51 protein-coding genes, 5 pseudogenes, 1 riboswitch and 4 other annotated features (1 of these 61 only partly in view) are annotated in these 57,671 nt (G+C 35.5%); of the genes and pseudogenes, 43 read left to right on the top strand and 13 right to left on the bottom strand.

Annotated elements, in window-relative coordinates; translation table 11 throughout:
* From B5P42_RS26005 to B5P42_RS25995, 3 genes are all read left to right on the top strand, one after another.
* A protein-coding gene (locus B5P42_RS26005; RefSeq protein ID WP_087946990.1) for a sensor histidine kinase crosses the window boundary here: on the top strand, nt 1–970 show its 3' portion. It extends 329 nt beyond the left edge of the window; 970 of the gene's 1,299 nt are visible here — the last part of the coding sequence; its start codon lies beyond the left edge, outside the window; it ends in the stop codon at nt 968–970.
* A 2-nt stretch (nt 971–972) separates the two neighbouring features.
* Entirely contained in the window at nt 973–1,905 is a 933-nt protein-coding gene (locus B5P42_RS26000; protein ID WP_113735555.1) for a response regulator, read from the top strand.
* A gap of 118 nt (nt 1,906–2,023) precedes the next feature.
* Complete coding sequence (locus tag B5P42_RS25995) at nt 2,024–5,218, top strand: DEAD/DEAH box helicase (RefSeq protein WP_113735554.1); 3,195 nt, start codon at nt 2,024–2,026, stop codon at nt 5,216–5,218.
* Nucleotides 5,219–5,353: 135 nt separating this feature from the next.
* Here the strand turns inward: B5P42_RS25995 and B5P42_RS25990 are convergent, their stop codons facing one another.
* Nucleotides 5,354–5,485, bottom strand: coding sequence for a DUF3934 family protein (locus B5P42_RS25990; protein WP_000047589.1), 132 nt, complete (start codon nt 5,483–5,485; stop codon nt 5,354–5,356).
* Nucleotides 5,486–5,893: 408 nt separating this feature from the next.
* Nucleotides 5,894–6,153, top strand: a binding site (T-box leader).
* 70 nt (nt 6,154–6,223) lie between these two features.
* On the opposite strand from B5P42_RS25990, the gene asnA reads away from it, so the two are divergent.
* The 3 genes and pseudogenes from asnA to B5P42_RS25970 form a co-directional block, all read left to right on the top strand.
* Nucleotides 6,224–7,207, top strand: coding sequence for an aspartate--ammonia ligase (gene asnA / locus B5P42_RS25980; RefSeq protein WP_002141235.1), 984 nt, complete (start codon nt 6,224–6,226; stop codon nt 7,205–7,207).
* Nucleotides 7,208–7,351: 144 nt separating this feature from the next.
* Nucleotides 7,352–7,465, top strand: coding sequence for a helix-turn-helix transcriptional regulator (locus B5P42_RS25975; RefSeq protein ID WP_002031128.1), 114 nt, complete (start codon nt 7,352–7,354; stop codon nt 7,463–7,465).
* 128 nt (nt 7,466–7,593) lie between these two features.
* Nucleotides 7,594–7,935: pseudogene (locus tag B5P42_RS25970) on the top strand (helix-turn-helix domain-containing protein); the annotation flags it as partial.
* A gap of 289 nt (nt 7,936–8,224) precedes the next feature.
* Here the strand turns inward: B5P42_RS25970 and B5P42_RS25965 are convergent.
* On the bottom strand, nt 8,225–8,677 hold the full coding sequence (locus B5P42_RS25965; protein ID WP_113735553.1) for a VOC family protein: 453 nt from the start codon (nt 8,675–8,677) through the stop codon (nt 8,225–8,227).
* A gap of 356 nt (nt 8,678–9,033) precedes the next feature.
* Nucleotides 9,034–10,263, bottom strand: coding sequence for an aspartate kinase (locus B5P42_RS25960; RefSeq protein WP_113735552.1), 1,230 nt, complete (start codon nt 10,261–10,263; stop codon nt 9,034–9,036).
* A gap of 201 nt (nt 10,264–10,464) precedes the next feature.
* Nucleotides 10,465–10,651, bottom strand: a riboswitch (Lysine riboswitch).
* Nucleotides 10,652–10,843: 192 nt separating this feature from the next.
* Here B5P42_RS25960 and B5P42_RS25950 point away from each other — a divergent pair.
* The 3 genes and pseudogenes from B5P42_RS25950 to B5P42_RS25940 all read left to right on the top strand — a co-directional run bounded on the left by B5P42_RS25950 (nt 10,844) and on the right by B5P42_RS25940 (nt 13,818).
* Nucleotides 10,844–11,752, top strand: a complete 909-nt coding sequence (locus tag B5P42_RS25950) for a DoxX-like family protein (protein ID WP_033708978.1) — start codon at nt 10,844–10,846, stop codon at nt 11,750–11,752.
* Between the two features lie 4 nt (nt 11,753–11,756).
* On the top strand, nt 11,757–12,368 hold the full coding sequence (locus B5P42_RS25945) for a DUF4166 domain-containing protein (protein WP_044440408.1): 612 nt from the start codon (nt 11,757–11,759) through the stop codon (nt 12,366–12,368).
* Between the two features lie 5 nt (nt 12,369–12,373).
* Nucleotides 12,374–13,818 (top strand): annotated as a pseudogene (locus B5P42_RS25940) (YndJ family protein).
* A 28-nt stretch (nt 13,819–13,846) separates the two neighbouring features.
* Here the strand turns inward: B5P42_RS25940 and B5P42_RS25935 are convergent.
* Nucleotides 13,847–14,332, bottom strand: coding sequence for an 8-oxo-dGTP diphosphatase (locus tag B5P42_RS25935; protein ID WP_044440411.1), 486 nt, complete (start codon nt 14,330–14,332; stop codon nt 13,847–13,849).
* Nucleotides 14,333–14,477: 145 nt separating this feature from the next.
* Here B5P42_RS25935 and B5P42_RS25930 point away from each other — a divergent pair, with 145 nt between their 5' ends.
* The 4 genes from B5P42_RS25930 (at nt 14,478) to B5P42_RS25915 (ending at nt 19,127) form a co-directional block, all read left to right on the top strand.
* Nucleotides 14,478–15,722 carry an N-acetylmuramoyl-L-alanine amidase gene (locus B5P42_RS25930; RefSeq protein ID WP_044440413.1) on the top strand — a complete coding sequence of 415 codons (1,245 nt, stop codon included), beginning with the start codon at nt 14,478–14,480 and terminating at the stop codon, nt 15,720–15,722.
* 259 nt (nt 15,723–15,981) lie between these two features.
* Nucleotides 15,982–17,361 carry an S-layer homology domain-containing protein gene (locus B5P42_RS25925; RefSeq protein WP_113735551.1) on the top strand — a complete coding sequence of 460 codons (1,380 nt, stop codon included), beginning with the start codon at nt 15,982–15,984 and terminating at the stop codon, nt 17,359–17,361.
* A 197-nt stretch (nt 17,362–17,558) separates the two neighbouring features.
* A complete protein-coding gene (locus B5P42_RS25920; protein WP_113735550.1) occupies nt 17,559–18,821 on the top strand; it encodes an MFS transporter in 1,263 nt (420 codons plus the stop codon).
* A 27-nt stretch (nt 18,822–18,848) separates the two neighbouring features.
* Complete coding sequence (locus B5P42_RS25915) at nt 18,849–19,127, top strand: hypothetical protein (RefSeq protein WP_044440417.1); 279 nt, start codon at nt 18,849–18,851, stop codon at nt 19,125–19,127.
* 19 nt (nt 19,128–19,146) lie between these two features.
* Here B5P42_RS25915 and B5P42_RS25910 read toward each other — a convergent pair whose 3' ends face one another.
* Nucleotides 19,147–19,611, bottom strand: a complete 465-nt coding sequence (locus B5P42_RS25910) for a hypothetical protein (RefSeq protein ID WP_113735549.1) — start codon at nt 19,609–19,611, stop codon at nt 19,147–19,149.
* A gap of 89 nt (nt 19,612–19,700) precedes the next feature.
* Between B5P42_RS25910 and B5P42_RS25905 the strand changes: the two genes are divergently transcribed.
* From B5P42_RS25905 to B5P42_RS25890, 4 genes and pseudogenes are all read left to right on the top strand, one after another.
* Complete coding sequence (locus tag B5P42_RS25905; RefSeq protein ID WP_012260722.1) at nt 19,701–20,009, top strand: hypothetical protein; 309 nt, start codon at nt 19,701–19,703, stop codon at nt 20,007–20,009.
* 327 nt (nt 20,010–20,336) lie between these two features.
* Nucleotides 20,337–21,151: pseudogene (locus B5P42_RS25900) on the top strand (polyphosphate kinase 2 family protein).
* A gap of 528 nt (nt 21,152–21,679) precedes the next feature.
* The gene (locus B5P42_RS25895) at nt 21,680–22,015 is read left to right on the top strand and encodes a YrdB family protein (RefSeq protein WP_002168670.1); all 336 of its coding nucleotides are present in this window, start codon (nt 21,680–21,682) and stop codon (nt 22,013–22,015) included.
* A gap of 154 nt (nt 22,016–22,169) precedes the next feature.
* On the top strand, nt 22,170–23,438 hold the full coding sequence (locus tag B5P42_RS25890; protein WP_113735548.1) for an MFS transporter: 1,269 nt from the start codon (nt 22,170–22,172) through the stop codon (nt 23,436–23,438).
* Between the two features lie 232 nt (nt 23,439–23,670).
* Here the strand turns inward: B5P42_RS25890 and B5P42_RS25880 are convergent.
* Nucleotides 23,671–23,748: pseudogene (locus tag B5P42_RS25880) on the bottom strand (3-oxoacyl-ACP synthase); the annotation flags it as partial.
* A 180-nt stretch (nt 23,749–23,928) separates the two neighbouring features.
* On the opposite strand from B5P42_RS25880, the gene B5P42_RS25875 reads away from it, so the two are divergent.
* The 6 genes from B5P42_RS25875 to B5P42_RS25850 all read left to right on the top strand — a co-directional run bounded on the left by B5P42_RS25875 (nt 23,929) and on the right by B5P42_RS25850 (nt 30,144).
* Nucleotides 23,929–24,447: a cobalamin biosynthesis protein CbiN gene (locus B5P42_RS25875; protein ID WP_113735547.1), complete on the top strand. Its 519-nt coding sequence runs from the start codon at nt 23,929–23,931 to the stop codon at nt 24,445–24,447.
* A gap of 469 nt (nt 24,448–24,916) precedes the next feature.
* Entirely contained in the window at nt 24,917–26,176 is a 1,260-nt protein-coding gene (gene hflX, locus B5P42_RS25870; RefSeq protein WP_113735546.1) for a GTPase HflX, read from the top strand.
* A gap of 290 nt (nt 26,177–26,466) precedes the next feature.
* Entirely contained in the window at nt 26,467–27,678 is a 1,212-nt protein-coding gene (locus B5P42_RS25865) for an MFS transporter (protein WP_003188609.1), read from the top strand.
* Between the two features lie 10 nt (nt 27,679–27,688).
* On the top strand, nt 27,689–28,606 hold the full coding sequence (cysK, locus tag B5P42_RS25860) for a cysteine synthase A (RefSeq protein ID WP_105583834.1): 918 nt from the start codon (nt 27,689–27,691) through the stop codon (nt 28,604–28,606).
* Between the two features lie 94 nt (nt 28,607–28,700).
* Nucleotides 28,701–29,213 (top strand): GNAT family N-acetyltransferase, encoded by a 513-nt coding sequence (locus B5P42_RS25855; RefSeq protein WP_060751528.1) that lies wholly within the window; start codon nt 28,701–28,703, stop codon nt 29,211–29,213.
* Between the two features lie 106 nt (nt 29,214–29,319).
* Nucleotides 29,320–30,144 carry a DUF4037 domain-containing protein gene (locus B5P42_RS25850; protein WP_113735545.1) on the top strand — a complete coding sequence of 275 codons (825 nt, stop codon included), beginning with the start codon at nt 29,320–29,322 and terminating at the stop codon, nt 30,142–30,144.
* Nucleotides 30,145–30,185: 41 nt separating this feature from the next.
* Here B5P42_RS25850 and B5P42_RS25845 read toward each other — a convergent pair whose 3' ends face one another.
* Nucleotides 30,186–31,820 carry a putative polysaccharide biosynthesis protein gene (locus B5P42_RS25845; RefSeq protein WP_113735544.1) on the bottom strand — a complete coding sequence of 545 codons (1,635 nt, stop codon included), beginning with the start codon at nt 31,818–31,820 and terminating at the stop codon, nt 30,186–30,188.
* Between the two features lie 220 nt (nt 31,821–32,040).
* Nucleotides 32,041–32,263: a binding site (T-box leader), on the top strand.
* 298 nt (nt 32,264–32,561) lie between these two features.
* Between B5P42_RS25845 and B5P42_RS25840 the strand changes: the two genes are divergently transcribed.
* Complete coding sequence (locus tag B5P42_RS25840; RefSeq protein ID WP_002012165.1) at nt 32,562–33,905, top strand: sodium-dependent transporter; 1,344 nt, start codon at nt 32,562–32,564, stop codon at nt 33,903–33,905.
* 191 nt (nt 33,906–34,096) lie between these two features.
* On the opposite strand, the gene B5P42_RS25835 is transcribed toward B5P42_RS25840, so the two are convergent.
* Nucleotides 34,097–34,801: a polysaccharide deacetylase family protein gene (locus tag B5P42_RS25835; RefSeq protein ID WP_016119999.1), complete on the bottom strand. Its 705-nt coding sequence runs from the start codon at nt 34,799–34,801 to the stop codon at nt 34,097–34,099.
* A gap of 326 nt (nt 34,802–35,127) precedes the next feature.
* On the opposite strand from B5P42_RS25835, the gene B5P42_RS25830 reads away from it, so the two are divergent.
* The 4 genes from B5P42_RS25830 (at nt 35,128) to B5P42_RS25815 (ending at nt 38,059) form a co-directional block, all read left to right on the top strand.
* Entirely contained in the window at nt 35,128–35,391 is a 264-nt protein-coding gene (locus B5P42_RS25830; RefSeq protein ID WP_002031213.1) for a CD3324 family protein, read from the top strand.
* Nucleotides 35,392–35,546: 155 nt separating this feature from the next.
* Nucleotides 35,547–36,233 carry a DUF421 domain-containing protein gene (locus B5P42_RS25825; protein ID WP_002126773.1) on the top strand — a complete coding sequence of 229 codons (687 nt, stop codon included), beginning with the start codon at nt 35,547–35,549 and terminating at the stop codon, nt 36,231–36,233.
* A gap of 110 nt (nt 36,234–36,343) precedes the next feature.
* A complete protein-coding gene (locus B5P42_RS25820; RefSeq protein ID WP_044440442.1) occupies nt 36,344–36,985 on the top strand; it encodes a FusB/FusC family EF-G-binding protein in 642 nt (213 codons plus the stop codon).
* Between the two features lie 162 nt (nt 36,986–37,147).
* The gene (locus tag B5P42_RS25815; RefSeq protein WP_113735543.1) at nt 37,148–38,059 is read left to right on the top strand and encodes an RCC1 domain-containing protein; all 912 of its coding nucleotides are present in this window, start codon (nt 37,148–37,150) and stop codon (nt 38,057–38,059) included.
* Nucleotides 38,060–38,366: 307 nt separating this feature from the next.
* Here the strand turns inward: B5P42_RS25815 and msrA are convergent, their stop codons facing one another.
* Complete coding sequence (gene msrA, locus B5P42_RS25810) at nt 38,367–38,900, bottom strand: peptide-methionine (S)-S-oxide reductase MsrA (protein ID WP_113735542.1); 534 nt, start codon at nt 38,898–38,900, stop codon at nt 38,367–38,369.
* Nucleotides 38,901–38,990: 90 nt separating this feature from the next.
* Nucleotides 38,991–39,749, bottom strand: a complete 759-nt coding sequence (locus tag B5P42_RS25805; RefSeq protein WP_000911713.1) for an SDR family oxidoreductase — start codon at nt 39,747–39,749, stop codon at nt 38,991–38,993.
* A 413-nt stretch (nt 39,750–40,162) separates the two neighbouring features.
* Nucleotides 40,163–40,408, top strand: a binding site (T-box leader).
* A 67-nt stretch (nt 40,409–40,475) separates the two neighbouring features.
* Nucleotides 40,476–40,714, top strand: a binding site (T-box leader).
* A 151-nt stretch (nt 40,715–40,865) separates the two neighbouring features.
* Between B5P42_RS25805 and ilvE the strand changes: the two genes are divergently transcribed.
* The 6 genes from ilvE to ilvA are packed head-to-tail and all read left to right on the top strand — an operon-like array spanning nt 40,866 to nt 47,767.
* Complete coding sequence (ilvE, locus tag B5P42_RS25800; protein WP_113735541.1) at nt 40,866–41,765, top strand: branched-chain-amino-acid transaminase; 900 nt, start codon at nt 40,866–40,868, stop codon at nt 41,763–41,765.
* 22 nt (nt 41,766–41,787) lie between these two features.
* Nucleotides 41,788–43,503: an acetolactate synthase large subunit gene (gene ilvB, locus B5P42_RS25795; RefSeq protein WP_113735540.1), complete on the top strand. Its 1,716-nt coding sequence runs from the start codon at nt 41,788–41,790 to the stop codon at nt 43,501–43,503.
* Nucleotides 43,500–43,730: an ACT domain-containing protein gene (locus tag B5P42_RS25790; protein WP_044440462.1), complete on the top strand. Its 231-nt coding sequence runs from the start codon at nt 43,500–43,502 to the stop codon at nt 43,728–43,730. The genes ilvB and B5P42_RS25790 overlap by 4 nt, the downstream gene beginning before the upstream one ends.
* Nucleotides 43,731–43,744: 14 nt before the next feature.
* Complete coding sequence (ilvC, locus tag B5P42_RS25785) at nt 43,745–44,752, top strand: ketol-acid reductoisomerase (protein ID WP_113735539.1); 1,008 nt, start codon at nt 43,745–43,747, stop codon at nt 44,750–44,752.
* Nucleotides 44,753–44,798: 46 nt separating this feature from the next.
* A complete protein-coding gene (gene ilvD, locus B5P42_RS25780) occupies nt 44,799–46,472 on the top strand; it encodes a dihydroxy-acid dehydratase (RefSeq protein ID WP_113735538.1) in 1,674 nt (557 codons plus the stop codon).
* Nucleotides 46,473–46,504: 32 nt separating this feature from the next.
* Entirely contained in the window at nt 46,505–47,767 is a 1,263-nt protein-coding gene (gene ilvA / locus B5P42_RS25775) for a threonine ammonia-lyase IlvA (protein WP_113735537.1), read from the top strand.
* 96 nt (nt 47,768–47,863) lie between these two features.
* Here ilvA and B5P42_RS25770 read toward each other — a convergent pair whose 3' ends face one another.
* Both B5P42_RS25770 and B5P42_RS25765 read right to left on the bottom strand, forming a co-directional pair.
* A complete protein-coding gene (locus tag B5P42_RS25770; protein WP_113735536.1) occupies nt 47,864–48,091 on the bottom strand; it encodes a hypothetical protein in 228 nt (75 codons plus the stop codon).
* 52 nt (nt 48,092–48,143) lie between these two features.
* The gene (locus B5P42_RS25765; RefSeq protein WP_113735535.1) at nt 48,144–49,247 is read right to left on the bottom strand and encodes a CapA family protein; all 1,104 of its coding nucleotides are present in this window, start codon (nt 49,245–49,247) and stop codon (nt 48,144–48,146) included.
* A gap of 213 nt (nt 49,248–49,460) precedes the next feature.
* Here B5P42_RS25765 and B5P42_RS25760 point away from each other — a divergent pair, with 213 nt between their 5' ends.
* The 3 genes from B5P42_RS25760 to B5P42_RS25750 all read left to right on the top strand — a co-directional run bounded on the left by B5P42_RS25760 (nt 49,461) and on the right by B5P42_RS25750 (nt 52,392).
* On the top strand, nt 49,461–50,180 hold the full coding sequence (locus B5P42_RS25760) for a DUF554 domain-containing protein (RefSeq protein ID WP_113735534.1): 720 nt from the start codon (nt 49,461–49,463) through the stop codon (nt 50,178–50,180).
* A 14-nt stretch (nt 50,181–50,194) separates the two neighbouring features.
* Nucleotides 50,195–51,061: a GNAT family N-acetyltransferase gene (locus tag B5P42_RS25755; protein ID WP_113735533.1), complete on the top strand. Its 867-nt coding sequence runs from the start codon at nt 50,195–50,197 to the stop codon at nt 51,059–51,061.
* Nucleotides 51,062–51,177: 116 nt separating this feature from the next.
* A complete protein-coding gene (locus tag B5P42_RS25750) occupies nt 51,178–52,392 on the top strand; it encodes a multidrug efflux MFS transporter (protein WP_002165978.1) in 1,215 nt (404 codons plus the stop codon).
* 55 nt (nt 52,393–52,447) lie between these two features.
* Here B5P42_RS25750 and B5P42_RS25745 read toward each other — a convergent pair whose 3' ends face one another.
* A complete protein-coding gene (locus tag B5P42_RS25745) occupies nt 52,448–53,209 on the bottom strand; it encodes a DODA-type extradiol aromatic ring-opening family dioxygenase (protein WP_002012144.1) in 762 nt (253 codons plus the stop codon).
* Between the two features lie 209 nt (nt 53,210–53,418).
* On the opposite strand from B5P42_RS25745, the gene B5P42_RS25740 reads away from it, so the two are divergent.
* From B5P42_RS25740 to B5P42_RS33560, 6 genes and pseudogenes are all read left to right on the top strand, one after another.
* Entirely contained in the window at nt 53,419–54,342 is a 924-nt protein-coding gene (locus tag B5P42_RS25740; protein ID WP_113735532.1) for an alpha/beta fold hydrolase, read from the top strand.
* A gap of 56 nt (nt 54,343–54,398) precedes the next feature.
* Nucleotides 54,399–55,004, top strand: a complete 606-nt coding sequence (locus B5P42_RS25735; protein WP_113735531.1) for a pentapeptide repeat-containing protein — start codon at nt 54,399–54,401, stop codon at nt 55,002–55,004.
* A gap of 122 nt (nt 55,005–55,126) precedes the next feature.
* Entirely contained in the window at nt 55,127–55,486 is a 360-nt protein-coding gene (locus tag B5P42_RS25730) for a YunG family protein (RefSeq protein ID WP_002086281.1), read from the top strand.
* A gap of 53 nt (nt 55,487–55,539) precedes the next feature.
* Entirely contained in the window at nt 55,540–56,865 is a 1,326-nt protein-coding gene (locus B5P42_RS25725) for a bifunctional S-methyl-5'-thioadenosine deaminase/S-adenosylhomocysteine deaminase (RefSeq protein ID WP_002086280.1), read from the top strand.
* Nucleotides 56,866–57,062: 197 nt separating this feature from the next.
* Nucleotides 57,063–57,335: a hypothetical protein gene (locus tag B5P42_RS32915; RefSeq protein ID WP_113735530.1), complete on the top strand. Its 273-nt coding sequence runs from the start codon at nt 57,063–57,065 to the stop codon at nt 57,333–57,335.
* Between the two features lie 227 nt (nt 57,336–57,562).
* Nucleotides 57,563–57,671: pseudogene (locus tag B5P42_RS33560) on the top strand (IS6 family transposase); the annotation flags it as partial.

Genomic DNA, 57,671 nt, shown 5'->3' with positions numbered 1-57,671 from the left:
GCTTTGTAGGGTGAATAAGTTTCATCAGAAGCCAATTGTGATAGGATGTCTTGGAATTACAATTGAAATTATCGCAAGTATGTCTGAACTTGCGTTTTATCATATGTTAGTGCTGGGGACAACGATAACAGTTTCTGAAGTGAATAAACTAATTATTATTGCTATTTTCCGTAGTTTCTTTGCACTTGGTTTTTTAAATATGATGAACTTATATGAAACGAAGTTAAAAGAATCACAAGTTCGAAAAGAAAATGAAAATATGTTAATGTACCTCTCTAATTTATATGTGGAATCTGTCCATTTGAAAAAAACGTTACAAAATGCTGAGTTAATTACACAAGAAGCATATCAACTATATCGAAACTTACAAGCGAACGATGATTTAAATAGCAAAACAGCATTAAAAATAGCAGGAGAAGTGCACGAAATCAAAAAGGATAATCAAAGAATTTTTGCAGGACTATCTAAACTGTTATTAGATAAAAATGTGGCTGAGTATGTAGAAGGACATGAATTAGCGGAAATGATTGTAAGAATTAATGAGAAGTACGCTGAAATGTTAGAAAAAGATATACGTTTTTCGGAACATATAGAAGGTGAGCATGCAGAATATCATGTGTACACGGTCTTATCCATTTTTAATAACTTAGTTGCAAATGCAGTTGAAGCAATTGAGGGTAGAGGTCTCATTATTATTAAGCTATATAAACGAGATAAACATATATTCTTTGAAGTAATTGACGATGGTCCTGGTATTGCACAGAAGTATAAGAAATTAGTATTTAAGCCAGGATTTACTTCAAAGTATGATCAAACGGGAACACCTTCAACAGGTATTGGACTTTCTTACATAAACGAAATGGTAACAGAGCTAGGTGGAGAAGTGAGATTAGAAGACCGAGAAACTGGCGGAGGGTGTAAGTTTATCGTTTGTTTACCGGAGTGCAGTTTAAAGCGGGAAGGAGAATAAAGTTGTTTTATTATATCGTAGATGATGATGAAGTTTTCCGCTCCATGCTTTCACAAATTATTGAAGATGGCGATCTTGGGGAAGTAATTGGAGAGTCGGAAGATGGAGCTTTTATTGAAGCGGATCAATTAAATTTTAAAAAAGTAGATATTTTATTTATTGATTTATTAATGCCAATGCGAGATGGGATTGAAACAGTTCGCCATATTGCATCCTCTTTTACAGGGAAAATCATTATGATTTCTCAAGTTGAATCGAAACAGCTTATTGGTGAGGCGTATACACTTGGTGTTGAATATTATATTACAAAACCATTGAATAAAATTGAGGTTATGTCTGTTGTACGTAAAGTAATGGAACGTATTCGTTTAGAGCGCTCTATACATGATATTCAAAAATCATTGAATAACGTTTTTAAGTGGGAACAGCCGCAAGTTCGAAATGAGCCAATGCAAGAAGGAAAAAGAATAGCAGATTCAGGGCGCTATTTATTATCAGAACTTGGTATTGCAGGAGAGAATGGAAGTAAAGATTTACTTAGTATGTTGGAATATTTATATGGACAAGAAAAAGAGCAAACGTTTGAATTTGGATTTCCTGCGCTAAAAGATATCTTTCACCATATAACTATAAGAAAATTAGAGAATATAGCTTCAGATGCAGATATAGATAAGGAGAGAAAAGCATCTGAACAAAGGGTACGTAGAGCGATTTATCAATCGTTAAATCACTTAGCTTCCCTTGGATTAACAGACTTTTCGAATCCGAAATTTGAAAGCTATGCTCCGAAATTTTTTGATTTCACTGTAGTTAGAAAACGAATGACAGAAATGACAAAGGATGAAGTAGCAACTTCTGGTCATATACGTATTAATACGAAGAAGTTTATTCAAGTGTTGTATTTTGAGGCAAAACGGTTGATGGAGATAGCGTGAAAAAAGGTGCTTATAAATGAGCATCTTTTTTTATTAAATCTACATTTTATATTTTCTCTTAGAGCATGTAAAATGTTAGTTAAGAGAAACTGGTTTTAAATTAAGGAAGTGTCAAAAAATGAGTTTTACATTAAATAAATCGATTATTAAAGAAGTATGCGGAGAGACCTCATATAAAAGAGGTGAAGCTTATTATAAATCAAATAAAGTAATAATAAATCATTATGATGAAAATAAAGAAATTTGCGAGGCAACGGTAAAAGGGAATGAAGATTTTCATGTTACAGTAGAAAAAGCTAAAAAAGGTGATGTTGTTGCGAAATGTAGTTGTCCTTCATTAGCGTCTTTTCAAACGTACTGTCAACATGTTGCAGCCGTACTAATACAAATAAATTATAACCAGCAAACGGGCGGCATGTCCGAAAATATGAGCGAAAATGATCAATTAACGAGCGGGATGTTTCAGTTGTTTGCAGACAAACCACTGCGGCCAAAAAGTAAACAACACCGTTTTGATACACGTGAAATATTAGATGTTGCGTTTATATGTTCACCAGTAGCGACGAAAAGCGGTGGGGCCCTTCTTGGAATTCAGTTAAAACTTGCGAAAACATATTTTATAAATCATATTAGAGAATTTCTTTCTAACGTGGAGAAAAGAGAGACTTTTCATTGTTCCAATGAATTTACATACACACCAGATGTACATAGCTTCAGGCAAGAAACGGATGCGATTATTCAGCAGCTCATTAAAATTTATCATAATGAAAAAATGTATGAGGATACACTGGAAGTACATGCAAAACAAGATGATAGTATGATTTTAATACCGCCAGCTTCATGGAAGGATATGCTTTCTTTACTTTCTAAAGTTGAGTTTGTGGGACTTAATCAAGATGGAAAATCTTTTCACGGTTTACAAATTTCAAAAGGGCTACTTCCTTTACATTTTGAGTTTAATAAAGGGAGTAACGGTGGGTTTACACTTTATATTGACGGCTTACAACAAGTAGAAGTAATGGATACGTATAGTTATGCTCTATTTGGAGGGAAACTGTATCAGTTGAACGCTGAGGATTGTAAGCGGCTTATCGAATTACAAAAAATGATGAATCGTTCTAGTAGTAACCAATTGTATATTCCAGCAGATAAGATGGAGCACTTTGTAGCAAAAGTTGTACCAGGGTTAATGAAGCTAGGAACTGTGCGAATAGATGAGGTAGTATCAGATTGTGTGGAAACGCCTTCGCTAAAAGCAAAATTGTATTTAGATCGAGTGAAAAATCGTTTGTTAGCAGGTCTCGAATTTCATTATGGAAACGTCGTGATTAATCCGTTAGAAGAGGATGGGCAGCCATCTGTTTTTAATCGTGATGAGAAAAAGGAAAAAGAGATTTTAGACATTATGAGTGAAAGTGCCTTCGCGAAAACGGAAGGCGGTTATTTTATGCATAATGAAGAAGCTGAGTATAACTTTTTATATCATGCTGTTCCAACGTTAAAAGGTTTAGTTGATATTTATGCGACGTCAGCAATCAAATTACGAATTCATAAGGGAGACACAGCTCCTCTTATAAGAGTTAGAAGGAAAGAGAGAATTGATTGGTTATCATTCCGCTTTGATATAAAAGGTATTCCAGAGGCAGAAATTAAAGGGGTATTAGTCGCTCTTGAGGAGAAACGAAAATATTATCGTTTAGCAAGTGGTGCTCTACTATCACTTGAGAGTAAAGAGTTTAATGATATTAATCAGTTTATAAAAGAATCTAGTATTCGAAAAGAATTTTTAAAGGGCGAAGAAATAGATGTCCCTCTTATTCGTAGTGTGAAATGGATGAATTCACTGCAAGAAGGAAACGTATTAAGTTTAGATGAGTCCGTTCAAGAATTGGTAGAGAACATTCAAAACCCTAAAAAGCTGAAGTTTGCGGTGCCAAGTGGCTTAGATGCGATAATGAGAGAGTATCAAACATACGGATTCCAGTGGATGAAAACACTTGCCTATTATCGTTTTGGCGGCATTTTAGCTGATGATATGGGACTTGGGAAAACGTTGCAAAGTATTGCTTTTATAGATTCTGTTTTGCCTGAGATTCGAGAAAAAAAACTGCCTATATTAGTTGTTTCTCCGTCTTCCCTCGTTTATAACTGGCTTAGCGAGTTGAAAAAATTCACTCCGCATATTAGAGCTGTTATTGCAGATGGAAACCAAGAAGAGCGCCGAAATCTTTTAAAAGATGTAACGAAATTTGATGTAGTAATTACGTCATATCCTTTACTGAGAAGAGATATAAGGTTATATGCGCAGCCATTTCATACGCTATTTCTTGATGAAGCACAAGCATTTAAAAATCATACGACGCAAACTGCAAGAGCGGTAAAAACAGTTCAGGCGGAGTACCGTTTTGGATTAACAGGAACACCTGTAGAAAATTCATTAGAAGAGCTATGGTCTATCTTCCACGTTGTCTTCCCAGAATTATTACCAGGAAGAAAAGAGTTCGGCGATTTAAGACGTGAAGATATTGCGAAGCGGGTAAAACCTTTCGTGTTAAGAAGGTTAAAGGGAGATGTATTACACGAACTCCCAGAAAAAATAGAGCACTTACAATCATCAGAACTTTTACCAGATCAAAAGAGGCTTTACGCAGCTTATTTAGCAAAGTTAAGAGAAGAAACGTTAAAACATTTGGATAAAGATACGTTACGTAAAAATAAAATTCGGGTTTTAGCTGGTTTAACGAGACTACGGCAAATTTGTTGTCATCCTGCTTTGTTTGTTGATGACTATAAAGGTAGTTCAGCTAAATTTGATCAGCTGCTAGAAATTTTGGAGGAATGTAGAAGTACAGGAAAGAGAATTCTTATCTTTTCCCAATTTACGAAGATGCTTTCGATAATCGGACGTGAATTAAATCGTCAAGCAGTTCCATACTTTTATTTAGACGGGAGTACACCAGCGCAAGAACGTGTAGAGCTATGCAATCGGTTTAACGAAGGAGAAGGGGATCTATTTCTTATTTCGTTAAAAGCAGGTGGCACAGGACTAAATTTAACAGGTGCAGATACAGTTATATTGTACGACTTGTGGTGGAATCCAGCTGTTGAACAACAAGCAGCGGATAGAGCGTATCGAATGGGACAAAAAAATACAGTGCAAGTGATTAAGTTAGTAGCACATGGAACAATTGAAGAAAAAATGCACGAGTTACAAGAGAGTAAGAAAAATTTAATCGCTGAAATTATCGAGCCGGGAGAAGAGAAGTTATCTTCTATTACGGAGGAAGAAATCCGCGATATTCTTATGATTTAATATGGAAAAAGCTATGCTTTCATAGAGATGAAAGCATAGCTTTTTTGTTGTAATAATTATATTTTGTTTTGTACAAAGTAAAGAGATAAAGTGAAACTTTAAATAGTGGGAGTTGTTCGTCTCCCACTATTTATTTTATTTCTTTGTACCTTTACTTTTGTATGGTTTTGCAGCTTTCTTTTTCGCACTTGATTGCCAACGGTTCCATCCTTTACTTCCTGTACCTTGTCCTACACCTTTTTTCGGTTTTGCTTTCGTTTTACTCATATGATCACTCCGTTATATAAAAAATCTGATTTGATAATAGCCAATGTTTTAGAAAAATACTATCGATAAATGACTATGCTTGCTTTAAATAAAAACAAACTGCTTGAATGCTATAGTATATCATGAAATTGCGAGTAAACTGAAAGGAATTATAAAGAAAATGAAAATAATAAGAAATACTGCGGATTCTATATTTCGAACAATCACACTAGTTGTTGTATATATGTTAGTTTCAATTAGTGAAATGTTTTTTGGATTGAAGAGACAAAGGAAATAAAAATGTTATATTAAGAACAGTCGGTAAAGGCATAAAATAAAGAATTGAAAAATATTTTAAAACTTTTTGTTGACTTTATCGATTTTTTGTATAGAATAATCATTAATAAAATGTTTCAGAGATGTGACAATAAAACGACTATGAAAGGACGAGTAGTAGTAGGATGTAGTTTAAGCGAGTCAGGGACGGTGTGAGCCTGATACGAAGCCTATTATGAAGAACCTCCTGGAGTCGCTAACCGAAATCCTTTATAGGAAAGTAGACTTAGCCGGGAACTTCGCCGTTACAAGAAGAACAGTATCGAGATTTTTTAATCTCCGTATTGTATAAGTGAGCAACCTCTGTTGCTAATTTGGGTGGTACCGCGGAACCAAAGTCTTTCGTCCCAGTTTTTTGGGAAAGAAGGGCTTTTTTTGTTGGCTTCTTTTCACAACATCCAAACATTTTAGGAGGAAACCACCATGTATCAATCATTAATGACAGTAAGAGAGACTCAAATCGCAATTAAGGAAGTTAAAACATTTTTCGAGGATCAATTAGCAAAGCGCCTTGAACTATTCCGCGTATCTGCACCATTATTCGTAACGAAGAAATCAGGATTAAACGATCACTTAAACGGTGTAGAACGTCCAATTGAATTTGATATGTTACATTCAGGAGAAGAATTAGAAATTGTACATTCACTAGCGAAGTGGAAAAGATTTGCATTACATGAATACGGATATGAAGCTGGTGAAGGTTTATATACAAACATGAACGCGATTCGTCGTGATGAAGAACTTGATGCAACGCATTCCATTTATGTTGACCAATGGGATTGGGAAAAAATCGTTCAAAAAGAATGGCGTACTATCGATTACTTACAAAAAACAGTACAAACAATTTATGGAATATTCAAAGAATTGGAAAATCACTTATTTGAAAAGTATCCGTTCCTTGGAAAGTATTTACCAGAAGAAATTGTTTTCATTACTTCTCAAGAACTGGAAGATAAATATCCAGAATTAACACCGAAAGATCGTGAACATGCAATTGCGAAAGAACACGGTGCAGTCTTTATTATTGGAATTGGTGATGCACTCCGTTCAGGTGAAAAGCACGATGGACGCGCGTCCGATTATGATGATTGGAAATTAAACGGTGACATTTTATTCTGGCACCCAGTACTACAAGCTTCGTTCGAATTATCATCAATGGGAATTCGTGTTGATAGTAAAGCACTTGATGAGCAATTAACGAAAACTGGTGAAGACTTCAAACGTGAGTATGATTTCCATAAAGGTATTTTAGAAGACGTACTACCATTAACAATTGGTGGTGGTATTGGACAATCAAGAATGTGTATGTACTTCTTACGTAAAGCACATATCGGTGAAGTTCAATCTTCTGTATGGCCTGATGATTTACGTGAAGCTTGCAAGAAAGAAAACATTCATTTGTTTTAATATAAGTGAGAGGGAGAGTGGCTCGAAAATAGAGTTACTCTCCCTTTTTTATTGTGTAAACTGGTGGTTTACAGTGAGTGTCACTAATAGTTTCTTTCTTTTTCATCTCCTTTTATGTAATAATTTGTTAAAGGAGGGGACGTTATGAACTTGGGAGAACAATTAAAAAAATTACGAGAATCAAAAGGATTTTCACAAGAGGATGTCGCAAAGAAAATCGGTGTAACTAGGCAAGCGGTGTATAAAGTGAAACTTTAATCAGTGGAGCGATTTATCCCACTGATTATTAGTTGAACCAATCGGGCTTTTATAGGCAGTTAATCCCATCTGGCTTCCTTGATTTATTTAAAAGCTACGATGGGATTTAGTGCCTGTTAAAGCGGGATAAGTGGGAAAATGATAAAAGTTACCCTGACATTGATAATTTAATTTTATTGAGCGAAATGTACAACGTTACGCTCGATGAATTAATAAAAGAGAATCAAAACTTTAAAGAGAAAATACATATTGATGAAGAAGATGAGGGTTTTGAGAAAGAGAATGAGTTTGGTTTTTATATTGGATTTGGTTTGCTAATTATGAGTGCTCTCATTGATTACGAAGGAATTCAAGAGATTTTATTAGGGGCTGCGCTATTCATGATGGTCTTTTATTCCGACGTGAAGAAAGTTATTTTAAATGAATTTCGCTCGTTATTTAAAGGAAAAGATATATATGATAAGAAGTGAGAAGAGTCCGTTATATTTCCTAGGAAAAGGTATTGCGAATAATCTAATTGTTTTATAACGATTTTTAGATATAAGTAATATGTTAAAAAGCTGTTTGTATAGAGTCTTGAAATCTATGTGTAAAATGATAATAAAGTTATTTAATTTTAAAAGCTCAAACGAGTATAGCCCCGTTCTAAAGTTAGGACGGGGTTGAAAATCTAAGTTTTATTGAATAAGAATTTTCTTCAAATATTTTTACTTCAGTAATGTATATTTCAGTAAAGGCCTTTTATAAAACGTCACTTACTTATTTGTTACTGAGTTGTTCCGCCAAACCGATTAGAATTCCTTCGGTTCCACGAATGTAGCAGAGTCGATACGAGTTCTCATACTGAACTACTTCTCCAACGAGCTGAGCACCATGCTTAGTAAGTCTGGATACCATTTCGTCAATGTCCTCGACGGTGAACATGACGCGCAGATAACCGAGGGCGTTTACAGGAGCTGTCCGGTGATCTGCTATAGTAGGTGGGGGGAGAAATCGCGAAAGTTCAATTCGGCTGTGACCATCTGGCGTAACCATCATAGCAATCTCTACGCACTGAGAACCGAGTCCAGTTACGCGACCAGCCCATTCACCTTCGACAGTAGCTCGCCCTTCGAGGTTCAAGCCAATCTCCTTGAAGAAAGAGATTGCGTTATCAAGTGATTCTACAACGATGCTGATATTGTCCATTCTTAGTAATTTGTTTTTTGTCATTGTCTTTATCTCCTTATATGTATAAATTTATTATCTAATTATCCTCATAATTATACTAGAATCTCTTCTAAACAAAAAACACCTTGTCACAGTGTAGGAAAATGTGACAAGGTGTTTTCGGGTATGTCATATAACAACTTGTTAACAAAAAACACTTCGTAAACTTTCTACTATTGAAATATACGCGAACTTTATTTCGTGAATACTATCATTTCAAGTAGTTTCAAGAATTTGATACTGTAGTTGCTATTTGATAAAAGAACTTCGACTTCCCCGCAAAATATTCCCACCCTATTTCTATTTATATAAGAAGGAAATAGATTCGTATAATTTGTTTTAAGTTTTACTGGTGGGAATTAACTCATCTGCACTAAAGGCTCAATTTTCGCCATAAATGATTGATGCAGCGCCTCGACACCTGTTACTAAATGAAGGCGGTCAATAACGACGGACACTTTAATTTCTGATGTACTTACCATTTTAATATGAATATCTTCTTCTTTTAAAGTAGTGAACATATTTGCAGCAACTCCTGGGTTAGATACCATACCAGATCCTACAATTGATACTTTTGCTAAATGATTTTCATGTTCTACAGATCCATAGTGAAGTGCTTCTTGATTTTGTTCCAATACTTCTAATGTTTCTCTTAAATCATTAGAATGGATCGAGAAGGAGAGGTGAACAGTTCCTTCATTTGTAATACTTTGAATAATAATATCTACATTAATATGTGCTGCTGCTAATGTAGAGAAAACTGTTGAAAGTGCACCTTGTTCTAATCCTTTAATTGTGACACGTGTAATATTATCCTCAAATGCAATACCTTTAACGATTGATTGTTGTTCCATGTTACATTCTCCCCTTACAATTGTTCCGTTTTCTTGTTCCATACTTGAGCGAACTTCTAAAATTACATTATGATTTTTAGCAAATTCAACAGCGCGTGGGTGTAATACGCCAGCACCGAGGTTGGCAAGCTCTAACATTTCGTCATAAGAAATTTCATCTAATTTATAAGCATCTTGTACAACTCGTGGATCAGTCGTATATACGCCGGTCACATCCGTATAAATATCACATTTTTTTGCTTTTAGTGCAGCAGCTAATGCGACAGCAGTTGTATCAGAACCACCGCGGCCAAGCGTTGTAATTTCATTTTCTTCACTTATTCCTTGGAAACCAGCTACTATAACAATCGTGCCTTCAGTAAGGTGAGACTGAATACGAGTGGTGTTAATGTCAGTAATCCGTGCACTACTATGTACAGATTCTGTCGTAATACCAGCTTGCCATCCTGTTAATGAAATTGCGTTATAACCTTTTGTTTGTAGTGCTATTGTTAATAATGAAATAGTTACTTGTTCTCCTGTAGATAGGAGCATATCCATTTCACGTTTACTTGGATTTTCAGTAATAGCGTTAGCAAGTGCTACAAGTTTATCCGTACTTTTTCCCATTGCTGAAACGACAGAGACAATACTATGTCCTCGTTCATATTCTTCAATAATTAAATTTGCTACATGTTGAATGCGTTCGACGCTTCCGACAGAAGTACCGCCAAATTTTTGTACAATCGTTTCCATTACGAATTCCTTCTTTCGTCCATTTTTAAGAATAGGTTAGGACATATACAAATCCCAATATTCCTGTAGTTACCAGAGAGAAAAACAAAAAACACCATCTCAAATAAGTGAGGATGGTGCTGTTACAGGAAAAGGGAAACAGAAAACGGAGCTAATAAAAAAACCGCCAAAAAAGGAATATCATAAAAATGATATCTCTTTTTTGTAGATAGCTCTTCATACGTACACGTCTGTACATATGACAGTTCTGTTTCTATTCGAAAACAGCCCCAATTGATAAATGCAGAGAAATTTATCAATTTCGGCAACACTTCCTTTCCTCTAAAATCATAGACATCTCTGTGTCTCCTTTAGAATACTTATAAGCGTTGCAACCTCTATCTCACGTTTTAGGCGAGAGTGTATGATTTATGAAGTTGTTGGTAACATTTGTTTTATAATAATTTAAATTTTTCAGGGAATCAAGTGTTTTTTGTATTTTTTTGAAATTCTATCTTTTTATTAAATTAGTTTGTGAAAAATGTAGCAAAATCGATTCATTGCATGTACATTGAAAATATAGCGCATGGGAGGTGGAAGGATGGGGAAGAAAAAGCCTATTTATGTAGCCACAGAAATGAACACAACAATGGAGAAACTATGGGCATATACACAAGAGCCTGATATACATACAGAGTGGGATGCTCGTTTTACTGAGATTTCGTATTTAGAAAAAAAAGAGGGAGAACCGCAGAAGTTTTTATATAAAACAAAGATCGGATTTGGACTTGAAATAGCCGGAGAAGGGGAATCGATAGGTGAAATAAGAAAAGAAACTGGAGAACGCATTTCCTCTTTAAAATTTTGGACAGACAATCAATTATCACTTATACAAATAGGGCGTGGTTATTGGAAGTATACACCGAATGAAGAACATATTCATTTTGAAACGCAATATGATTATGATACGAGATTTGGTCGTATAGGAAATGTGATAGATTTATATGTTTTTCGTCCACTATTAGGTTGGGCGACAGCATGGAGTTTTGATGCTTTAAAATTATGGTTAGAAAAGGGACTTCATCCTAAGTTGCTAATTAGAAGAACGATGACGTATTGGCTAGTTTGCTTTTTATTTGCTTTCGTATGGTTATATCAAGGGATTGTACCGAAATTGATGTTTACTCATTCAGAAGAAGTAAAGATGCTTTCTGCACTAATCGGATCGAATGAAAGTAGTATTTTTATACTTAAAATAGTTGGATTTTTAGAAATAATATGGGGTGTTATGTGGCTATTGCCACTTCAAAAGCGAAAACTATTTATATTGCATATTATAGTGTTGATAGTTTTAACATTAGCGGCAGGATCGACGAATATCGCTAGTTTTACGCAACCGTTTAATCCGATTACATTAAATTTTCTTCTAATAGGGTTATCGATTGTCGGTTATATAAATAGCACTAATTTGCCAAGCGCAAAAAATTGCAAGAGGACGAGAAAGGGATAAGTATATGGTTAATATTTATGAAAGATTATTAGGGGATTCTTATAAAAGGCTTCATCCAAAATTGCAGGAACGATATGCGATAACAAAGGAAAATAGCTTTATTGGGGAAGGGGAAATGGATGAAATTTATGGAGGATCTTTTTTCGTTAAATTAATATTAAAAATTACATCGAAGTTTCGAATGTTTTTCTCTGAGCGAGGGCAAAAAGTTCCGTTTGTGATACATAATACCGCTGAGCGAGATGAACATGGAAATGAGTTTGTACGGTGGAATCGTACTTTTTATTTTCATAATAAGAAAAGATATTTTAACGCTGTTATGCAGTTGGATGAAGAGAATAATGAAATTGTAGATTATTTTGGTGAGCCACATTTACTCGTTTCTACATTGAATTTTTATATTGATGAAAAAGGCGGGATGCATATTTCTTCAAAGAAACAATGGTTTTTTATGTTTGGAAGAAAAATACCGTTACCTAGATTTTTATACGGAGAGGCAAAAATTGTAGAAAGTTATGATGAAACACTACAATGTTTTCGAATTCATGTACAAGTACGAAATCCGTTAATTGGTTCATTATTTTCATATAAGGGAACATTTGTGGAAAGGGAATAAACGATATGAAAAATATACTATTTGGGCTTGCTTGCTATATTATTTTTCTAATATGTGAGTGGTCAAATGTAAACCCAGTTGAAGCAATTATTTTATTATCTATTTTGTTATTTATACCGATGTCTTTTTGTATTATTGACAAGAAAAAAAGAAATGGATCGTATGTATTATTTTATAAATTTGTATCGTTTTTATATCCAATCGCAGCAATCAGTGCAATGCTAGCTTTCGTAACAAATCACTATTTCTTTGCGCTACTTTGGTTTGCATATACAGGAATCGTTGCGTTATTTGGTGTAAGTAGATTGTTAGAAAGAGGATGGAAACCGATAGAAGAGACGGCTATCGATAGTGCGTTTATTTATTTGTTTTTAGGTGGTTTTTGGTTTTTTGCTTCAGTAGCAAAGGTTTCAATTATGCACTTTAGTTCTGACATTGTTTTACTTACAGCGGCACACTTTCATTATTCGGCATTTTTATTGCCGTTATCAGCTGGTTTACTTGGAAGAAAAAGAGAACGGGGAAGTAAGTTATATGACTCTATTATGTTTATCATCGTCATTTCTCCAATGACAGTTGCAATAGGAATTACGTATTCGAGGGTATTTGAATTTTTTGCAGTGTTCATATATTTATGTGCCATTTATGGATATGGGATTTACGTATGGAGAACGAAATTCAATGCTATAAGTGCAAAGATTCTCCTTACTCTTTCATCCAGTGCACTTATGGTAACAATAATGTTTTCACTCATATATTCATACGGAAATTTCAAACAAGTAATGACGATTACAATTGCACAAATGGTCTGGATTCACGGTGTTGTAAATGGAATTGGAGTAGCGTTACCAGCTTTTCTTGGTTGGATGATTGAAAAGAGTACTCCGAATTATAAATATTACGGGAAAACAATGAGCAGGTTAAGAGGAAATGCGACAGTTGGTTCCGCCCGGTTGCATTTTGTTATGAGAAAATGAGTAAGCGTGTAGGACAAATACATTTAGGAATGGGCGGCAAGTGGGAAACGATGCATGGCTCTATCATTGGGATAATAGATGAGAAGGATGGAAGAGAGAATGTAAGGGCTTGGCTAAGAAAAAATGAAGCAGGGGAGACAATTTTTGTAGCTCTTTATTCAAAGCATACATACAAGAAAGATATATATATGAATATCGCATTACCTTTACCATATTCGAATATGACTGGTATTTTGAAGTTATGCAATGATGATAATGCTTTAATCATTACAAGTAAGTTAAGAGAGAATGGCAGGGGAGATGAGGGGATTTATTTATATACTCGTTTCTTTACAATACGTTTACCATTAGCAGAGACATTTATCATTAAAGAGAGCGCGGACCAAATGTTAACAGCTTACCATAGAATGTGGATATTCGGAGTCAAGTTTTTAGAAATTGATTATGAGATTAAGAAAATAGAGGAGAAGTAAGAGAAGCTTGGAGAGATTCCAAGCTTTTTTATGTATGGGTAATTGTCATAGCAACTTGTTTATCTAAGTCACGATCCCAAACACGTTGAATTTCAAACGTACCTTTTTCAAAAAATAATGGGAATCTCTCTTTAAACCAATTTTGCATGGGAAGATTTAGTGCTGTATCGATTGGTACCCATAATAATTCGCCTTCAGGAGGATTCAAAAGGAGTTCACCTTCAAATGAATCTGTCCAATAATTAAATACCATATATCGAACATTTTCTTTCGGATTTACGTATTCATCTAATCCCTTAAAAGTTAAATTTGAAACAAGTAATCCAGTTTCTTCTTTTACTTCTCGTTTAGCAGCTTGAACGATACTTTCTGGGAAATCTACTTTTCCGCCCGGAGCGATGTAACCAGGGAAGCCTAGATGATCCGGCCGTTGTATTAGTAATACTTCATTATTACGCTGAATCATACACATTGTATAAATACGGTGTTCGATACTTTTCCAATGCTTGCTCATACGAATCTCTCCTCTTATAGTTATTTGTTCCAAAAAATACAATAATAAGACAAAATTATACAAAATGCAATTGACTATTACTAATTTTCAGAACTATAATTATTCTGTTATATAAAAACTTGTACTTGAGAGGGGAATATATTCTATGAAAAATAGAATAATCGCAGCAGGAGTAATTGCAGCTAGTATATTATCTTATTCATCTAGTAGTTTCGCACAAATAAAAACGTTTCCAGATGTCCAAGCAGGGCACTGGGCAGAAGATTCTATTAACTACTTAGCAGAAAAAGGCGCAGTTACAGGTAACGAGAAAGGAATGTTCGAGCCTGGAAAAGAGATCACTCGTGCAGAAGCAGCTACAATGATGGCTAAAATCTTAAACTTACCATTCGATAAAGATGCTAAACCATCTTTCGGTGACTCTCAAAACGGATGGTATACCCCATACATCGCAGCTGTAGAAAAAGCTGGTGTTGTTAAAGGGAAAGGCCCAGGCGTATTTGATCCAACTGGGAAAATTGACCGAGTTTCAATGGCCTCTCTTATTGTAGAAGCTTACAAATTAGATTCTAAAGTAAATGGTACTCCAGCAACTAAATTCAGTGATTTAGAAAAAAGCTGGGGTAAAGCAAAAGCTAACATCCTAGTTGAATTAGGGATTTCTGTTGGTACTGGTGATAAATGGGAGCCTGAAAAAATTCTAACTAAAGCAGAGGCAGCTCAATTTATTAAAAAGGCAGATTCTCTTAAAATAGGTAATCCTTTAGTAGAAAAGGTAGTTATTATTGATCCTGGTCATGGAGGATTTGATCCAGGGAATCCAGGACAAGGTGTAGAGGAAAATAAAATTGTATTTGATACATCTTTAAGATTACAGAAGTTGTTAGAGAAAAATACACCTTTAAGAGCTTTGTTAACACGTGAAGAGAACGGAAATCCAGGAAGTAACAAAAATGAATCTCTTGCGAATCGAGTGAAATTTGGTCAAGAGAACAATGGAGATATATTTGTAAGCATTCATGCAAATTCTTCTGAAAATCATGATGGTTATGGAACAGAAACGTATTACTATAAAAAATCCAAGCGTGGAGAAGAGACACAGATTGAAAAGGATAGCGAAGTATTAGCGAAGAAAATTCAAAAACGAGTAGTAGAAGCACTACATACAAGAGATAGAGATATAAAAGATGATCATTCATTTTATGTAGTAAATAAAAATACAGTACCAGCAGTTTTAACAGAGCTTGCCTTTATTGATAATAATATAGATAATGGCAAATTAGCTACTGAATCAGGAAGACAAATTGCTGCAGAGGCAGTTTATGCTGGGATTTTAGATTATTATGAGTGGAAAGGTTTCGATGTTTCAAAATATCGTTTAGCTAAATAAAAAATATTAATTGTTAAGTCCATCATCTATATAGAGATGATGGACTTTTTATATGAGTTTATATAATTTTGTATCAAAATAAAAAGATATATCGTATTATGCTGATTATAAATAAAATAATGGTAGATTAGTTTATTTGTATCACGTATACTTTTACTGTTGACTAATTAAGAGTTTGTTAGTTTAATAGGGAAAATTTTATTGAAAAGGGAGGCAAGTTAACACGGGACAAGCATATACATAACGTGTTAAAAAAAATATGAAAAAAGTTATTTCTAATGTGTTAGCAGTGACAGTCGCACTTCAAGTAGTGATGGCTCCGGCAACTTCATTTGCAGCTGAAAAGGAATTTCCAGACGTTCCGAAAGATCATTGGTCGTATAAAGCAATTACTAATTTAACATCAAAAGAAATTATTGCAGGATATGATAATGGTAAGTTTGGATTCGGGGATGTTGTAAATCGTGAGCAAGTAGCCGCATTAATATATCGTGCATTAAAACCAGAAGCGAAAAGCGAATATAAAAATCCATACTCTGATATTAGCGAAGGAACGACAATGTTCCAAAATGAAATTTTAACTTTAACAGATATGGGGATTTTCGTAGGTGATGGTAAAGGAACATTTAGACCGAAAGAATCTTTAACTCGTGCTGAAATGGCTGTGATTTTACAGAAAGCTTTTAAACTAAAAGTAAAAGCTAATCATACATTTAATGATGTTTCGAAAGATCATTGGGCAAATGATGCGATTAGTGCATTAGAGTCTAACGGCATTGCTGCAGGTAATGGAGCAGGTGCATTTAATCCAACTAGTGTTTTAACACGTGAAGAATATGCACAATTTTTATTTAATGCTATGGCATCATATATGAATCTAGATGTAACGTTACCATCTAATGTAACAGCGCAAGAGATTGAAGATTTTATTGGGGAATTTCATTCTGACAGTCCCCTTATTGGAAATGGACAAGATTTTATTAAAGCACAAAATGAGTATGGTGTGAACGCTTTATATTTAGCAGCACATGCGATCTTAGAATCTGGGTACGGAAAATCAGAAATTGCATATCGTAAACATAATTTATTTGGGCTAAAGGCATTTGATTGGGATCCATTCGCAAATGCAAAATATTTAACGTCTTACGGGCAAAGTATTTCGTACAATGCTGATTATGTAAGAAAGAACTACTTAGAGAAAGGTGCTCCTCATTTCAATGGTTACACATTACCTGATATGAATGAAAAATATGCAACAGATAAAGCATGGGCTGGAAAAATTGCTAATATTATGGAACGTATTAAGCCTTTCAATAACAAAGATTATCAAAATGTAAAACGATTACCGAAAAACCCTAATACATTAAATGTAGATGCATTAGGCGAAACAATTCCATATAAAGATTATGCAAAAGACGCAAAAACTACTGTTCAGTCGGTAGGATCTTACTATCAAGTTCCATTCCCGTTTAACAACCCAATTAAGAGTGTACCAAACGTTACACAAAATGAAGTTGGAAAATTAGAAAATGGTACAAAAGTAAACGTATATCGTGAAGATCCAAATGGCTGGGTAGAATTCTCACTTGAAAATGCTCCAGAAAAATATTGGACATTGAAGAAGAACTTAAAATTATAAAGTGGAAAGGTGTTTTCATATATGAAAACACCTTTTTTATTTATATTCAACACGTAATATTTGTAGATTCATTATGATTTTCTTTTTTATATTTCTACCAATAATTTAACAGTTTCCTATATAATTAAAGTTATTAAAGATTGAATTTTCTGTGTTTATCTTCGGGTATTAACTTAATTTGAAAAGAGGAGAGAGATATGCAAGGAGAAATACCAACAGAGAAAAATTTAGGTTATGTCGGTAAATTGTTATTGCCAGTTAAAGTGTCACCGCACTTTAAGTTTTTATGGATTGGGCAATTACTTTCGACTTTAGGTAGTTCGATAACGATGGTTATTCTGCCAGTCGTTGTGTATTCATTAACTGGTTCAACAGTTGTAATGGGAATGACTATGGCAATATACATGCTTCCTAATATTCTTGCGTTACCGTTTGCTGGATTAGTCGTGGATCGAATTGACCGGGTGAAATTGATGTTATTTACAGATATAATTCGCTGTATATTAATGCTCTTATTTGCAACACTTATATTTATGGACATTTTAACAATTCCACTTTTATATGTACTTGTTGCATTATATGGACTTATGGAAGGGATATTTCAGCCGGCATATTCGGCTGTAAGAGCGAAAGTATTTGTACCGGAAATTCGAAATGCAGCTAATGCATTAACGCAAATGAGTAATCAAGGAATACGATTAATTGGCCCAGCACTTGGTGGGTTAATAGTATCAGTTACATCTGCAGGGATAGGCTTCGGACTAGATGCAGCAACGTATTTGTTATCATTTTTATGTTTATTATTTTTAAAAGAAATTAAGTTTAAAAAAGTAAAACCCATTGAAAAGAGTAAGATCGATTACAAACAAGAGTTTATGGAAGGTATTTTAGTTTTAAAAAGTCATCCGTGGTTGTGGATTACCATTCTAGTCTTTTCTCTCGTTAATATTTGTTATGCAGGCGTTATCGTTGTATTAATTCCATGGTTGTTTAATGTTCATCATCATTTTGAAGCTTACGTGTATGGCTTAGGTATGGCTGCTTCTGGTGCTGGAGCTGTAATTGCAGCACTAATTTTTGGTGGGAGGCAGCGGTGGCATAAGAGAGGATTACTTGCGTATGGTGGTGTTTTAATTAGTGGAATGGCGTTATTAATTATGCCTTTCGTTTCTTGGGCACCCGCCTTAATTGGATTAATGGCAATTGAAGGATTCGGTATTATGATATTTGGGCTTATTTGGGAAACAAGTTTACAAGAGCTTGTACCAGAAGAAGCTTTTGGAAGAGTGGCAAGTCTTGATATGTTAGGCTCATTTGCTTTATTACCATTAGGGTATGTGATGGTAGGCTGGTTAGCTACTGTAATAGGTGGAAAGATAACAATTATAATGCTAGCTATTTTAGTACTCATAACAATTGGAATGGCATTGTCTGTACCAAGTATTCGGCGGTTCGATTGATTATGTAGGCAAAAAGGGGGATGGTATATGAATATAGAAAACCTACATGATTTAGTAGTACATGAGTTGGGATGTAAATACGTTTTGGGAGAAAAGGTATTTGAAGCAAAGAATTTTACGGTGTATATTGCTACTCCTATAGAAAATAAAATGACATATAATCGATTCATCTTAATTAAGCATTTGTCTAATGAAGAGCCTTCAGTACATGTTTGGGACAAGAAAATCTGTGTAGACGCTACAAAAATACATATTGCAAAAGAAGTGACAGAAGCAATTCAATCGGGTTTTGTAAATAAAGAGTAAGCCCTAATCAAATTAGGACTTACTCTTCATTAAACACAAATGTTTGCTGCATTTTTTTACTCTCATGTACTGGATGACCGTTGTAAGAGAAATTCTTTTCTTCCCAAGTAATGACAACTTTAAAATTATGGCTATTAAAGTCTAATGGGAATACCATGTAGTCAAAGCTTGTATGACTTTTTGAAACGTTGTTATTAGATGAAGTAGGATTAAAGGTAGCTTTAGATGTAGGTGTGTTATCAAGTATTTCCACCGATACATTTGCAACATCATTACCAATATTTTTTAAGAGTAAACTATACGTATCATATACACCTTGTTTTGGCTGCACGGCTTGCTTGTTTGAGTTATGAGATTTGTCAATTTCGATATACCACTGTTTAGACTTTGACGCAATTGGTAGTGATTGAAATGTGTATGCACTAGCTTGTATTGGTAGTGCTAAGCAGATTAGTGCAAAGAGAGAAAATATTTTTCGTTTCATCTTTAGAGAGCTCCCATTCTTTAAAGGATTTATTTGTTATTATCTTCTCTTTTTAAGATAATATACCATGTAGTTTAGGGGAGGGTATATTGAAAGAATTAGTAAGTATGGGAAGCAGCATGTTTCTACAACTGTTATTTTTGTATATATTTATTTCTGTTGTTTTATTGGAACTCAATCCATGGTATGCGGTAGTGGTTTATGTGGCTATTGCTATAATCAGTCTTCTGCTAGGAATATACTCGATTGCTTTCCCTATGAAGAGTAGCTTGAATACTATTTTTCTAATACTACCAGGTGGAATTATAATAACATTATTTTCAATATTAATTATTGGATTTACAGTGTTTGCTTACTTTTTACGAGAAGGAGATATTCCGGCTGTAATTCGTTTGTAGTATAAGTGAATCGATAGAGCTCCTATCTTTTCGTTATTAATCTTCCCAAGTATGTCACACGCACATTTAAAAAAACAAGGAAACTGTGTAGAGATTTTTCGGCATAGTTTCCTTATTTTGTTTTTTTGATTAATAATAAATGCTTGCTAAAGGATACGAAAAAGCATATCAGGGGGATTAATTTATTAATATAAAGTAGCGTCCAACTTATAAAAGATAGATATAGGTGGAGGGGTACGAGTATTAGTTAAAAGAGATATTGATATGAAAATATTACCAATAAATATGTTAAAATAACATTGTCATATAACAAGGGGGATTCGTTTGATGAAAAAAGAGCATCTTGCTAAAGTAGATGTAACGAAAAAAATTGAATCAAAATCTAAGTACAATAAGAAACTTGAAAAATATCAAATGCGTTTATTGGCACTAAACAAATTTTAAAAGAAGAAAAAATAGCTGTTATGCTCGTTATGGAAGGTTGGGATGCGGCTGGAAAAGGCGGAGCGATTAAGCGAGTGACGGAACACCTTGATCCACGTGGGTTTCAAGTAAATCCAATTGGCGCACCTGCTCCTCATGAAAAACGGTATCATTATTTGCAACGTTTTTGGCGGAAACTTCCTCAATATGGGCAAATTACTATATTCGACCGTTCTTGGTATGGGCGTGTATTAGTTGAACGTGTTGAAGGTTTTGCTACAAAAGAAGAGTGGACGAGAGCGTATGGTGAAATTAATGATTTCGAAAAACTATTAACTGATGATCATTACATAATAGGAAAGTTTTTCTATCATATTAGTAAAGATGAGCAGTTAAAGAGATTTACAGAAAGAGAGAACAACCCTCTTAAAAGGTGGAAAATTACAGATGAAGACTGGCGAAATCGTGAAAAATGGGATGAGTATGTCGAAGCAATAGAAGACATGTTTGAAAATACAAATAAGCCGAATGCAAAATGGCATATTATCGCGAGTAATGATAAATTATACGCCCGTTTGAAAACATTGAAAGTAATTATTTCATTAATTGAGGATTATTTCTTAGAGCATAATATAGAATTACCTTCTTATTATAATGAAATAAAAGAAGGAAAGAAAAAGAAAATTGAATCTGTGCAAGATGCAGGAGTCAAACAGTAAAAAGGTTTGTATAGGAAATATGAAGGGAAGCTGTCTTGTAATTTGGTTTTACCAAATTACAAGACAGCTTTTTAGTTGGAAGTATTTTATATATTTATATAAAGCGAGTGTACCAATTATTTTAGTTTGTGCTGTAGTAAGTTTGTTGTTTTAGGAAGGGGAAGCTTTAAGAAAGAGTAGTAGGGGAATAGGCTAAATATGAATCGCATTTTAATTATGGAACGTTAGCTGTCAAAAAAATTTATAGAGTTATTTTGGGAACTCCTCGGTAATGGGTGAAACGTAAACCGTGGAGTTCTTTATTTTGTGATTATAGGCATATGTATCACTGTCATTAAATATTTGCTTTAATTCATTATCCGTCAAGATCAAGTTTTCGAAGTTTAGAAAGATAAACTGAATAATATTAATAAGATGTATAATTGTTTTTTACATGTCATGAATGGGCACGTATCAAGTTCAAATAACGGATGCATAATATTATTTTCATAGGATTTTAAATATATTTTTCAAAGGGGTGTTCTTTAAATGTTTATAAAACCTATAAATTTAGCGATTCGATTTTTTCTAGAATTATGTGCTCTTGCATCACTATGTTACTGGGGCTTTCAATTTTGGGAAAGTGTATATGTGAAATTTATTTTTGGCATTGGCTCACCACTACTTTTTGCGACAATATGGGGGATTTTCATTGCACCTAAAGCATCATTAAAACTGCCAGAACCATATAGGTTTATGTTGGAAATCATATTGTTTGGAGTTACCTCAGTTGCTCTATATGTTGTTGATCAAATAACCTTAGCTATTATTCTTGGAATGGTATTTGTAATAAATCGCACTTTAATCATTATTTGGAAACAATAATTTTTTTGCTAAGTTTCTTCACGAAAGGAACTTAGCATTATTTAAGGTGTAGGAGTAACGAAATATGGATAAATTTAAGCGCTTTAAATTTTGGGATTTTGTTGTTTTATAGTACATTAACAAGAGATATTAGTTTCATAGGGAGGGTGAGGAAATGATAGATACAGCAGATGCTTTAATAAGTAAGCGTATGTATACAGAAGAAGAGCAACAAAAATTATATAAACGAACGTTAATAATCGTAAGTATTTCACAAATGTTTGGCGGAGCGGGGTTAGCTGCTGGTATTACAGTAGGTGCACTTCTTGCACAGCAAATGCTTGGGACGGATGCGTATGCAGGATTACCGGCTGCTATGTTTACAATGGGATCTGCGGTAGCGGCTTTCTTTGTTGGGAAGTTATCGCAAAAATATGGTCGCCGAATAGGACTTGCAACAGGGTTTATAGTAGGAGGACTAGGAGCTATTGGAGTTGTATTGGCTGCGTTAACAAATAGTATTATTCTATTACTAGTTTCTTTACTCATATACGGTGCGGGTACAGCGACGAATCTACAAGCTCGTTATGCTGGTACCGATTTAGCAGATAAGAAACAACGAGCAACTGCTATTAGTATTACGATGGTTATGACGACTTTTGGTGCGGTAGCTGGTCCAAATTTAGTAGGCGTAATGGGAGATTTTGCCCATTCAATTGGAATTCCTAACCTTGCTGGTCCGTTCATATTATCAGCAGCGGCATTTATACTTGCGGGTCTTGTACTTTTTGTTATGCTTCGTCCAGATCCATTAATTATTGCTAACATAATAGAAACATATAAACAAGAACATACATATAAAGGGCAACCAGTAACAGAAGAAATGATAGAAAATAAACGTGGTATTACTGTTGGAGCAATCGTAATGATACTTACTCAAATAGTGATGGTTGCGATTATGACGATGACGCCAGTTCATATGGGGCATCATGGTCATGGTTTAAGTGCAATAGGGCTTGTAATTGGTTTTCATGTAGGTGCAATGTATCTTCCGTCTCTCGTTACAGGAATGTTAATTGATAAAATCGGCCGAACTACGATGAGTATAGCTGGTGGAGTGATTTTACTAGCGGCGGGTGTCATAGCTGCGATAGCGCCGAGTGATTCTTTACTATTATTAATTGTTGCTCTGTCTTTACTTGGGTTAGGGTGGAACCTCGGTTTAATAAGTGGTACAGCTCAAATTGTTGATGCAACTATACCTTCTACACGTGCAAAAACACAAGGAAAAATAGATGTATTTGTTGCGTTAGCTGGAGCTTCTGGTGGAGCGATGTCAGGTATGGTAGTAGCTAATTCAAGTTATGCGGCATTATCATTAGCGGGAGGGGCTGTAGCCTTACTGCTTATTCCAGTTGTGATATGGTCTCGGACAGGTAAATAAAATTCAGATAAAAGAAGCGGCGTTCAAAGGGAGATAATCAATCTTTGAATGCCGCTTTTTTGTGATCAACTAATAGTCTAACTGGAATCGTTGATATAATTTCATTTACCGTAATGTTAGTTGTATAAAAGGAAATTTCAGTTTAAATCCCACTCCACAATAAGCCCTAAATGCATACATCCATCGCCAAATCCCTACAGTAAAAGTGTATCTCCATTATTTAATTTTCCTTCTTTTCTAAATCGTTATTAGATAATATTTGATCTGGAACATAAGTACCAATTGCAGTAATACGAGATTGAGAATTCATAAGAACATCTCCTAACTTATTTTTATAATCTGATACTAATATTAGATCGTAAAAATATTGATGAAGATTTTCTGTTTAATAAAATTAATATATTTTAATAAACGGAAAGGGATTTGAGGAGTGATATCCAAATAATATACGGAAAGCTTCTAAATTTGATAATGAAGGGGTTTGAGATTCTTGAAAAGAATCGTATATGTATTGTCTCTTGTTTTAATTTGTAGCTTTACTTTTTTTATTTTGCCAGAGAAATCTTATGCTTGTGATTGTACTAAAGCATCACCAGAAGAGAGGTTACAACAAAATGATGTAGTGTTTGAAGGTAAGGTATTAGAAGTTCAAGAGAAGGACGGAAGAATGAAAACATTATTTGAAGTGAAGAAAATTTGGAAAGGGACAAGTTCTTCGCAAATTATTATATATACAAGCAGTAGTAGTAGTTGTGCGTTTCGTTTTGCAGAGGGAGGAGAGTACCTAGTGTTCACTTCTCATAGAGGAGAAGTGAAACTGTTGGAGACATCTAGCTGCAGTGGAACGAAGAGATTAGATGAGGCAGAGATAGAGAAAATGGCTTTACGTCATATTGCAAAAGAGTCTGTTCCAACGAAGAAAGTGAATTTAAAAGGGGATATGGTGAGCGGCTTAAGTTTGTGGCAAGTTGTGGTTATTTTTATTGTGAAAAGAATTCGCAAAAAATGACGATTAAAGTAAAAATATAAAGATTTTCTTTCGGTTTCTATAGGTGGTTTAATCTTGTGAAAGCGAATTACTTATGCTACACTTTATGTAACTTAAAATGAACGGAGGGGCTTCCTTTGATCTTAATCAGATTACGTCTCAATACTTTGTGCCGATAATTGAATAGCGCTCAAAGGCTCTGTCTGTGTACAGAGTGAACGGGATTGGTCTGCCTATTTTAAAGGAACCCTTTATTAAGCTTATATGTGAAAAAGAGGGAGGGACGAATACGCCCTCTTTTTGTTTTGCCTTTATAAATAGAATGGGATAGTATAGGTGAACACTTATACTATCTTGGGACTTTTTGACCATGTATAGGACGAAAGCACTGCTTTCTTCTATTTCTTTGGTGAACCCTTATCCGTTTACGAAAACACAGGCAGTGACCTGTGTTTTTTATTTTGCGTAATCGAAATGGAGGAATAAATATATGGAAGAATTATTACAAAGAGCAATATTAGTTGGAGTGAATTTAGGTAAGGAAGCTGATTTTGCATATTCGATGGAAGAGTTAGCAAATCTTACGGAAGCTTGTGATGTGGAAGTAATCGGTCAAGTGACGCAAAATTTACAACGAGTAAATCCGTCGCATTATATTGGAAAAGGGAAGATTGAAGAAGTAGCAGCGTATGTGAAAGAAGCAGATGCAAATATGGTCATCTTTAATGACGAATTATCTCCTTCACAAATTCGAAATTTAGAAGAGGATTTAGATTGTAAAGTAATTGATCGGACCATTTTAATTTTAGATATCTTTGCGCAACGTGCGAAAACGAAAGAAGCGCAGTTGCAAGTAGAAGTGGCCCATCTTCAGTACATGATGCCTCGTTTAATCGGTCTTCGTGAATCTTTAGGAAGACAAAGCGGGGGAGTTGGCACGAAAAATAAAGGTGTCGGTGAGAAGAAGTTGGAATTAGATCGTCGTAAAATTGAAGAACAAATTGCGGCTCTAAATAAAGAATTAGAAGCACTTGTTGCACAGCGCCAAACGCAGCGTAAACAACGTAAGAAAAATGAAATTCCAGTTGTGTCGTTAGTAGGATATACGAATGCAGGTAAATCAACGATAATGAATACAATGCTTGAAATTTTTAATGGTACTGTAGAGAAACAAGTATTTGAAAAAGATATGTTATTTGCGACGTTAGAGACATCTGTACGAAATATTGATTTGCCGGATAATAAATCATTTTTATTAACGGATACTGTTGGATTTGTAAGTAAGTTACCGCATCATCTTGTGAAAGCATTCCGTTCAACGCTAGAGGAAGTGGCGGAAGCAGATTTACTTATTCACGTTGTAGATTACTCAAATCCCAATTATGAGCAATTAATTGATATTACAAATGAAACGTTAAAGAAAATTGGCGTGGAAAATATCCCGACGATATATGCATATAACAAATCAGATTTGGTAGATGTTGAAATTCCGAAAGTGCAAGAAGATCGCGTTTATCTATCTGCGAAGAAACATGTTGGAATTAAAGAGCTTGTAGAAGTAGTTCGTTCACACATTTATAAAGAGTATACGAAGTGTGAAATGTTAATTCCGTATGATCAAGGGCAGGTAGTTTCGTATTTCAACAATCATGCACACGTTTTATCTACGAGTTATGAAGACGAAGGTACGAAAATGGCACTAGAATGTAAGACGAGTGATTATGAGAAATATAAGCGTTTTTCTATTTAATAAAAAAAGGCGACCCTAATATGTTTTAGGATCGTCTTTTTCTTCATAATTGCAAGCCTTCCTTTCGTCCTGCCTTAGTATAAAAGAAAATACAAAGAGTTCATATGAATAAATCCGACAAAGCACATAGAAAAAATATATTTTTTTAGAAGTTGAATTTCTGGAAAAAGAAATGAAACCAGTATAGAATAGAAATATTTCAAAACTCAGAATTTATTCTGATTAAAGTCTAAATTTATTACACTAACTGTAATAAATATATATTTTGTACAGGAAGGAGAAATACACATATGCAGGCAGTTTCACAAAAAAATACAGTAGAAACACCGACAATATATCGAATATTATTTGCGATTAGTTTCGGACATTTTTTGAATGATTCGATGCAAGCAGTTGTGCCAGCGTTGTTTCCTATTTTGGAAAAAACGATGAATTTATCCTATATGCAAGTAGGGTGGATTGCGTTTGCGTTAAATATGACGTCATCGATTATGCAGCCGGTTTTTGGGATGTATTCAGATAAGAAGCCGTCACCATTTTTATTACCGCTCGGTATGTTTTCGAGTATGCTTGGGATGATTGGACTCGCATTTGCACCGAACTTTATAGTTGTTATTATTTCTGTTTTATTTATTGGATTAGGTTCCGCGGTCTTTCATCCGGAGGGCGCTCGTGTTGCTTACATGGCAGCCGGTGCAAAACGAGGTTTAGCACAAGCGATTTATCAAGTGGGGGGAAATACAGGGAATTCTCTAGCACCTATTTTTACAGCATTAATTTTCGTTCCGCTCGGTCAAATTGGTTCTTTAGGTTTTACAGCCTTTGCAGCAGTAGGAATTGTATTACTAATTTTCGTATCAAATTGGTATAAAAATGAATTAGCCACTGGTGCTGTAAGAAGGAAAAAGAGGGCTGCACTTGAGGCTGAAAATGCGATTGTAAGTACGCACATTAAATTTGTTATTATACTTCTTGTTTTTCTAACATTTGTACGTTCTTGGTACGGTGCTGGTATCGGGAATTTCTATCAATTTTATTTAATAGAGCATTACGGTTTATCTATAAAAAATGCACAGTATTTCGTTTTCGCTTTTATGATTGCTGGTGTATTAGGTACTTTCTTTGGTGGTCCGTTAGCAGATAAATTCGGTAAGAAAAAGATAATTGTATTTTCAATGCTCGGTTCAGCGCCGCTTGCACTTTTACTACCTCACGTTTCGCTCGTGTGGGTTGTACCATTATTTTTATGTATTGGTTTTATTAGTTCTAGTAGTTTTAGTGTAATTGTTGTATATGCACAAGAGCTTGTTCCTGGAAAAGTAGGGATGGTATCAGGGTTAATTGTTGGCCTTGCGTTTGGTCTTGGAGCATTAGGTGCTGTAGTCCTTGGGAAATTAGCTGATATGTATAGTCTTCAATTTATTATGCTATTATGTAGTGGTTTACCATTAATTGGACTTACTTCATTGTTACTGCCAAATGATAAGAAAACGATAGAATAGGGGATGCGCTATGAAATTATGTGAAAACGTTACAGAATTAATAGGAGATACACCTGTTGTCCGATTATCTAAATTTATTCCAGAGGACGCAGCGGATGTGTATGTAAAACTGGAAATGTTTAATCCGTCACGCAGTGTGAAAGATCGTGCTGCCTATAACTTAATTCATATTGCCGAGGAACACGGTCTCATTAAGCCAGGTGATACAATTATTGAACCGACAAGTGGAAATACAGGAATTGGCTTAGCGATGAATGCAGCTGCTAAAGGATATAAAGCTATTTTAATTATGCCCGATAATATGTCCAAAGAGCGTATTAATTTATTGAAAGCATACGGCGCAGAAGTAGTTTTAACACCAGCAGAACAAAGAATGCCAGGAGCAATTGCGAAGGCGGTAGAGTTACAAAAAGAAATTCCAAATAGTTTTATTCCGCAGCAATTTGAAAACCCAGCAAATCCGAATATTCATCGTTATACGACTGCACTTGAAATTTATGAACAAATGGATGGAGAACTTGATGCATTTGTAGCAACCGCAGGAACAGGTGGAACAATTACAGGGACCGGTGAAACGTTAAAAGAGAAACTACCAAACTTATATATTGCCGTAGTAGAACCGAAAGGATCACCAGTGTTATCTGGTGGTGTTCCAGGCCCTCATAAACTAGTAGGAACAAGTCCTGGTTTTATTCCAAAAAACTTAAATACAGAAGTGTATAACGAAATTATTCAAATTGCGGATGAAGAAGCATTAACTACAATGAGAAACTTAGCAAGACAAGAAGGCTTATTAGTAGGACCATCTTCAGGAGCTTCTGTGTACGCTGCAATAATGATAGCGAAGCGTTTAGGTGCTGGTAAAAAGGTTTTATGTATTGCACCTGATACAGGGGAGCGCTATTTAAGTATGGGGCTATTTGAATAAAAGTGATAGAAGCACCTTAATAGTAAGGATGAAAATCCGCTACTAAGGTGTTTCTTTTAGAAAAATAGATAATGGGTGAGTGGGGAGAATGACAATGAAGCTATTGAAACCAACATACGAATATAGCGAACAAATTATGGAGTATAGGCAGGCGTTTATACATTCAGGAGAAGAACCGCACGGTAGTTGTTCTTTGCAAAATTTCGATTCTATTGGTGAATGGTTTGAAAAAGTAAGTACACAAGAAGAAGGAAAAAATTTACCATCTAATCGAGTACCATCTAGTCAGTTTTTTAGTGTTGAGAATGGAAAAATAATAGGTTTTGTGAATATTCGACACCGGTTAAATCCAGAGTTATTGTGGGAAAGCGGTCATATCGGTTATAGTGTTCATCCGAATAAACGTCGCCAAGGTTACGCTACGAAGCAACTGCAACTTTCATTGGCTGAGGCGCAAAAATTCGGGTTGAAGAAAGTGTTAATAACTTGTGATAAAGAAAATATTGGTTCGGCTAAAACAATACAAAAGGCTGGCGGTGTGCTAGAAAATGAAGTCGTTTCTTCTAATTCTGGCGAAATTGTGCAGCGTTATTGGGTAGAAATTTGATTAAGTGAATTTTGAAAAGCTGAAAGTGGTAAAGGGAATACAAGATGTAAAATTGAAATAGATAAATATAAAAAAGAGAAGGGTATAGTTATAGGGGGGAAATGAGATGGGATTAAAAGAGAAAGCGATAGAAATATCGGAGATTTATAGGCGAAATCCGAAAGTCGAAGCTATTATTTTAGCAGGCTCTGTAGCGAGAAAATTAGAAGATGAACATTCGGATATCGAATTACATATTTTATGGTCAGCATCACCTGAGGATAAAGACCGTCAAAAGCCAATCGAAACTATAGGTGGCACTATTTTGTCATATCATCCATACGAGGAAGAAGAATGGTCGGAAACGTATTTGACGAAAGAAGGAATTAAACTAGAGATTAGTAATTTTTTAACAGTGACAGTGGAAAAGGTTATTTTAGAAGTTGTAGAGCAGTATGATATAAATTATGAGAAACAATGTATTGTGTCATCAGTTCATGATGGTGTGAGTTTGTATGGAGAGGTGAAAGTACAGGATCTAAAAGATAGGGTTGAAGCATATCCAGAAGAACTGGCGAAAAGTATGATCTCAGAAAATCTTTGGTTTAGTAATCGTTGGCATAATCGAGAGGCGCTTTTAAAACGGAAAGATTGGCTTATGCTATATGATGTCATTTGTGAAGTACAAAGAAATATATTTGGGGTCTTATTTGGTCTGAACCGAATGTACGTGCATCATCCTGCGTTCAAATGGATGCTATATAATGTGGGACGAATGAGTATTAAACCTGAAAATTTATATGAGCGTATGGCGAATACGTTGATAGGGAAACCAGAGTATAGTGTACAGGAGTTAGAAGTGCTAATTGAAGAGGTATTACATTTAGTAGAACAATATGCTCCAGAATTAAATATCGCTGAACAACAAAAGCGCATTCAATATGCGAAGTAAAAAAACAAGAGATGTAACAACGCGTTACATCTCTTGTTTTTTTATTTTACTAACTTTCCTAATACAGGTAATCGTCGAATCCTATCACCGAGAATATGCGAAGCAAGTCCACTCGTTAATACGAATAAAAGATAAACAAGTCCTCCTGCTGCGGCGCATATAAATACAATGATCAGTGATTCTACATAAGATTGTCCAGGAATAATCCAGCTTATAATTGCTCTTAATGCAATTACAACAGCAGACATTGCTGCGGAGTAAATCGTAATAAGAAATACTGTTTTTGCTGTTTCGCCAATTTTAAATTTCGCAAACTTAACGATGCAGTACAACATAATAATATTTGAAACGAGATATCCAAGAATTGTTCCAAGTACAGCACCATGTCCACCGAATAAATGTAAGAGCGGTGTGTTCACCACAATTTTAACGAGAATACCGGCTGAGAATGCAATCATTGTTTTTCTTTGATAATCAATTCCTTGTAATATAGCGGCTGAAACTGTGAAAATTGCACTTAATACAGCAGAAGGTGCAAATGAAATTAAATATTGTGATCCACCAAGTGCAATTTCAGGATTTACATAAACCATGCGGAATGCATCGTAAGCGATACTAGCAAGACCGAATGCGGCTGGGATAGTGAAGAATAACAACACTTGAAATATCTTTGAAATTTGTCCTTGTAATTCTTCTAGCTTCCCGCTTGTAAATGATTTCGTTATAGCCGGAATAATTGTTAATGAGAATCCAGTTGCAAGTGAAGCCGGAATCATAATTAACTTTTGGGCATAGTTCGTTATATAAGCGAAAACTGCATTCGCGGTTTCTAAAGGTTCTCCCGTTGCTCTAAGGACATCAGCTACGGTATATTGATCTACTAACGTATAGAGCGGGATTGCAATGCCTACAAATACAATTGGAATTGCATAACGTAGTAATTCCATATAAATACTTCTTAACGGAATGTTTGATGATCTCGTTTTCAGCTCACCTTCAGGAGGTTTTAATCCATTATATTTTTTCCAGTACATCATTAAAATAGAGACGCTTGCAAGTGCCCCGATAACAGCACCAAATGTAGCAACTGCAACAGAAGAAGCTACTGAACCTCCTAATAGTTTTGAGACGATAAAACTACCAACTAAAATGAAAACGACACGTGCGATTTGTTCTACGACTTGAGAAACAGCACTTGGTTTCATATGTTGAAAACCTTGGAAATAACCACGTGTAACACTCATAGCTGGTACGATAATAAGCGCGAAGCTTAATGCTCGCATTGTAAGTGTTACGTCTGCGATAAATTGTGGATCTGGTGTTTTCGAGCGAATAATAAATTGTGATATGTACGGTGCTCCAATAAATAAAGTTAAAAATCCTAAAAAGCCCATAAACATCATTAATTTTACGCTCGAGTTATACAATTTTTTACTTGTACTATAATCACCAAGTGCATTATGTTTTGCGACAAATTTTGAGACGGCAATAGGAATACCAGCTGTTGAAAAGCTTAATAAAATACCGTACCAAGAGTATGCGTATCCATATAAAGCGACCCCTTGCGTTCCAACTAATAATTGAAAGGGGAAAAAGTATATAAAACCTAAAATTCGTGAAATCATTGTTGCACCACTTAATAAAGCGGTACCTTTTAAAACTTTTGAAGTAGACAAAATTCTTTCCTCCTACTCGTGCTGTCTTGCATTTATCGTATACTACTATAAACCTGCTAGAGAAGTTAATACAGTATAAACCATAAATGTTCTAATACTATTCATACAAAAGTCATATTTTGAATTTTTAAATAGAATGTAATGCATAAAATTTTAAAATATAAGTTGACACTATTTTTAATGTATGATAAAAATGATAGTAATCAATTCGGAAAATAATATTTGGGCAATGAAAGGGTATAGTAGTGAATATCTCCCTATTTCAGAGAGCTGATGGTTGGTGTGAATCAGTATATAGATTATTCATGAAGTTCGTCCTGGAGCATCTTTCATAAATCTCATGTTTTGAGGAAATGAAAGACGGTAGTTTATACCGTTATCAAATAAAGTGGTGAAGATTGTTTCACAACTAGGGTGGTACCGCGATATTTATCGTCCCTACGTATTTACGTAGGGACGTTTTTTATTTAGGTCCTAATTTTGGTGTGGCTTCATAACTAGGGTGGTACCGCGATATTTTATCGTCCCTACGTATTTGCGTAGGGACGTTTTTTATTTAGGTCCTAACTTTGGTGTATCTTCACAACTAGGGTGGTACCGCGATATTTTTGTCGTCCCTACGTATTTACGTAGGGACGTTTTTTATTAGGGAGGAAGTGAACGTATTAGAAAAGAGTATGGATAGAACAATATAAATACCGGATTGTAAAACAGAAAAAGATAAAGAGAGGAGATTAACAAATGAATTCACAGCAATGGACATCGAAATTAGGTTTCGTATTAGCTGCAGCAGGTTCAGCGATTGGTCTTGGAGCGATTTGGAAGTTCCCGTATATGGCCGGAATTGGAGGAGGCGGCGCGTTCTTCCTTATTTTCATCGGTTTCACATTATTAATTGGTTTACCGCTATTATTAGCTGAATTCGTTATCGGAAGAAGTACACAAAAAGAGGCCGTTGATGCATATAGAGAAATCGCACCAAAAACATTATGGCCATGGTTAGGGAAGTTAGGGATTGTAACATGTTTCATATTACTTTCTTTCTACAGTGTTGTAGGAGGATGGATTATATTATACTTATGGAATGCAATTACAGGTAGACTATGGGAAGGAAATGGAGCATACGAAGCTACGTTTGGTGAAATCATTTCCAATCCGTATTTAGCAGTTGGATCACAGCTATTATTCATCCTTATTACTATTTTTATCGTAAGTAAAGGTGTACAAAATGGTGTTGAAAAAGTAAATAAATATTTCATGCCAGCGCTATTCGTTTTATTCTTTGTATTAATTGTTCGTGCACTTACGTTAGATGGTGCTGGAGAAGGAGTTCGATTCTTCTTACAACCTGATTTCTCAAACGTAACATCAGAAATCATTTTATATGCAATGGGGCAATCGTTCTTTTCGTTATCTGTCGGGGTAGCCGTTATGGTAACGTATAGTTCGTACTTACCGAAAGAAGAAAGCTTACCACGTTCAGCATTTTCTATCGTAGCTTTAACGCTTGTGATTACATTACTTGCAGGGCTTGCAATTTTCCCAGTAGTGTTCGCATTTGGAATGGAACCATCTCAAGGGCCGGGGCTATTGTTTATAGTACTGCCAGCTATTTTCAGTAAAATGGCGTTCGGGAAATTATTCTTCATTGTTTTCTTATTACTATTCTTCTTTGCTACTATTACATCAGCAATTTCGATGTTAGAAATTAGTGTTGCGTCTTTAACAACTAAAGGTAAAAGTAAAGGGAAACGTGAAAAAATGGCATTAATTGTTGGCTTGTTAATCTTTGTTGTAGGGGTTCCATCAGCCTTATCATTCGGTTTGTTAAGTGATGTGAAACCATTTGGGAAAACAATTTTTGATTTAGCAGACTATGCGGTTAGTAACATACTAATGCCACTTGGTGTTTTATTAGTTTCCATCTTTGTCCCTTTAAAAATGAAGAAAGATGTATTAATGAAAGAACTTGGTGTAAGTAAAAATAAAGGCTATAAACTGTTCGTATTATGGTTATTCTTACTTCGCTATATTGCACCAATTGCGATTATTATCGTATTCCTAAATGTACTTGGAATTATATAAAAAGAAAGGTAGCGTATCGCTCTATGATACGCTACCTTTTTATCCCGTATTAACGGGCAGTAAGACCCCCGCCTCAAAACTCAGCGAAAGCGAAGAATTTAGGTGGGGGATCAACTGCCCGTAAGAGCCCGATTGGTTCAACTAATAATCAGTGGGGGCTGGACAAAGCCCCCACTGATTAAAGTTTCACTTTATTTTGCTCTTTTTTGTAATTCGTTTACTGTTACGAACTGATAGCCCTTCTTAGATAAAGAGTCTAAAATACCTTCAATGGTCTGTAAATTTTCATTAGACTCATCATACATAGAGTGCAGTAAAATGATAGAACCTGGTTTTACATTTTTACTAACATATTCAATTTTATCAGCTGTAGATGTATAAAAAGTATCAGGTTCAAGGTCCCATGTGATTGTTTCGATATTGTTTTTATTTAAATAATAGGGCAGACCAATTAGCTTTTTACCGTTAGGTGGTCTAAAATCAATTTCATCTGTATATCCTGTTTGACGGATTATCGAGTTCGTTTTTTCTATTTCTTCTTTAATAAAAGAAGGAGTTTTGAAAACCATTCTGTTATGAGAGTATGTATGGTTTCCAATTTGGTGTCCAGATTGTACGATATCTTCTCCTAACGATAGGTTTTTCTCTAGTTCATTTCCGATTAAAAAGAAAGTAGCTTTTGCATTGTATCGATCTAGTAGCGGTAATATTTGTTTTACATTGTTAGTAGGACCATCATCAAAAGTTAAAGCAATCACTTTTTCATTTGTTTCTACTCGGTTTGTTAAACCTCCAAACAATTGAAAACTTCTTGCGTTCATCAATTTGTATGTTCCGAATAATGCCACAGTAATAATGAATAATGTAACGATTGTAATGATAATATTCTTTTTCATAACGCAACCTCACTATACTTTTGGATTGGACTAAAAAGTATTATATCAAACTAAGTAACTTCGTGCTTTAAAAAGGATGTGGATGCAAGGGGAAGAAATTTATCATATAATAAAATGCAAAAGGTATATTAGGAGGTGTTTATATGGCGATTATAATTCAATTGCCAGACACTGCAGCGTCTCATGCAAAGCCAAGTATGGAAATGGCGATACTTTGCGTGGGGTAGACAAGTAATATACAATCGCCTAAATGAGCTCGTATCATTTTCTATATTTGGCTTTGCACCTTATTGAAATGAACCATAAAAAATAAGGGGCGAGCAGAAATGAAATACGTTAAAGCTGCGACGGTTTTACCAGAAAGTTTAATTGCTGAAATTCAAAAGTATATACAAGGTGAAACAATTTACATTCCAAAACAAGAAACAAAACATTGTAAATGGGGTACACAATCTGGAGGAAGAAAACAACTAGATGAAAGAAACAAAGCTATTAAAGAAGCGTTTAAAAGTGGAATTTCCATTCATCAACTTGCGGAGGAGCATTTTCTTTCCGGAGAAACGATTAAAAAGATTGTGTATTCTAAATGAAAATAAAAGAGTCTAGTTCAATTATTAAATTGAACTAGACTCTTTTTGTTTTGTATCTATTGGATATGAATGGGCAAGATAATAGAAAAAATGTGCCGGCTTTTTACTAAATAGAATATAGAGCATTTGAGTGAAAAGCAGAAAGGTGAGCATATATGAATCATCTAGGACAAATAACGATAGAACTATTTTTTGGTTTTTTTGTGCTATTGATTGCTACTAAAATATTAGGGAAGACACAAATATCTCAGTTAACGCCATTTGATTTTATTTCTGCCATAGTTCTCGGAGAATTAGTAGGAAATACTATATATGATCCGGAAATAAAAGTATGGTCTATTTTATATGCAGTACTTGTATGGGTAGTGTTAATTTATACAATAGAAGTGATAACGCAAAAATTTAGAGGGACGAGAAGTTTTTTTGAAGGCTCTCCGTCAATCATTATCCGTAATGGATATATTGACCGGGAACAACTAAGTTCAAATCATTTGGATATTAATCAACTACAACAAATGCTAAGACAACAAAAAGATATATTTTCAATCCGAGAAGTTGAATATATGATTTTGGAACCTAATGGAAACATAAGTGTTCTGAAGAAAAGCAAATATGAATCTCCTACTATAAATGATTTAAGTTTAAAACATAAACCTGTATACTTACCGATTTCATTAATTAGTGATGGTAAAGTAGTGAAAGATAATTTGAGGGAAGCAGGTTTTGATGAAGGATGGCTTTATAAACAAATAAAGCAAAAAGGGATTACTAAATTTGAAGATGTATTATATGCAGAATGGAAAACAGATGATGGTTTCTTTTGTCAGGAAATGCCTCGGTAGAACATAGTCAGAGTATGTAATGTTCATTTCTAAGTTATCTTTTACATATCAAAAAGCTGAATCATTGTATACAATAAGACTAGATCAACAATTTGTATGGAGTGATAAAGATGGAAGCTTTTATTAGAAGTGATCAATACAATTTTATAAAGTCACAAGCTTATATTTTAGCAAATGGACATGCGACGGCAAATGATAGAGGTGTAATTCAAGCGTTAAAATCACTTGCGATTGAAAAGATAATACATGTATTTGAGAATTTAACGGATGAACAGAAAGAGTTAATTGATACGGTATTAACAGTTCAAAATAGAGAAGATGCAGAATCGTTTTTAATGAAAATAAATCCGTATGTCATTCCGTTTCAAGAAGTTACAGCACAAACATTAAAAAAATTATTTCCTAAAGCGAAAAAATTAAAGCTCCCTGATATGGAAGAACTGGACATGAAAGAATTATCTTATTTAAGCTGGATTGATAAAGGGTCAAGCAGGAAATTTATTATAGCGAAAAATGATAAAAATAAGTTTGTTGGTCTGCAAGGGACGTTCCAAAGTTTAAATAAAAAGAGCATTTGTTCATTATGTCATGGACATGAAGAAGTAGGGATGTTTTTAGTTGAAATTAAAGGTAATATACCAGGAACTTTCGTGAAAAAGGGAAACTATATTTGCAAAGATGGTGTAGCTTGTAATCAGAATATGAAATCACTTGATAAATTGAACGATTTTATTGAACGATTGAAGAAATAAAGAAGGAACCTCTAGTATTTAAACTGGAGGTTTTTATTTTTTTAAAGAAGTAATAGTAGTCTTTTTCGTAGATGTAGATTTATAAAAAGTCAGATCATTTATAATAAAATTTGATGAAAATATTTATTTTGATATGGTTGCTTATATACAAGGAGGTAAAACATGAATTACATTTCACCGAAAGAAGAGATATTAAAAATGAAACGGTGGCCTAAAGATACGATAGCAGCGGGGCGTGGTCATACTGTTGCACTTAAATCGGATGGCGCGGTTGTAGCAGTGGGGCGAAATAAAGAAGGTGAATGCAATGTAAGCAGCTGGTGTGATATGGAAGCAGTCGCTGCGGGCAATGTTCATATGGCGACGAACACTGGGAACGCTCATACAATCGCTCTTAAAAGTGATAATACTGTGGAAGCGGTGGGGTGGAATAAGCATGATCAATGCGATGTAAAAGACTGGCATAATATTGTATCGGTTGCGGCGGGATGGCGTCGTACTATTGGCCTTAAACCGGATGGCACGGTAATAGCGGTGGGGCGAAATAAAGAAGAAGAATGCAATATAAGCGGCTGGAGAGATATTGTGGCGGTCGCGGTGGGTGACTGGCATACAGTCGGTCTTAAATTGGACGGAACTGTGACGACTGTGGGTAATAATCGATATGGCCAATGCAATGTAAGTAGCTGGCGTGATATTGTGGCGATAGCGGCGGGATATCTTCATACAGTTGGTCTTAAATCTGACGGTATGGTGACGGCTGTGGGTAATAATAAACATGATCAATGTGATGTAAGCGATTGGCGCGATATTGTGGCGATAGCGGTAGGGAGTAATCATACAATTGGTCTTAAATCAGACGGCATAGTGACGGCTGTGGGTAATAATAAAAATGGTCAATGTGATGTAAGTGATTGGCGCGATATTGTAGCGATAGCGGCGGGTTGTGTCCATACAGTCGGTCTTAAATCAGACGGCACGGTGGTAGCGGTGGGTGATAACGAATATGGCCAATGCGATGTAGACAGCTGGCACGGTATCCGATTGCCCGATCCAAATATTTTGTTAATCTAAATATTTGTTGATGGGTAATAAGAATGTTTAATTTCTAATAAATCGCGATTGTTAATCGGAATAATTGGCTGTCTTGCTATAAGAATTTGTACGGATTTATTCACATTCATCAAGTGGACAATCAAACAAAGGAAATCTTGAATATGCTTAATAGTTATAGGGAGGGAATGAAATGACGAAGAAAAAGAATAGATTAAAAAACAAGATAGCACTTTGGACATTAACAGCGGTTGTTCTCATCATTGTATGGTACTTTTTTCAAAGATAAAAATGCATCGTACTTAAAAGGTACGATGCATTTTTATTATTATTTTTGCCAATTTTCTTTTATAAAGTCTTCACGGCCAGATTCTTTTTGCTCAGTAGCATATTTCTCTGGATTCTTTTTATAGAAATGTTGGTGGTATTCCTCTGCTTCATAAAAAGATGCAGCTGAGCGGATTTCAGTCACAATAGGACCTTTAAATATACCGCTTTCTGCTAGAGTTTGCTTTGATTTTTCTGCAAGCTCTTTTTGTGTTTCATTATGATAAAAAATTGCTGTGCGGTAAGATGGACCACGATCGAAAAATTGTCCGCCGTCATCAGTTGGATCAATTTGTGGCCAATATAAATCTAGTAATTTTTGATAAGGAAAAATAGAAGGATCGAATGTAATTTGTACAACTTCTAAATGTCCAGATGTTCCAGTCTTTACTTGTTCGTATGTTGGGTTTTCTACATGACCACCTGCATAGCCGGAAAGTACTTTTTGAATACCGGGAAGCTCATCAAATGGTTTTACCATGCACCAAAAACAACCGCCTGCGAAGGTTGCGAGTTCGTATGTTTTTTCAGACATTGCTGTAATCCTCCTAAATATATATGTTTTATACAGTATTATATAAAATGTTTTATTGCGCAATAAAAAAGATTTGAGAATATATGTTTTTTATAAACAAGATCCTCCGCTAACATCAATTAATTGTCCAGTAACCCAGCGGCTGTCTGGAGAAGCAAGAAAAGCAGCAGTATCGGCAATATCTTCTACTTCACCTAAGCGATTGAAGGCGGAAATAGTAGTAGCGTACTGTTTCATCATTGGATCGCTCAATAGTTCTGCGTTCATATCTGTTTTAATAAAGCCTGGAAGTATTGCATTTACTGTTATTCCTCGTGCTCCGAGTTGTTTTGCAAGCGTGAAAGTCATCGTGTTAATTGCACCTTTCGTCATACTATATGCAACGAAATCAGGCAAAGAAATGCGGGTGGCAGCTGATGAAATATTAATAATTCGGCTATTATCACGTAAACGTGGTAGTGCTTGTTGAATGATAAAGAATGGTGCTTTTGCATTTACTGAAACCATTCTATCAAAAAATTGTTCAGTCGTTTCTTCAATAAAAGCACCAGGACCGATTCCAGCGTTGTTTATTAAAATATCAAATTGTGTTCCACCAGTTCTTTTTTGTAATTCGTTATCTAAAGAAATATAAAGGTTGTCTACACCGTGTAAAGATTCAAGATTTGCACCGATAGAAAAAGCTGATCCGCCATTTGATTGAATTTCATGAACAGTTTCTTCAGCATCTTCTTTTCGATTTCCATAATGAACAGCAACTAATGCACCGTCGTTTGCTAACCGTTTTGCGATAGCACGTCCAATTCCTCGGCTTGCTCCTGTAACTAATGCTATTTTACCTTTTAACATAGTTTTCTCATCTCCTCATAAATTTTATCCCGCTATTTGCCGTGCAGTAAGACTCCCACCTTGAAATTCGGCAAATGCGAGGAAGTTAGGTGGGAGTCGGGCTGCCCGTAAAAGCCCGATTGGTGAGGGCTAATAATCAGTGGGAGATGGACAAAACCCCCACTGATTAAAGGTTCACTTTATATGTTTTTAAGTTGTTTTTCTTTATGTAGTAACGCGAACATACTTAAGTAATATATGAGTATGTGTAAGAAGTTCATTCCGATTTTGTTTTGAGAAAAAATAAATAGATTTCTAGTAAATAGAATGAATTTTAATTTTTTTCTAAAAACATGTTGACAATGAAAAGAACCGCGTCCTATAATACGTGTAACAAATAAAAGTTAATTAAGAATTTTCTGATTTTATATGTTGTATATGCAAAGAAGAGGAAAGTAGATGATTATGGTCGTTTCAGAGAGCTACTCCTAGGCTGTGAGAGTAGTAGCAATCGAATCATTGAAGATCACCTCGGAGCATCGCTTGCGAAAGGGAAACTGAGTAGAGGGCGGCGGCATCGTCTCCGGTAAAAGGACGGAGGTCTGATTGGACCTATGAAGCTTATATTTCGTGAGAAGTATAAGGAAGCTGAGTGGTAACGCGAAACTCTCGCCTCAGCAATCAAAGCTACTAATTTGTAGTAGTTGATTGCTGAGGCGAGAGTTTTTATTTTAAAAAATAGAATAAAAGAATGCGAGGAAGAGGAGAGTAAATGATAAAGATTGTTTCAGAGAGCCGCCCAAAGGCTGTGAGGGTGGTAACAATTGAATCATTGAAAATCACCTCGGAGCACTGCTTTTGAAGTTAGTAAAAAGTAGCGGAGTTGTTTCCGATAGAAAAACAAAAGTCTAATTGGACTTGCAGAGCTTATATTTCGTGAGAAGTGTAAGGAAGCTGAGTGGTACCACGAGTCTCTCGTCTCAGCAATGGATTGCTACAAGTGTGTAAGTAATCGATTGTTGAGACGAGTATATTTTTAAGATTAGTATACTGAATATTCTGTTAAAAATACTCATCTCAGCAATCGATATAGAAATAGGTTGCAAAAATAGAGAGAAAAAAGAGGAGCGATGTGAGATGGGAAACCAGTACATTTACATGAATGGGGAATTTGTAGAAAAAGAAAAGGCAGTTGTTTCAGTATATGATCACGGCTTTTTATACGGGGACGGTGTATTTGAAGGGATTCGTAGTTACGGAGGAAATGTATTTTGTTTAAAAGAACATGTGAAACGATTATATGAATCGGCGAAATCTATTTTACTTACAATTCCAATGACGGTTGACGAAATGGAAGAAGCAGTTTTACAAACATTGCAAAAAAATGAATACGCGGATGCCTACATTAGATTAATTGTTTCAAGAGGAAAAGGTGACTTAGGACTTGATCCGAGAAGTTGTGTGAAACCGAGCGTAATTATTATTGCAGAGCAATTAAAGTTATTCCCGCAGGAATTTTATGATAATGGACTAAGCGTTGTATCTGTTGCATCAAGACGTAATACACCAGATGCATTAGACCCACGTATTAAGTCACTGAACTATTTAAATAACGTACTTGTGAAAATTGAAGCCGCACAAGCAGGTGTACTTGAGGCACTTATGCTCAACCAACAAGGATATGTTTGTGAAGGGTCTGGAGATAATGTTTTCATTGTGAAAGATGGAAAAGTGTTAACACCTCCTTCGTACTTAGGGGCGCTAGAAGGTATTACGAGAAATAGTGTGATTGAGTTATGTGAGCGACTTAATATTCCGTGTGAGGAAAGGCCATTCACTCGCCATGACGTATATGTAGCAGATGAAGTGTTTTTAACAGGAACTGCAGCGGAACTAATTCCTGTAGTGAAAGTAGATTCAAGAGAAATTGGAGATGGAAAACCAGGAGATGTAACAAAAAGATTAACCGAAGAATTTAAAAAATTAACGAGAGAAAGAGGAGTACGTGTTCCAGGATTGGCGGAAAGTTTAGCGTAAATAGGGAGAGGAGTTAATTGAAATGGAGGAACAGTATACAGCATGTGATGAACTGCAGAGTGAAGAAACTACAGGTGCTGGACACGTTATTCAATGTTTGAAGAAATTAGGTGTAACGACCGTTTTCGGTTATCCGGGCGGAGCGATTTTACCAATATACGATGCGTTATACGAAAGTGGTTTAAAGCACGTGTTAACTCGTCATAAACAAGCTGCAATTCATGCAGCGGAAGGATATGCGAGAGCTTCTGGAAAGGTTGGGGTAGTCTTTGCTACCTCTGGCCCAGGGGCGACGAATTTAGTTACGGGTTTAGCAGATGCTTATATGGATTCGATTCCTTTAGTTGTCATTACAGGGCAAGTTGCAACGCCTTTAATTGGTAAAGACGGATTTCAAGAAGCGGATGTTGTCGGAATTACAGTACCTGTTACGAAGCATAATTACCAAGTTCGTGATGTAAATCATTTATCACGAACTGTGCAAGAAGCTTTTTACATCGCCGAAAGCGGGCGGCCAGGACCGGTATTAATCGATATTCCAAAAGATGTTCAAAATGCAAATGTAACAAGTTTCTTTAATGAAGAAGTGGAGATTCCAGGATATAAACCAGAACCTTTGCCAGACAGTTTGAAACTGAGAGAGGTAGCAAAATCAATTTCAAAAGCAAAACGCCCACTCCTTTATATCGGGGGAGGCGTCATTCATTCAGGTGGATCTGAAGAACTCATCAAGTTTGCGAGGGAGAATCGTATTCCAGTCGTTTCAACTTTAATGGGACTGGGTGCATATCCGCCGGGAGATCCGTTGTTTTTAGGAATGCTCGGTATGCATGGAACGTACGCTGCAAATATGGCAGTAACAGAATGTGACTTATTACTGGCGTTAGGTGTTCGTTTCGATGATCGTGTAACAGGAAAATTAGAACTTTTTTCTCCGCATTCGAAAAAAGTACATATTGATATTGATCCTTCTGAGTTCCATAAAAATGTAACTGTAGAGCATCCGATTGTTGGTGATGTGAAAAAGGCACTATATATGCTGTTACATATGTCTATTTATACACAAACAGATGAATGGCTTCAGAAAGTGAAGAAATGGCAAGAAGAATATCCACTTTCATATAAGCAAAAAGAATTTGAGTTAAAACCACAGCATGTTATCAACTTAGTAAGTGAATTAACGAATGGTGATGCGATTGTCACGACAGAGGTAGGACAGCATCAAATGTGGGCTGCTCACTTTTATAAAGCGAGAAAACCACGTACTTTTCTAACATCAGGGGGATTAGGGACGATGGGATTTGGTTTTCCAGCAGCAATTGGTGCTCAGCTTGCAAAAGAAGAAGAACTTGTCATCTGTATTGCTGGTGATGCTTCTTTCCAAATGAACATTCAAGAGCTGCAAACAATTGCTGAAAATAATATTCCTGTCAAAGTATTCATCATAAACAACAAATTTTTAGGAATGGTAAGGCAATGGCAAGAAATGTTTTATGAAAACCGTTTGTCGGAATCGAGAATTGGGTCACCAGATTTTGTGAAAGTAGCAGAAGCTTACGGTGTAAAAGGGCTAAGAGCAACAAATTCGTTTGAGGCGAAAAAGGTAATGTTAGAAGCATTTTCTCATGAAGGTCCTGTCGTAGTTGACTTTTGTGTAGAAGAAGGTGAGAACGTCTTTCCGATGGTTCCGCCAAACAAAGGGAATAACGAAATGATTATGAAGAGGTGGGAAGAATGAGTCATACTTTTTCATTAGTTATTCATAATGATCCGAGCGTCTTATTACGTATAAGTGGAATTTTTGCTCGGCGTGGTTATTATATTTCATCTTTAAATTTAAACGAAAGAGATACAAGTGGTGTTTCTGAAATGAAACTAACAGCAGTTTGTACTGAAAATGAAGCAACGTTACTTGTCAGTCAGTTGAAAAAATTAATCAATGTATTGCAAGTAAATAAATTATAAGGAGTGTATGGAATATGAAAACTTATTATGAGAAAGATGCAAATTTAGAGCTATTAAAAGGGAAAACAGTTGCGGTAGTCGGATATGGATCTCAAGGTCATGCCCAAGCACAAAATTTACGTGATTCTGGTGTGGAAGTTGTAGTTGGTGTTCGCCCTGGTAAGTCATATGAAGTAGCAAAAGCTGATGGATTTGAAGTAATGTCTGTTTCAGAAGCGGTTCGAATCGCACAAGTTGTACAAATGTTATTGCCGGATGAACAACAAGCGTATGTATATAAAACAGAAGTAGAAGAGAATCTTCGTGAAGGACAAATGTTATTTTTCTCACATGGTTTTAATATTCACTTCGGGCAAATTAATCCGCCAAGTTACGTAGATGTAGCGATGGTCGCGCCGAAAAGTCCAGGTCATCTCGTTCGCCGTGTATTCCAAGAAGGAAATGGTGTCCCAGCATTAGTCGCAGTGCATCAAGATGCAACGGGAACAGCACTACATGTAGCATTAGCGTATGCAAAAGGTGTAGGTTGTACACGTGCAGGGGTAATTGAAACGACATTCCAAGAAGAAACAGAGACAGACTTATTCGGTGAGCAAGCAGTGCTTTGCGGAGGAGTAACAGCACTTGTGAAAGCTGGGTTCGAAACGTTAACGGAAGGTGGATATCGTCCTGAAATTGCATACTTTGAATGTTTGCATGAATTAAAGTTAATTGTTGATTTAATGTACGAAGGTGGTTTAACGAACATGCGTCATTCTATTTCAGATACGGCAGAGTTTGGAGATTATGTAACAGGATCAAGAATTGTTACAGATGAAACGAAGAAGGAAATGAAACGTGTTCTTGCAGAAATTCAGCAAGGTGAATTTGCGAAGAAATGGATTTTAGAAAATCAAGCAGGGCGTCCAACGTATAATGCGATGAAAAAAGCAGAACAAAATCATCAGCTAGAAAAAGTAGGAGCAGAGCTTCGTGAAATGATGAGCTGGATTCATGCACCGAAAGAATTAGTAAAGAAATAGATTAAGAGAGTATAAGTGAAAAATATGTAAGAGGGGATTTGACAAGATGAGAAGTGACATGATTAAAAAAGGTTTTGATAAAGCTCCGCATCGTAGTTTATTAAAAGCAACTGGTTTGAAAGATGAGGATTTTGATAAACCGTTTATTGCGATTTGTAATTCTTTTATTGAAATTATTCCAGGGCATAAGCACTTGAACGAGTTTGGGAAACTTGTAAAAGAAGCCGTTCGTGCAGCAGGCATGGTGCCATTCGAATTCAATACAATTGGAGTAGATGATGGTATTGCGATGGGTCATATCGGTATGCGTTATTCGCTTCCGAGTCGTGAAATCATTGCAGATTCAGTAGAAACGGTTGTAAATGCACACTGGTTTGACGGAATGATTTGTATTCCAAACTGTGACAAAATTACACCAGGTATGATGATGGCTGCACTTCGAATAAACATTCCAACTGTTTTTGTTTCAGGTGGACCGATGGCCGCTGGGAAAACATCTAAAGGGGAAGTTGTCGATTTAAGTTCTGTTTTTGAAGGGGTAGGAGCCTACCAATCTGGAAAAATTTCAGAAGAAGAATTAAAGGATATTGAAGATCATGGCTGTCCATCTTGTGGTTCTTGTTCCGGTATGTTTACAGCGAACTCTATGAACTGTTTATGTGAAGTGTTAGGTTTAGCTCTTCCTGGTAACGGGAGTATTTTAGCGATTGATCCAAGACGTGAGGAGTTAATTAAACAAGCAGCAGAAAAATTAAAAATTTTAATTGAAAGAGATATTAAACCACGCGACATTGTAACAGAAGAAGCAATTGATGATGCGTTTGCACTTGATATGGCGATGGGTGGATCAACGAATACAGTATTACACACGTTAGCACTCGCACAAGAGGCGGGGTTAGATTACGATATGAACCGCATTGATGCAGTTTCAAGGCGTGTACCGCATTTATGTAAAGTAAGTCCAGCTTCTAATTGGCATATGGAAGATATCGATCGCGCAGGCGGGATTAGTGCAATTTTGAAAGAGATGAGCCGAAAAGAAGGGGTACTTCACCTTGATCGTATAACTGTTACTGGGCAAACATTAAGAGAAAACATTGCTCATGCAGAGATTCAAGATAAGGAAGTTATTCATTCTCTAGAAAATCCTCATAGTGAAGAAGGAGGATTACGTATATTAAAAGGAAACCTTGCGAAAGACGGAGCGGTTATTAAAAGCGGAGCAACAGAAGTAAAACGATTTGAAGGACCTTGTGTTATTTTTAATTCACAAGATGAGGCGCTTGCCGGTATTATGCTTGGAAAAGTTAAGAAAGGAGATGTAGTTGTTATTCGTTATGAAGGGCCAAGAGGCGGGCCAGGTATGCCGGAAATGTTAGCACCAACATCAGCAATTGCTGGTATGGGATTAGGAGCAGATGTTGCACTTTTAACTGATGGTCGCTTCTCTGGTGCTTCACGTGGTATTTCAGTAGGGCATATTTCACCAGAAGCAGCTGCTGGCGGAACGATTGCACTTCTTGAACAAGGAGATATTGTATGTATCGATGTTGAGGAACGCTTGTTAGAAGTGAGAGTTAGTGATGAGGAATTAGAGAAGCGTAAAAAAGGATGGAAACGACCAGAACCAAAAGTGAAAACTGGGTGGCTTGGACGTTATGCACAAATGGTAACATCGGCGAATACAGGTGCAGTTCTGAAAATCCCGAATTTTGATTGAGCCAATATAAAAAGAGATAAGGATGATATAAAATGGTGCAAAATGTAAAGGAGAGAGTGAAAATTGAAGATATCTTAATGGCTCATAATTGCATGAAAGATATCGTTATTAAAACACCGTTACAACGAGATTCAGTTTTATCTGAGAAATATGAATGTGACGTATATGTTAAGCGAGAAGATTTACAAGTTATTCGTTCTTTCAAAATTCGTGGTGCGTATAATTTAATTCAAAGTTTACCGAAAGAAAAGTTACAAAATGGTGTTGTTTGTGCAAGTGCTGGTAATCATGCACAAGGAGTTGCTTATACGTGTAATTTATTGAAGATTCCGTCAAAAATTTTCATGCCGACAACGACACCTAAGCAAAAAGTATCACAAGTTGAATTTTTCGGTGGTGATTTCGCAGACATTGTATTAGTTGGTGATACATTTGATAGTTCTTTCCAAGAGGCGCAGCGCTATTGTGTAGACAATAGGATGACATTTGTACATCCGTTTGATGATCCGTATGTCGTTGCTGGTCAAGGAACAGTCGCTGTTGAAATTATGCATGATATGGAGAAACCAGTTGATTATATATTTACAGCAATTGGCGGTGGTGGATTAGCATCTGGTATTGGTACATATGTAAAGGGGGTTAGTCCTACTACAAAGGTAATCGGTGTAGAACCGATGGGAGCTGCATCTATGAAAGAAGCTTTTCTTCAAAATGAAAATGTTGCATTAAAAAAGATTGATAGTTTTGTTGATGGAGCAGCTGTTAAGAAGGTAGGAAAGTTAACTTTTGAAACATGTAAAGATGTAATTGATGACATAGTTTTAGTACCAGAGGGAAAGGTTTGTACGACGATTTTAGAACTGTATAAGAAAAATGCAATTGTAGCAGAGCCAGCTGGTGCGCTTTCTATTGCGGCACTTGATCTATACAGAGATGAAATAAAGGGAAAAACAGTTGTATGCACGTTAAGTGGTGGAAATAATGATATTGATAGAATGCAAGAAATGAAAGAACGATCCCTTATTCATGAAGGATTAAAGCACTATTTCATCATTGAATTTCCGCAACGTTCAGGAGCACTACGAGAGTTTCTTGATAAAGGATTAGGACCGGAAGATGATATTACTCGCTTTGAGTATATTAAGAAACATAATAAAGAAAATGGTCCAGCTTTAGTGGGGGTAGAATTAAAGCATAAGGAAGACTATGAAGCTTTAATTACTCGTTTTCAAGAAAATAACATTCAATTCGTGGAGCTTAATAAAAATCCTGTGCTGTTTGATTTACTTATTTAATAAAAGAAAAGAGTTAACATACAATTCTACTTGAAATAAAAAAGATAGATACAGGAGGGAAATCCTGCTTGTTCTATCTTTTTTATTCTTTGAAAGTTAAACGAAATACGCTCCATATTCAAGAAGGATAAAGCTAGTTAACCAAAAAAGTATTGCAATACGAATGATTACATACATTGTAAATTCAAAGGGAGTAAGTTTGCTCTCTCGCTTTATTTTTCTTAGAAGTCTAACAGAAAAAAATGAACATAAAAGCAGGATCGCTATAGATATTTTATACACGTTTTCTAACAGACTTATATTTTCTAATAAGTTTTTCAGCATATTCATCACCTATCCCGTAATGTATGTTACAGAGAAATGAATTTCGTGCTGTTTAGTTGCGTTTGTTTATTATTTTCCCAGTATCATCAATTTCTACATCAGTTGAAACCGTTTGTAAATATTGCAGTGCTTTTTTCTTTTCTTCTTCATTTACAGGAGAAACTTGGTTGTTGCGAATGATGTAAGGATTGAATGACATTTGGACATCCTTACCTTTAAAGGTTAAAGTTAATACGCCTGTTTCGGCACTCTTTCCATTTACATAATTCGGGAATAAAAAGTTTCCTAACGAGTATGCGATAGGAACTTTATTGTAATACTCAAATCCTTGTAACCAATGCGGGTGACTTCCAACGATTGCATCAGCACCCGCCTCTACCATTTTCGGAACATATTGTTCCTGGTATTCTATTGGACGATTAGATTTTTCGACGCCCCAATGCATATAGACGATTACATAATCAGCATCTTTCTTTTGCTCTTGAATCGTTTTTGTTACAAGATCTAGGTCATATCCGTTTGCAACGCCGGGTTTATTGTCACCAGCTACCCAATTAAAGTTGGGCATAAAGCGTACGAAGGAAAGAAATTTAAACTTTTTTCCTTTTACAGTTAGTTCACGAGCAGTATAAGCATCTTCAGCATTTTTTCCCGCTCCAGTGTAAGGTAGTTTTAATTTTTCGACGTGAGAAATGGTGTCTAGTAGTCCATCTTGCCCATAATCAAGCGTATGGTTATTGCCAACGTTCACGATGTCATATCCGGTGTTTTTAATGGCTTGTAGTGTGGATGGATCACTTTTAATCCAAAATTGTTGCCCAGGTACTTTTTTTTCTCTCGTTGTAAATGCTGACTCTAAATTAACAAAAGAAATATCAGCTTTCGTTATTTCTTCTTTTACGTGTTGGAATGGATAATCAGCCCCATTTTTTTCGATTACGGGACGTAATTGCCAATCGAACATTGTATCACCAGAGAAGGTGAGTGTGATTTCAGGGTCTTCGGTTTTCTTTTCGCTTTTTGAAGCTGTTTTACTAGATTTGTTTTGCATATCAGGTTTGTCTTTCGCTTTTGAAATAAAAGAGTAGTTGATTAATAAAACAATTGGTGTAATGAAAAAGGCTATTAACAGAAATCGTTTTAGTAAAGTTTTCATAAATACCTTCCCTTTTGAGTTTATCCCGCAATTAGATTAACAATGAATCTACTAAAGGCAATCGGTCTTTGTATAGTTACAAAAAAATAGCGGGTTATGTAGTGAAAAACGTTTGTTAATATTCACAATATTACGTTAACATATAGGTAACCTGTAAATCAATGTATAAACCAAAATATAGAAATAAAGAATTCGAAGGGTGAAGAATGAGAAATGGTTATATTAGGAGCAGTTGTAAATGGGATTTGTATTATATTTGGTACTTTACTTGGTAAATTATTTAGTGCGATTCCAGAAAGTATGAAAGGAACAATTATGCATGCAATTGGTTTAGCGGTTACTGTACTTGGACTTCAAATGGCATTAAAAAATGAAAATTTTCTTGTTGTCATACTAAGTTTAGTTATTGGTACGGTAATCGGAGAATGGCTACAATTAGAAGAAAGGTTAAAACTGTTAGGGGATTGGCTAGAAAATAAAGTTGGATCGAAAGGGAAAGGGAGCATATCAGAAGGCTTTGTAACAGCCACGCTTATTTTTGCAATCGGAGCGATGGGGATACTTGGTGCATTGGACAGTGGGATTCGCGGAAATCATGATATTTTATTTACAAAGGCGATTATCGATGGATTCATTTCTATTATATTAACGACAACTCTAGGAATTGGCGTAGTATTTTCAGCGATTCCAGTGATTTTATATGAGGGAGGTATTGCAGTTTTTGCAACACAAATTAATAGTTTTGTTCCAAAAGAATTAATGAATCAATTTATAGTGGAAATGACGGCTACTGGCGGTATTATGATATTCGCAATCGGATTAAACTTACTTGGATTTATTAAAATTAAAGTGGCAAATTTACTTCCAGGCATATTAATGGTTGGAGTAATTGTTTCTATTATATACGGTTATGGTTTGATAATAAGTCATTAGGGGAAGGGATATAGATGATGGAATTCCAATTTACAAAACGTGCATATAAAATATTGGAGATTGCAGCAGAAGAGGCTGAGTGTAGTAAAGGTATTATCCATCCAGTTCATCTATTTATAGGAGCTTGTAAGGAAGGTACTGGAGTTTGCGCGGAGTTACATATGTATTTATTTCACACGGTGGGTATGGGTTTTTTAGCAAAGATATCGTTACTCCAACAATATTATGCAAATGAAATAGAATACATAAATGTTGGGGAGTTTAAAGTTTCAAATAAGACGATAGAAGTTTTACAAGTAGCGAAGAAACGGATGGAACGTTTTCAGCAAATAGTAATAAATGAAGGGCATGTTTTATATGCAATTTTTCAAGGGGATACAGTTATTGATAAGGTTATAAGTGAAAAGATGAAAAAAGATCTGTTGCAAATTACATCTGAACCAAGAGACTTGACGGTTGCATTAACAATATTTGATCCTATTTGTAATAGTTTAAGCTGTAATATTAGAAAAGCGATCTCTTCTGATTTTGAAAAGTTGGCACGTTTTGTTAAGGATGAATTTGGTGAGCGTTGGTTAAAATCTTTAGATTATGGATTTCGGACATATAAAGAAGAGTTACCTATATTTATTGCTGAACAAGGAGGAGAAATCATTGGTTTCGCTTGTTATGATGTTGTGAGAGGAAAGAAAGGGTTGTTTGGCCCGATGGGTACAGCGAAACATAATCGTGTGAACGGTGTTGGGAAGACGTTATTGAATCATTGTTTATATAACATGAAGAAAAGCGGATATGAGTATGCAATTATAGGACAAGCAGGTCCGATTGAGTTTTACGAGCGATGCTGTAATGCACGTTTAATACCCATAGGAGATAATTAACTCTATCCCTTTGCAAAGAATGCAAAGGGATAGAGTTTTATTATGTATAAAGCAAATTACTAAACTTTTTCCAGGAAACGGTGTAGAATGGGTATCTAATGAAAGAAGGTGTGAAAATGGCCAGCTGGAAACGAAATTTAATGATTTGTTGGCTAGGTTGTTTTACCACTGCAGCCGGTATGAGTTTAGTAATTCCTTTTTTATCTTTTTATATTGAGGAATTAGGGGTGACCGGCACTGCTAGTATTGCACAGTGGTCGGGACTTGCATTTGGTGTAACATTTTTAATGGGTGCGATTGTATCACCGATATGGGGAAAGCTCGGTGATATACATGGACGGAAATTGATGCTTATACGTGCTAGCCTTGGTATGGCGATAATTATGACGCTTATGGGGTTTGTGACAGATGTGTATCAATTAGTCGCACTTCGATTTTTAATGGGATCGGTATCAGGTTTCCTTTCTACAGCGATGACACTTATTGCTGCAGAAACTCCGCAAGAACATTCAGGTTGGGCAATTTCTACAATTTCAACTGGAGGCGTGAGCGGTTCATTACTTGGGCCGATACTCGGAGGTTATTTGTCAGAGTTAATTGGAATGCGCCATGTTTTTCTAGTTACAGGAGCTTTCTTATTCCTTTCCTTTCTTATCGTCTTTTTCTTCTTACATGAGGAGAAACATTCTGCTAAAGAAAAAAAGGCACAGCCGAAGAAAGTATGGACGATGGTCCCTGCAAAACATTTAATAATAAGTTTATTTGTAGCAACGTTTATTATTCAGCTTGCAAATATGTCGATTCAACCTATTATTACGTTGTACGTAAAGCATTTGGCAGGACCAGGAACAGATCATATTGAAATGCTTGCAGGTGCAGTCATGTCTGCGACAGGATTAGCAGTAATTTTAGCAGCTCCTAAGCTAGGAAGATTATCAGATCATATTGGACCTCAAAAAACGTTAGTTGTAGCGTTGTTTGCTGCAGGAATTATTTTTATTCCGCAAGCATTTGTAACCTCAGCTTGGCAACTATTAATTCTTCGCTTTTTATTAGGTATTGCACAAGCAGGATTATTACCTTCCGTACAAACTCTACTAAAACAACATACGCCAACCCATGTAACGGGACGAATATTTGGATATAATCAATCGTTTCAGTTTTTAGGAAATATGATTGGGCCAGTACTTGGTGGACAAATTGCAGCTCATGCAGGCTTCCAATATGTTTTCTTCTCTACATCATCACTATTATTTATTGCGTGCATTTGGGTTTATTTTCATAGTAAGAACGAAGAGGTATCAGAGAAACGACATTTGGAAGTTAGTTAACTATGTGAATGAAAAACAGAAAAAGGATGAAGCAATATTGCTTCATCCTTTTTCATTAAAATTGAAGGCAAAGATAACTTAATGTACCAAGCTCGTAGCTACGGTGAATGACCGTACCGTCGTTCTCACCACTACCCATCGCGATAAATAGAGGAACAAAATGTTCCGCTCTTGGTACAGCTAATTGTGCATGAGGAGCATTTCTTTCCCAGTTAAACAATGCATCTTTATCGCTAGTATGCATATGATTTATAATCCAATCATCAAATTCAATCGCCCATTGTTCCGGAGTTGTTTCATTCCATTTTAATGCTCGTAAATTATGAACAGTAACTCCGCTGCCGATTACTAAAATATCTTCTTGTCCAAGTCCTTTTAGTGCTTCTCCAATTTCAAATTGTTCTTTTGCAGGAAGGAATGGATTTACTGATATTTGTACGACAGGAATATTGGCTTCTGGGTACATACGATGCAGGAGTGTCCATGAGCCATGATCTAAACCTCTCGTCATATTATGATGGACTGGAATGCCTTTGTTTTTAAATTTTGTTTCTAGCATAGACGCAATGCTAGAAGAGCCTTTCGCATGATATTTGATTTCGTATAACTCAGGAGGAAAACCTCCAAAGTCATAAATTGTTTCATATACTTCATCTGAAGAGGAGATCGTTAATACTTCACTTTCCCAGTGAGCGGTAAAAATAACAATAGCTTTCGGTTTATATGTTTCTCCAAGTGTCTTTAAAAAGCGTGTATAGTCTGTATCTTGAATAGCAAGCATAGGTGATCCATGTGCTAAAAATAGTGAGGGCATCATGATTAAAACCTCCTAAAAATATATTGATTACTTTATGTAAGTAACTATATAATTTTATTTTAAATTCGTCAAGATAATAGTTTAATATGTAATCGGAAAAATAGATCATTTGTCATAATGAAAGCAATTGCATATAATACATAATAAGAATAATGAATGTTTATTCATTATAAAAAAAGATATACATAATAGATTTGGAGGCTGTCGGAATGAGCATACAGGAAAATTTCGTTACGGCATTGGATAAATCGGAAATTTACTTGCGTAAATGGTTACCAGAAGGAAATCCGCGGGGAATTGTTCAAATTGCACATGGTATGACAGAACATGCAGGTGTTTATACAGAATTTATTGATGCTTTATTAGAAGCAGGATATGGTGTTTATGCTCATGATCATAAAGGGCATGGAAAAACAGTGAAAAGGGAAGAAGACTATGGTCATTTTGAACCAAATGTAGGTTGGAATCAGGCTGTGTCTGATGTTATCTTTGTTTCGGAAATGATAAAAGAAGAGCAGACATGCCCGTTATTTTTACTTGGACATAGTATGGGTTCTTTTTTATCAAGACGTGCTGTACAACTTAAAGGTGAATTATATGATGGATTCCTTATTTCAGGAACTGGTGGAAATCCAGGGCTTTTAGGAAGTATCGGTCATAAAGTAGCGACAATTGAGATGAAACTTCGCGGAAAGAAAACGAAAAGTCCGATGCTGAACTTCTTATCTTTCGGAAACTTCAACTCACACTTTAAGCCAAATCGCACGAAATTTGATTGGTTATCTTCAGATATTCATCAAGTTGATAAGTATATTGCGGATCCGTTATGTGGATTCATTTGCACGACTAGTTTTTACCGAGAATTGTTTCATGGAGTTCTAGAAGTAAATAAAATAGAAGAATACAAGAAGACACCAAAAAATCTTCCAATACATATATTCTCTGGTGATTGTGATCCTGTTGGGGATATGGGGAAAGGTGTAAAAGAAGTATACGAAAACTATAAAAAATGTGGTGTGAAAGATGTAACACTTCGTTTATATGAAAATGGTAGACATGAAATGTTCCATGAAGTGAATAGAGAAGATGTATTTCAAGATTTGATTTCATGGTTAGATGAGCATATTGTATAAGAAGAAACCTCACTTCATGCTGAAGTGAGGTTTTTTGAAAAATTGGAGGATTGATTATGAGTGAATTTGTAAATAAAGAATATGTAGAAATAGATTTTCAAGATGTCTGGATAAAAGACGAGGAATTGAAAAATTGTACCTTCACAAAATGCCGTTTTAGAGGGATAGATGCATCAGAAGTTTTTACTAAAAATTGTAATTTCATAGAATGTGATTTTACTGGTACTCTTTTTAATGCTTCTATCCATCAAGGAACTACGTTTGCTAATTGTAGGTTTTTTGGTGCGAATTTATTTGTATCTAAGTTTGAAGAATGTAAAATGACTGGTTCGGATTTCGAAGAGGCGAATTTAGACGGAATAACAATTATATCAGGCGATTGGTCATATACGAATTTAAGGTTTGCGAACTTAAGTAAACAAATGTTAAAGGGTATTCGTTTAATTGAAGCTGACCTATATGAATGTAATTTAGAAAAAGCAGATTTGCGTGAAGCGGATTTAACGGGCGCACAATTAGGTAAGGTGAAACTTAGTGGGGCGGATTTAAGAGGAGCTGTAGTTGATAGAGTTGATTTTAAAGCTTTTGATTTAAAAAACGTGAAATTAGATATAGCGCAGGCGGTTGCAGTTGCGAGATGTTATGGAGCAAAGGTGAATTAAATCATTTGTAACACCGTTCAATATATTGAACGGTGTTACAAATAGTAATAATTTTTAAAAATTGCCTTTTACCGCTTTTATAATATGATGTGTGAAATTGCTAATGTCAGGAGATGCTGAATATGGATAGCATAAAGATTAAACAACTATATGAAGCATTAAGAAAATCTTGGTCAATAGAAACGAGTTCTAAGTGGACTAGCGAAAGCCCAGCAAAGGGACAATGTGGTGTAACGGCCCTTATTGTCCAAGAATTGTGCGGGGGAGAGATAATAAAGACGAAGATAGGTGAAGTATGGCATTTCTACAATAAAGTAGATGGGAAAAGGTATGATTTTACTAGGACCCAATTTCATGAAACATTAAACTATATGGACATGAAGTCGAGCCGTGAAGAAGCATTTGCAGATACAAATGAAAAACAATATAGCATTTTGAAGGAAAAGACAACGAAAGAATTAAAATTATCTTTTGACTCTTAATCTTCAATAAGTTACTATAATGGTGGTAACTAATTAAAGGGAACTTCATAGAGTTGAAAGGGGAAATACTTTTGAAAACAACTTATGTAAACGCTACAATTGCAACGATGAATGAACAAAATGAAGTGATAGAAAATGGATATATCATTGTAGAAAATGATCAAATTATAGATATAAATAGCGGAGAATTCGCTAACGATTTTGAAGTAGATGAAGTAATTGACATGAAAGGAAAGTGGGTTTTACCAGGGCTTGTCAATACACATACACATGTTGTTATGAGCCTTTTGAGAGGTATCGGAGATGATATGTTATTGCAGCCATGGCTTGAGACGAGAATTTGGCCACTTGAAAGTCAGTTTACGCCAGAGCTTGCGGTCGCTAGCACGGAATTAGGATTACTTGAAATGGTGAAAAGTGGTACAACATCATTCTCTGATATGTTTAATCCTATTGGAGTAGACCAAGATGCAATTATGGAAACGGTATCAAGGAGTGGAATGCGTGCTGCTGTTTCAAGAACTTTATTTAGCTTCGGAACGAAAGACGATGAAAAGAAAGCAATTGAAGAAGCTGAGAAATATGTGAAGCGTTACTATAACGAAAGTGGTATGTTAACTACGATGGTTGCACCGCATAGTCCATATACATGTTCCACAGAACTGTTAGAAGAGTGTGCTCGTATTGCAGTAGAAAATCAAACGATGGTTCATATTCATCTTTCTGAAACAGAGCGTGAAGTACGTGATATTGAAGCACAGTATGGGAAGCGTCCAGTAGAATATGCAGCAAGTTGCGGATTGTTTAAACGCCCAACAGTTATTGCGCACGGTGTAGTATTAAATGAAAATGAGCGTGCATTTTTAGCAGAACATGATGTTCGAGTAGCTCATAACCCAAATAGTAATTTAAAACTAGGTTCTGGTATAGCGAATGTAAAAGCGATGCTAGAAGCAGGAATAAAAGTAGGAATTGCAACAGATAGTGTGGCGTCTAACAACAATTTAGATATGTTTGAAGAAATGCGCATTGCAACATTATTACAAAAAGGTATTCATCAAGATGCAACAGCGTTACCAGTTGAAACAGCTCTTACACTTGCGACTAAAGGAGCTGCTGAAGTAATCGGGATGAAACAAACGGGCTCACTTGAGGTTGGAAAGTGTGCTGATTTTATTACGATTGACCCATCTAATAAGCCGCATTTACAACCGGCAGATGAAGTGTTATCACATCTTGTGTATGCAGCTAGTGGAAAAGATATAAGCGATGTAATTATTAATGGTAAACGTGTCGTTTGGAATGGTGAATGTAAAACGTTAGATGAAGAGCGTATTATATTTGAAGCAAGTCGTTATAAACGAGGTTTACAAAGATAGGTAATTTCAGGCTGTGGAGAAAGTCTTCTCCACAGCCTATTTTTTTGCCTTTCCCTTTTTTTCGTCAGTGTTGACACATAAAAAGAAGTTGTTTCGTGGTTGTAATGAAAATGGGCAAAGAATAGGTATAAGTACCCCCCTTTTTTATATTACGTGGTAAATTAATCGAAATGAGGTTAATTAAGGAGAATGAGGAAATGATGATTTTTGCTCCGATTGGATTGGGTGTATTAGTAGGTGCAATTGTAATATTGTTAACTGTTTTTTTTAGAAAACAGACAGATTCTAGAGTAATAAAAAATGTTCCAGGTATTGTAGTGGCATTTGCTGCATTGTATCTGTTTTATAAAGGTTTTTTTGAAGTGAGAGGGTTTGAAGGTGCAGCTTATGGTGTTATCTCCATAACGCTAATTATATTTTCCTTAATTTCAATAATAATAGTGAATAAGGGGAAAGGCGCACAACAGTAAAGGTAAAACATACTATGTCACTGCTAATCAAGCATATGTATATGTGAGATAAGAACAATAAAAGCAGAATCCTGAAAAAGTTCTGCCTTTATTGTTTGTAATGGATTTACAGTATCTAGTGGAAATCCTATTACTGGTTCTGGTGCAAAAACTATTAGATTTATGTAACTAATCTCTGAAACTTAGACATACTGATACTACTAATCTAAAGAAGGTGCGTGATTGGTATGGAAAAGGAAAATGTATTCAAATGGAAGCATTATCAACCAGACATCATCTTGTTAACGGTAAGATGGTACCTACGGTACAACCTTAGTTTTCGTGATTTGGTGGAAA

This window comes from Bacillus sp. SRB_331 (genome assembly GCF_003264175.1).
GTDB lineage: Bacteria > Bacillota > Bacilli > Bacillales > Bacillaceae_G > Bacillus_A > Bacillus_A mycoides.
The sequence above is the reverse complement of the archived record's forward strand: the minus strand, read 5'-3'. Positions and strand labels throughout refer to the sequence as shown.

Bases quoted from the DNA above. Each gene is read 5' to 3' on its own strand.
- ilvE (WP_113735541.1), top strand. From the start codon at position 40,866: ATGGGAAACCAGTACATTTACATGAATGGGGAATTTGTAGAAAAAGAA.
- B5P42_RS25950 (WP_033708978.1), top strand. From the start codon at position 10,844: ATGGGGAAGAAAAAGCCTATTTATGTAGCCACAGAAATGAACACAACA.
- B5P42_RS25895 (WP_002168670.1), top strand. From the start codon at position 21,680: ATGTTTATAAAACCTATAAATTTAGCGATTCGATTTTTTCTAGAATTA.
- B5P42_RS25805 (WP_000911713.1), bottom strand. From the start codon at position 39,749: ATGTTAAAAGGTAAAATAGCATTAGTTACAGGAGCAAGCCGAGGAATT.
- ilvB (WP_113735540.1), top strand. From the start codon at position 41,788: ATGGAGGAACAGTATACAGCATGTGATGAACTGCAGAGTGAAGAAACT.
- B5P42_RS25945 (WP_044440408.1), top strand. From the start codon at position 11,757: ATGGTTAATATTTATGAAAGATTATTAGGGGATTCTTATAAAAGGCTT.
- B5P42_RS25850 (WP_113735545.1), top strand. From the start codon at position 29,320: ATGGGATTAAAAGAGAAAGCGATAGAAATATCGGAGATTTATAGGCGA.
- B5P42_RS25865 (WP_003188609.1), top strand. From the start codon at position 26,467: ATGCAGGCAGTTTCACAAAAAAATACAGTAGAAACACCGACAATATAT.
- B5P42_RS25960 (WP_113735552.1), bottom strand. From the start codon at position 10,263: ATGGAAACGATTGTACAAAAATTTGGCGGTACTTCTGTCGGAAGCGTC.
- B5P42_RS25840 (WP_002012165.1), top strand. From the start codon at position 32,562: ATGAATTCACAGCAATGGACATCGAAATTAGGTTTCGTATTAGCTGCA.
- B5P42_RS25735 (WP_113735531.1), top strand. From the start codon at position 54,399: ATGAGTGAATTTGTAAATAAAGAATATGTAGAAATAGATTTTCAAGAT.
- ilvA (WP_113735537.1), top strand. From the start codon at position 46,505: ATGGTGCAAAATGTAAAGGAGAGAGTGAAAATTGAAGATATCTTAATG.
- B5P42_RS25935 (WP_044440411.1), bottom strand. From the start codon at position 14,332: ATGAGCAAGCATTGGAAAAGTATCGAACACCGTATTTATACAATGTGT.
- B5P42_RS25820 (WP_044440442.1), top strand. From the start codon at position 36,344: ATGGAAGCTTTTATTAGAAGTGATCAATACAATTTTATAAAGTCACAA.
- B5P42_RS32915 (WP_113735530.1), top strand. From the start codon at position 57,063: ATGATGATTTTTGCTCCGATTGGATTGGGTGTATTAGTAGGTGCAATT.
- B5P42_RS25740 (WP_113735532.1), top strand. From the start codon at position 53,419: ATGAGCATACAGGAAAATTTCGTTACGGCATTGGATAAATCGGAAATT.
- msrA (WP_113735542.1), bottom strand. From the start codon at position 38,900: ATGTCTGAAAAAACATACGAACTCGCAACCTTCGCAGGCGGTTGTTTT.
- B5P42_RS25995 (WP_113735554.1), top strand. From the start codon at position 2,024: ATGAGTTTTACATTAAATAAATCGATTATTAAAGAAGTATGCGGAGAG.
- B5P42_RS25965 (WP_113735553.1), bottom strand. From the start codon at position 8,677: ATGACAAAAAACAAATTACTAAGAATGGACAATATCAGCATCGTTGTA.
- hflX (WP_113735546.1), top strand. From the start codon at position 24,917: ATGGAAGAATTATTACAAAGAGCAATATTAGTTGGAGTGAATTTAGGT.
- cysK (WP_105583834.1), top strand. From the start codon at position 27,689: ATGAAATTATGTGAAAACGTTACAGAATTAATAGGAGATACACCTGTT.
- B5P42_RS25815 (WP_113735543.1), top strand. From the start codon at position 37,148: ATGAATTACATTTCACCGAAAGAAGAGATATTAAAAATGAAACGGTGG.
- B5P42_RS25890 (WP_113735548.1), top strand. From the start codon at position 22,170: ATGATAGATACAGCAGATGCTTTAATAAGTAAGCGTATGTATACAGAA.
- B5P42_RS25915 (WP_044440417.1), top strand. From the start codon at position 18,849: ATGAATATAGAAAACCTACATGATTTAGTAGTACATGAGTTGGGATGT.
- B5P42_RS25830 (WP_002031213.1), top strand. From the start codon at position 35,128: ATGAAATACGTTAAAGCTGCGACGGTTTTACCAGAAAGTTTAATTGCT.
- ilvC (WP_113735539.1), top strand. From the start codon at position 43,745: ATGAAAACTTATTATGAGAAAGATGCAAATTTAGAGCTATTAAAAGGG.
- B5P42_RS25990 (WP_000047589.1), bottom strand. From the start codon at position 5,485: ATGAGTAAAACGAAAGCAAAACCGAAAAAAGGTGTAGGACAAGGTACA.
- ilvD (WP_113735538.1), top strand. From the start codon at position 44,799: ATGAGAAGTGACATGATTAAAAAAGGTTTTGATAAAGCTCCGCATCGT.
- B5P42_RS25745 (WP_002012144.1), bottom strand. From the start codon at position 53,209: ATGATGCCCTCACTATTTTTAGCACATGGATCACCTATGCTTGCTATT.
- B5P42_RS25730 (WP_002086281.1), top strand. From the start codon at position 55,127: ATGGATAGCATAAAGATTAAACAACTATATGAAGCATTAAGAAAATCT.
- B5P42_RS25755 (WP_113735533.1), top strand. From the start codon at position 50,195: ATGATGGAATTCCAATTTACAAAACGTGCATATAAAATATTGGAGATT.
- B5P42_RS25765 (WP_113735535.1), bottom strand. From the start codon at position 49,247: ATGAAAACTTTACTAAAACGATTTCTGTTAATAGCCTTTTTCATTACA.
- B5P42_RS25920 (WP_113735550.1), top strand. From the start codon at position 17,559: ATGCAAGGAGAAATACCAACAGAGAAAAATTTAGGTTATGTCGGTAAA.
- B5P42_RS25930 (WP_044440413.1), top strand. From the start codon at position 14,478: ATGAAAAATAGAATAATCGCAGCAGGAGTAATTGCAGCTAGTATATTA.
- B5P42_RS25760 (WP_113735534.1), top strand. From the start codon at position 49,461: ATGGTTATATTAGGAGCAGTTGTAAATGGGATTTGTATTATATTTGGT.
- B5P42_RS25975 (WP_002031128.1), top strand. From the start codon at position 7,352: ATGAACTTGGGAGAACAATTAAAAAAATTACGAGAATCAAAAGGATTT.
- B5P42_RS25825 (WP_002126773.1), top strand. From the start codon at position 35,547: ATGAATCATCTAGGACAAATAACGATAGAACTATTTTTTGGTTTTTTT.
- B5P42_RS25750 (WP_002165978.1), top strand. From the start codon at position 51,178: ATGGCCAGCTGGAAACGAAATTTAATGATTTGTTGGCTAGGTTGTTTT.
- B5P42_RS25835 (WP_016119999.1), bottom strand. From the start codon at position 34,801: ATGAAAAAGAATATTATCATTACAATCGTTACATTATTCATTATTACT.
- B5P42_RS25910 (WP_113735549.1), bottom strand. From the start codon at position 19,611: ATGAAACGAAAAATATTTTCTCTCTTTGCACTAATCTGCTTAGCACTA.
- B5P42_RS25770 (WP_113735536.1), bottom strand. From the start codon at position 48,091: ATGCTGAAAAACTTATTAGAAAATATAAGTCTGTTAGAAAACGTGTAT.
- B5P42_RS25790 (WP_044440462.1), top strand. From the start codon at position 43,500: ATGAGTCATACTTTTTCATTAGTTATTCATAATGATCCGAGCGTCTTA.
- B5P42_RS25855 (WP_060751528.1), top strand. From the start codon at position 28,701: ATGAAGCTATTGAAACCAACATACGAATATAGCGAACAAATTATGGAG.
- asnA (WP_002141235.1), top strand. From the start codon at position 6,224: ATGTATCAATCATTAATGACAGTAAGAGAGACTCAAATCGCAATTAAG.
- B5P42_RS25925 (WP_113735551.1), top strand. From the start codon at position 15,982: ATGAAAAAAGTTATTTCTAATGTGTTAGCAGTGACAGTCGCACTTCAA.